50 protein-coding genes, 3 pseudogenes and 1 riboswitch (2 of these 54 cut by a window edge) are annotated in these 57671 nt (G+C 63.9%); of the genes and pseudogenes, 28 read left to right on the top strand and 25 right to left on the bottom strand.

Annotated elements, in window-relative coordinates; genetic code table 11:
* Positions 1–21: the 5' portion of a hypothetical protein gene (locus tag DFS21_RS10440; protein WP_146603136.1), read on the bottom strand. 540 nt of this gene lie to the left of the window's left edge; the window shows 21 of its 561 coding nt (coding positions 1–21); it begins with the start codon at positions 19–21; the stop codon falls past the left edge of the window.
* A gap of 248 nt (positions 22–269) precedes the next feature.
* Positions 270–1322, bottom strand: coding sequence for a cytochrome D1 domain-containing protein (locus DFS21_RS10445; RefSeq protein WP_158539547.1), 1053 nt, complete (start codon positions 1320–1322; stop codon positions 270–272).
* A 170-nt stretch (positions 1323–1492) separates the two neighbouring features.
* Between DFS21_RS10445 and DFS21_RS27230 the strand changes: the two are divergent.
* Positions 1493–1567 (top strand): annotated as a pseudogene (locus tag DFS21_RS27230) (hypothetical protein); the annotation flags it as partial.
* Here DFS21_RS27230 and DFS21_RS10450 read toward each other — a convergent pair.
* The gene (locus DFS21_RS10450) at positions 1548–2474 is read right to left on the bottom strand and encodes a LysR family transcriptional regulator (RefSeq protein ID WP_110701651.1); all 927 of its coding nucleotides are present in this window, start codon (positions 2472–2474) and stop codon (positions 1548–1550) included. The pseudogene DFS21_RS27230 and the gene DFS21_RS10450 sit on opposite strands and share 20 nt — an antisense overlap.
* An 88-nt stretch (positions 2475–2562) precedes the next feature.
* Between DFS21_RS10450 and DFS21_RS10455 the strand changes: the two genes are divergently transcribed.
* Positions 2563–2868: a putative quinol monooxygenase gene (locus DFS21_RS10455; RefSeq protein ID WP_111532256.1), complete on the top strand. Its 306-nt coding sequence runs from the start codon at positions 2563–2565 to the stop codon at positions 2866–2868.
* 13 nt (positions 2869–2881) lie between these two features.
* Entirely contained in the window at positions 2882–3736 is an 855-nt protein-coding gene (locus DFS21_RS10460) for a type 1 glutamine amidotransferase domain-containing protein (RefSeq protein ID WP_111532257.1), read from the top strand.
* 113 nt (positions 3737–3849) lie between these two features.
* Here the strand turns inward: DFS21_RS10460 and DFS21_RS10465 are convergent, their stop codons facing one another.
* Positions 3850–4338, bottom strand: coding sequence for a signal peptidase II (locus tag DFS21_RS10465; RefSeq protein WP_111532258.1), 489 nt, complete (start codon positions 4336–4338; stop codon positions 3850–3852).
* A gap of 194 nt (positions 4339–4532) precedes the next feature.
* Here DFS21_RS10465 and DFS21_RS10470 point away from each other — a divergent pair, with 194 nt between their 5' ends.
* The gene (locus DFS21_RS10470; protein ID WP_111532259.1) at positions 4533–5579 is read left to right on the top strand and encodes a class I SAM-dependent methyltransferase; all 1047 of its coding nucleotides are present in this window, start codon (positions 4533–4535) and stop codon (positions 5577–5579) included.
* Between the two features lie 99 nt (positions 5580–5678).
* Here the strand turns inward: DFS21_RS10470 and DFS21_RS10475 are convergent, their stop codons facing one another.
* Entirely contained in the window at positions 5679–6923 is a 1245-nt protein-coding gene (locus DFS21_RS10475; protein WP_038705903.1) for a saccharopine dehydrogenase family protein, read from the bottom strand.
* A 30-nt stretch (positions 6924–6953) separates the two neighbouring features.
* Positions 6954–8051: a carboxynorspermidine decarboxylase gene (locus tag DFS21_RS10480; RefSeq protein WP_111532260.1), complete on the bottom strand. Its 1098-nt coding sequence runs from the start codon at positions 8049–8051 to the stop codon at positions 6954–6956.
* Positions 8052–8531: 480 nt separating this feature from the next.
* Here DFS21_RS10480 and katG point away from each other — a divergent pair, with 480 nt between their 5' ends.
* Positions 8532–10778 (top strand): catalase/peroxidase HPI, encoded by a 2247-nt coding sequence (gene katG, locus DFS21_RS10485; RefSeq protein ID WP_110701663.1) that lies wholly within the window; start codon positions 8532–8534, stop codon positions 10776–10778.
* A 69-nt stretch (positions 10779–10847) separates the two neighbouring features.
* On the opposite strand, the gene DFS21_RS10490 is transcribed toward katG, so the two are convergent.
* The 6 genes from DFS21_RS10490 to DFS21_RS26615 all read right to left on the bottom strand — a co-directional run bounded on the left by DFS21_RS10490 (position 10848) and on the right by DFS21_RS26615 (position 16179).
* On the bottom strand, positions 10848–12182 hold the full coding sequence (locus DFS21_RS10490) for an MFS transporter (RefSeq protein WP_110701666.1): 1335 nt from the start codon (positions 12180–12182) through the stop codon (positions 10848–10850).
* A gap of 149 nt (positions 12183–12331) precedes the next feature.
* Positions 12332–12778, bottom strand: a complete 447-nt coding sequence (locus DFS21_RS10495; protein ID WP_110701667.1) for a hypothetical protein — start codon at positions 12776–12778, stop codon at positions 12332–12334.
* A gap of 104 nt (positions 12779–12882) precedes the next feature.
* A complete protein-coding gene (locus DFS21_RS10500) occupies positions 12883–13662 on the bottom strand; it encodes a DNA/RNA non-specific endonuclease (protein WP_111532261.1) in 780 nt (259 codons plus the stop codon).
* An 84-nt stretch (positions 13663–13746) separates the two neighbouring features.
* Positions 13747–15321 (bottom strand): diguanylate cyclase, encoded by a 1575-nt coding sequence (locus DFS21_RS10505; RefSeq protein WP_110701671.1) that lies wholly within the window; start codon positions 15319–15321, stop codon positions 13747–13749.
* Positions 15322–15487: 166 nt separating this feature from the next.
* The gene (locus DFS21_RS10510; RefSeq protein ID WP_110701673.1) at positions 15488–15967 is read right to left on the bottom strand and encodes a hypothetical protein; all 480 of its coding nucleotides are present in this window, start codon (positions 15965–15967) and stop codon (positions 15488–15490) included.
* A 56-nt stretch (positions 15968–16023) separates the two neighbouring features.
* Entirely contained in the window at positions 16024–16179 is a 156-nt protein-coding gene (locus DFS21_RS26615) for a hypothetical protein (RefSeq protein WP_156177603.1), read from the bottom strand.
* 160 nt (positions 16180–16339) lie between these two features.
* Here DFS21_RS26615 and DFS21_RS10515 point away from each other — a divergent pair, with 160 nt between their 5' ends.
* From DFS21_RS10515 to DFS21_RS10525, 3 genes are all read left to right on the top strand, one after another.
* Positions 16340–16711 (top strand): GFA family protein, encoded by a 372-nt coding sequence (locus DFS21_RS10515; protein ID WP_111532262.1) that lies wholly within the window; start codon positions 16340–16342, stop codon positions 16709–16711.
* A gap of 47 nt (positions 16712–16758) precedes the next feature.
* The gene (locus tag DFS21_RS10520; RefSeq protein ID WP_110701677.1) at positions 16759–17181 is read left to right on the top strand and encodes a VOC family protein; all 423 of its coding nucleotides are present in this window, start codon (positions 16759–16761) and stop codon (positions 17179–17181) included.
* Positions 17182–17330: 149 nt separating this feature from the next.
* Positions 17331–17651 carry a hypothetical protein gene (locus tag DFS21_RS10525; protein WP_111532263.1) on the top strand — a complete coding sequence of 107 codons (321 nt, stop codon included), beginning with the start codon at positions 17331–17333 and terminating at the stop codon, positions 17649–17651.
* Between the two features lie 287 nt (positions 17652–17938).
* On the opposite strand, the gene DFS21_RS10530 is transcribed toward DFS21_RS10525, so the two are convergent.
* Positions 17939–18286 carry a DUF6124 family protein gene (locus tag DFS21_RS10530; protein WP_111532264.1) on the bottom strand — a complete coding sequence of 116 codons (348 nt, stop codon included), beginning with the start codon at positions 18284–18286 and terminating at the stop codon, positions 17939–17941.
* Between the two features lie 386 nt (positions 18287–18672).
* On the opposite strand from DFS21_RS10530, the gene DFS21_RS10535 reads away from it, so the two are divergent.
* Together DFS21_RS10535 and DFS21_RS26440 are read left to right on the top strand one after the other, a co-directional pair.
* Positions 18673–20058, top strand: a complete 1386-nt coding sequence (locus tag DFS21_RS10535; RefSeq protein ID WP_111532265.1) for a hypothetical protein — start codon at positions 18673–18675, stop codon at positions 20056–20058.
* A gap of 1 nt (position 20059) precedes the next feature.
* Positions 20060–20626 carry a hypothetical protein gene (locus DFS21_RS26440; protein WP_146603137.1) on the top strand — a complete coding sequence of 189 codons (567 nt, stop codon included), beginning with the start codon at positions 20060–20062 and terminating at the stop codon, positions 20624–20626.
* Positions 20627–20780: 154 nt separating this feature from the next.
* On the opposite strand, the gene DFS21_RS10540 is transcribed toward DFS21_RS26440, so the two are convergent.
* From DFS21_RS10540 to DFS21_RS10575, 8 genes are all read right to left on the bottom strand, one after another.
* Positions 20781–21569: an ABC transporter ATP-binding protein gene (locus DFS21_RS10540; protein WP_111532266.1), complete on the bottom strand. Its 789-nt coding sequence runs from the start codon at positions 21567–21569 to the stop codon at positions 20781–20783.
* Positions 21566–22582 carry an iron ABC transporter permease gene (locus tag DFS21_RS10545; RefSeq protein WP_111532267.1) on the bottom strand — a complete coding sequence of 339 codons (1017 nt, stop codon included), beginning with the start codon at positions 22580–22582 and terminating at the stop codon, positions 21566–21568. The genes DFS21_RS10540 and DFS21_RS10545 overlap by 4 nt, the downstream gene beginning before the upstream one ends.
* Positions 22579–23592, bottom strand: a complete 1014-nt coding sequence (locus DFS21_RS10550) for an ABC transporter substrate-binding protein (RefSeq protein ID WP_111532268.1) — start codon at positions 23590–23592, stop codon at positions 22579–22581. The genes DFS21_RS10545 and DFS21_RS10550 overlap by 4 nt, the downstream gene beginning before the upstream one ends.
* A gap of 108 nt (positions 23593–23700) precedes the next feature.
* Positions 23701–23899, bottom strand: a riboswitch (cobalamin riboswitch).
* A gap of 27 nt (positions 23900–23926) precedes the next feature.
* Positions 23927–25078 (bottom strand): DUF1624 domain-containing protein, encoded by a 1152-nt coding sequence (locus tag DFS21_RS10555; RefSeq protein ID WP_111532269.1) that lies wholly within the window; start codon positions 25076–25078, stop codon positions 23927–23929.
* 183 nt (positions 25079–25261) lie between these two features.
* Entirely contained in the window at positions 25262–26236 is a 975-nt protein-coding gene (locus tag DFS21_RS10560; RefSeq protein WP_110702327.1) for a PDR/VanB family oxidoreductase, read from the bottom strand.
* A 63-nt stretch (positions 26237–26299) separates the two neighbouring features.
* Positions 26300–27421, bottom strand: a complete 1122-nt coding sequence (locus DFS21_RS10565; RefSeq protein WP_111532270.1) for an aromatic ring-hydroxylating dioxygenase subunit alpha — start codon at positions 27419–27421, stop codon at positions 26300–26302.
* Positions 27422–27526: 105 nt separating this feature from the next.
* Positions 27527–29125, bottom strand: coding sequence for a BCCT family transporter (locus DFS21_RS10570; RefSeq protein WP_102684032.1), 1599 nt, complete (start codon positions 29123–29125; stop codon positions 27527–27529).
* Positions 29126–29359: 234 nt separating this feature from the next.
* The gene (locus DFS21_RS10575) at positions 29360–30451 is read right to left on the bottom strand and encodes a tartrate dehydrogenase (RefSeq protein ID WP_038705913.1); all 1092 of its coding nucleotides are present in this window, start codon (positions 30449–30451) and stop codon (positions 29360–29362) included.
* A 95-nt stretch (positions 30452–30546) separates the two neighbouring features.
* On the opposite strand from DFS21_RS10575, the gene DFS21_RS10580 reads away from it, so the two are divergent.
* From DFS21_RS10580 to hchA, 7 genes are all read left to right on the top strand, one after another.
* The gene (locus tag DFS21_RS10580) at positions 30547–31458 is read left to right on the top strand and encodes a LysR substrate-binding domain-containing protein (RefSeq protein ID WP_111532271.1); all 912 of its coding nucleotides are present in this window, start codon (positions 30547–30549) and stop codon (positions 31456–31458) included.
* A 163-nt stretch (positions 31459–31621) separates the two neighbouring features.
* Positions 31622–34453 carry a xanthine dehydrogenase family protein molybdopterin-binding subunit gene (locus DFS21_RS10585; protein WP_111532272.1) on the top strand — a complete coding sequence of 944 codons (2832 nt, stop codon included), beginning with the start codon at positions 31622–31624 and terminating at the stop codon, positions 34451–34453.
* Entirely contained in the window at positions 34446–34985 is a 540-nt protein-coding gene (locus DFS21_RS10590) for a (2Fe-2S)-binding protein (protein WP_102684029.1), read from the top strand. Before DFS21_RS10585 ends, DFS21_RS10590 begins: the two co-directional genes overlap by 8 nt.
* A gap of 2 nt (positions 34986–34987) precedes the next feature.
* Positions 34988–36199, top strand: a complete 1212-nt coding sequence (locus tag DFS21_RS10595) for a cytochrome c (RefSeq protein WP_038705916.1) — start codon at positions 34988–34990, stop codon at positions 36197–36199.
* A 3-nt stretch (positions 36200–36202) separates the two neighbouring features.
* On the top strand, positions 36203–37174 hold the full coding sequence (locus tag DFS21_RS10600; protein ID WP_111532273.1) for an XdhC family protein: 972 nt from the start codon (positions 36203–36205) through the stop codon (positions 37172–37174).
* Positions 37171–37734, top strand: coding sequence for an NTP transferase domain-containing protein (locus DFS21_RS10605; RefSeq protein ID WP_111532274.1), 564 nt, complete (start codon positions 37171–37173; stop codon positions 37732–37734). The genes DFS21_RS10600 and DFS21_RS10605 overlap by 4 nt, the downstream gene beginning before the upstream one ends.
* Positions 37735–38064: 330 nt before the next feature.
* Positions 38065–38919, top strand: coding sequence for a glyoxalase III HchA (hchA, locus tag DFS21_RS10610; RefSeq protein WP_111532275.1), 855 nt, complete (start codon positions 38065–38067; stop codon positions 38917–38919).
* A 224-nt stretch (positions 38920–39143) separates the two neighbouring features.
* On the opposite strand, the gene DFS21_RS10620 is transcribed toward hchA, so the two are convergent.
* Complete coding sequence (locus DFS21_RS10620) at positions 39144–40136, bottom strand: NAD(P)H-quinone oxidoreductase (protein WP_110702339.1); 993 nt, start codon at positions 40134–40136, stop codon at positions 39144–39146.
* Between the two features lie 175 nt (positions 40137–40311).
* Here DFS21_RS10620 and DFS21_RS10625 point away from each other — a divergent pair, with 175 nt between their 5' ends.
* Positions 40312–41196 carry a LysR family transcriptional regulator gene (locus DFS21_RS10625; protein ID WP_110702311.1) on the top strand — a complete coding sequence of 295 codons (885 nt, stop codon included), beginning with the start codon at positions 40312–40314 and terminating at the stop codon, positions 41194–41196.
* Positions 41197–41245: 49 nt separating this feature from the next.
* Here the strand turns inward: DFS21_RS10625 and DFS21_RS10630 are convergent, their stop codons facing one another.
* The gene (locus DFS21_RS10630) at positions 41246–41419 is read right to left on the bottom strand and encodes a DUF2986 domain-containing protein (RefSeq protein WP_110702309.1); all 174 of its coding nucleotides are present in this window, start codon (positions 41417–41419) and stop codon (positions 41246–41248) included.
* Positions 41420–41573: 154 nt separating this feature from the next.
* Between DFS21_RS10630 and DFS21_RS10635 the strand changes: the two genes are divergently transcribed.
* The 8 genes and pseudogenes from DFS21_RS10635 (at position 41574) to DFS21_RS10670 (ending at position 51276) form a co-directional block, all read left to right on the top strand.
* Positions 41574–42344, top strand: a complete 771-nt coding sequence (locus DFS21_RS10635; RefSeq protein WP_110702307.1) for a ribonuclease — start codon at positions 41574–41576, stop codon at positions 42342–42344.
* A gap of 23 nt (positions 42345–42367) precedes the next feature.
* A complete protein-coding gene (locus tag DFS21_RS10640) occupies positions 42368–44056 on the top strand; it encodes a phospholipase D-like domain-containing protein (RefSeq protein ID WP_111532276.1) in 1689 nt (562 codons plus the stop codon).
* Positions 44057–44282: 226 nt separating this feature from the next.
* Entirely contained in the window at positions 44283–44918 is a 636-nt protein-coding gene (locus DFS21_RS10645) for a lytic polysaccharide monooxygenase auxiliary activity family 9 protein (RefSeq protein ID WP_046855967.1), read from the top strand.
* Between the two features lie 37 nt (positions 44919–44955).
* Positions 44956–45963: pseudogene (locus DFS21_RS10650) on the top strand (chitinase); the annotation flags it as partial.
* A 362-nt stretch (positions 45964–46325) separates the two neighbouring features.
* Entirely contained in the window at positions 46326–47252 is a 927-nt protein-coding gene (locus DFS21_RS10655; protein WP_256591321.1) for a DNA-3-methyladenine glycosylase, read from the top strand.
* Between the two features lie 164 nt (positions 47253–47416).
* On the top strand, positions 47417–47926 hold the full coding sequence (locus tag DFS21_RS10660) for an RNA polymerase sigma factor (RefSeq protein WP_178082009.1): 510 nt from the start codon (positions 47417–47419) through the stop codon (positions 47924–47926).
* Positions 47927–47929: 3 nt separating this feature from the next.
* Positions 47930–48763, top strand: a complete 834-nt coding sequence (locus DFS21_RS10665) for a FecR family protein (protein ID WP_111532277.1) — start codon at positions 47930–47932, stop codon at positions 48761–48763.
* An 89-nt stretch (positions 48764–48852) separates the two neighbouring features.
* A complete protein-coding gene (locus DFS21_RS10670; RefSeq protein ID WP_111532278.1) occupies positions 48853–51276 on the top strand; it encodes a TonB-dependent receptor in 2424 nt (807 codons plus the stop codon).
* A gap of 316 nt (positions 51277–51592) precedes the next feature.
* Here the strand turns inward: DFS21_RS10670 and DFS21_RS10675 are convergent, their stop codons facing one another.
* Complete coding sequence (locus tag DFS21_RS10675) at positions 51593–52609, bottom strand: hypothetical protein (RefSeq protein WP_111532279.1); 1017 nt, start codon at positions 52607–52609, stop codon at positions 51593–51595.
* Between the two features lie 185 nt (positions 52610–52794).
* Here DFS21_RS10675 and DFS21_RS10680 point away from each other — a divergent pair, with 185 nt between their 5' ends.
* Positions 52795–53832, top strand: coding sequence for an AraC family transcriptional regulator (locus tag DFS21_RS10680; RefSeq protein ID WP_158539548.1), 1038 nt, complete (start codon positions 52795–52797; stop codon positions 53830–53832).
* A 300-nt stretch (positions 53833–54132) separates the two neighbouring features.
* Here the strand turns inward: DFS21_RS10680 and DFS21_RS26875 are convergent.
* Positions 54133–54354, bottom strand: a pseudogene (locus tag DFS21_RS26875) (PAS domain-containing protein); the annotation flags it as partial.
* A 194-nt stretch (positions 54355–54548) separates the two neighbouring features.
* Between DFS21_RS26875 and DFS21_RS10690 the strand changes: the two are divergent.
* Positions 54549–57671, top strand: partial view of a GH36-type glycosyl hydrolase domain-containing protein gene (locus DFS21_RS10690; RefSeq protein WP_111532281.1) — the beginning only. It continues 5523 nt past the right edge of the window; the window shows 3123 of its 8646 coding nt (coding positions 1–3123); the start codon lies at positions 54549–54551; its stop codon lies off the right edge, out of view.

A 57671-nucleotide genomic window follows, 5' to 3' on the forward strand; every position in this document is an offset into this window, starting at 1 on the left:
GGCCAATTGCCATCCGTCCATGCGCTGCCCTCGAATGCAGGAATACTGAGGTAGCGTGAAGTTAACCCGAGCTGCTCTCGGACTGGGCCTTGAGAGTTGAAGGAGATTTCCTTGGAATGTGTGGCTGGTATCTGGTCAGGCGAAGTCGGAGGTGGGACGTGGTTTGGCGCACGCCCCCTCGCAAGAGGGGGACGGATCTTGGCCGGTTTCTTTCATGCAGCCAAGGCCAGTGGAGCAAAGGCGCCTCCCGCGAGGCGCCTTTGCGGTGCTCAGCTCTCTTCTTTCGGCTGCACCACGATCGCCAGGGCATCCGGCTCGGGGCCGGCTTTCCAGCGGGCCTTCTCGGTCCAGTTGGCTGTGCTGATCACCGCGACTTCGTCGCCGCCGCTGATCGCCACATAGACCCGCTTGCCATCCGGCGAGACCACCGCGCCAATCGGCAGCGCCTCTTCGCCGAGCATCGTACGGCGGTATTCGGCGCCTTCGCGCGCCAGGCCGATGCGCTTGATCTCTTTCTTGGCCACCACGTCGATCACCGCCAGTTCCGCCGACTTGGCGCAGGTGACGAGTGCATACTTGCCATCCGGGGTCATCGCGACGCGGATCGGGAACAGGCCGGTGCGGATACGGTCGGTGACCTCCAGGCGCTTGCTATCGACGATGACCACTTCGTTGCCGTCGCGGTTGCTGACCCATACCTGGGTGCCGCTGGGGGTTACCGCCACGCCTTCGCTGCCGGCGCCCGTGGGGATCTCGGCGATTTTCTTCTTGTGCAGCAGGTCGACCACCGACAGCGTGCCGCTCTCGACATGGCTGACGTAGGCGCGGTCGGCACCGGGTGACAGCGCGACCATGTGCGGTTTGCCGCCACCGATGTCGATCCGGTCGAGCACTTTGCCTTGGGCCAGGTCGACCACCAGCAGACGTTCGCTGGCTTCGCTGGTGACCACCACACGCTGGCTGTCGGGCAGGAAGCGAATGCCGTGGGGGCGGGCGTCTTCGCCCAGGTCGATGGTGCGCACGACCGTCCGGGTCGGCCAGTCGATCACGCTCAGGCTGTTGTTCGCCGTGCCTTGCGCGCCGTAATTGCCAACCACGGCCAGCAGGCCATTGCCACTGACCACCACCTCGTGGGGGCCGGTGCCTACCGGCAGGCGGATCATTTCCTGGCCACTGCGAGTGTCCAGAGCCGACACGCTGGCGTCGGCCTTGTTGCCGACCAGCAGCACGTCGTCGGCGTTGGCCAAAGTGGCGCAGGCCAGCAGGGCCCCGGCCAGGGCCAGCAGGCGGAAGGGGGGGGTGAAGGTCATGGGGTAGGGCATGTCCAGTCTCCTTGAAGGTGTGATCCATGTTGCATGCACTGGCTGTGACCCGTCGGGCCGCCCGAGAGTTTCAGTGGACATGTGCACGCCGACGGTGGCCTTCTGGCAGAGGAGGGCAGGTCATGGACGAGGCAAGGCTTCACGAGTTCATGGGCAAGCTGGTGGGCGATATGGGGGCGGTGGTGCTGCTGATCGTCATGGCGGTGCTGATGCCGATCATCGAGATCAACCAGCTGGTGCAGTGACCTGCTGCGCCACCTCCCATACCTGTTGCCGGAACCAGCGACGCAAGGGGTCGGCGTGGGTACGCGCGTGCCAGATTTGCATCACTTCGACCCGGGGCAGCGCCAGGGGCAGGGTGTGCAGGCGCAGGCCGGGGTCGCGCTCGACCGCTTCGATGGCCAGCGAGCGCAGGCAGGTGAGTAGCAGGTCGGTGCCGCGCACCAGGCGCGTAGGGGCAATGAAGCTGGACAGGCCGGCCACTACCCGACGTTGCCGACCAATAGCGCGCAGGGCGTGATCGACCCGGCCATCGAGGTCGCCGGTGAGTGTGGTCAGCAGGTGCTCGCAGGCCAGGAACGCCTCCAGGCTCATGCCCTTGGTCAGGAGCGGGTTGTCGGCGGCGGCCAGTACCACGAAGTCCTCACTGAGCAGGCGCTGTTGATGGAAGGTGTCCGGCAAGCCGTTGTAGAAACCGGCGATGGCCAGGTCGCAGGTGCCTTTTTCCAGCGCCTCGCGTGGCAGGTTGCCCTGGGTGTTGTGGGTGATCAGGGTCAGGTTCGGTGCCTGGGTGCGCAGGATCGGCAGCAGCCTGGGCAGCAGGGTCTGCTCCAGGTAGTCAGTGCTGTAAAGGTGCATCTGGGTCGCGCGGGAGAGGAAATCATCGCCGTCGCAATCCCTGTAGAAGTCCTGTAGCTGTGCAACCAGCTGCTGTATCCGGGGCGCCAGCTCATGGGCCCTGGGCGTTGGCGTGAGGCCACGCGGCGCACGCACGAACAAGGGGTCGCCGAACTGCTGGCGCAGCTTGTTGAGCTTGTGGCTCAGGGCGGGCTGGCTGAGGGCCAGCCGTTGCGCTGCATGGGAGGCATTGCGCTCTTCATAGAGCACCTGGAACAGGTGCAGCAGGTTGAGGTCCTTGTTGCTGATATTCATAAAACGAATCACAGGAATAAGTGCTTTCGAATTATCGAATCATAACGCGATGGTTAGGATGGGCCCAACTTGTTGAGGGAGACGCCCAGTGACCATTGCCATCTTCGCCACTATCCAGCCGCATCCTGAACACCGTGAGGTCACAGAACAGGCCTTGCGCCTGATGGTGGAGCAGACTCGTGCCGAGCCCGGCAACCTGCGCTATGACCTGTTCGTCCGCGAGGGCGAGGTAATGGCGTTCGAGCTGTTCGAGCTGTATGTCGATGCCGCCGCCGTCGAGGCCCATCGCAACAGTGCCCATTACCAGGCCTATCGCGCCGCCAGCGCCGGCTGGTTGGCCGCACCGACTCAGGTGCAGCTTGCCCACGGGCTGGATATCGCGCCATTCAACTGATCAGGAAAACACCATGAACATGATTGCTCCCGTCGCGCTGGCATTGGCTGGCACCCTGTTGGCTGGCCAGGCCGCCGCCGCTGCGAAGGGTGAGGTACTGGTGCTGTTGTCCAGCGAGAACCAGCTGCAGCTCAAGGACGGCAAACCGTACCCCACCGGTTACTACCTCAACGAATTCGGCGTGCCTGCCGACCAGTTGCTCAAGGCCGGCTACAAGCTGGTGCTGGTGACGCCCAAAGGCAATGCGCCGAGTGTCGATGAGCGCTCGATCGACCCGATGTACTTCGGCGGCGATGCCCGCGAGATGCAGCGTATCCGCCAGGTGGTCGACAGCCTGCCGGATATCGACGACACGCTGTCGGTGAAGGAGGTACTGGCGGGCGATATGGGCCGCTATGCCGGGATCTTCATCCCGGGGGGCCATGCGCCGCTGATCGACCTGGCCAACAACCCCGACGTCGGTGCCCTGTTGCGTCACTTCCACCAGGCCGGCAAGCCCACGGCTGCCATTTGCCACGGCCCGATCACGTTGCTGTCGGCGCAGCAGGATCCGGTTGCCTACCGCGCCGCGCTCGCCCGTGGCGAAACCCCGGCGGCCAGCGACTGGACGTACCGGGGCTATCGCATGACCATTTTCTCTGACCCTGAGGAGCAGGTGTTCGAGGGCTCACTCAAGGAGCAGCGTCTGCAGTTCTATCCCGCCAAGGCCATGGACGTCGCAGGAGGCGACATGAGTTATGCCCAGGCCTGGCAGCCCCATGTAGTGGTCGATCGTGAGTTGATCACCGGGCAGAATCCGTTTTCCGACAAGGCGTTGGCCAAGGCGTTGCTTGAGCAGTTGGAGAGTGTCGGTAGTCGCAAGAACTGAGCGAGTGCAGGTGATCGAGGCCTTGCGGATGCTGGCAGGGCCTCGGTCATTCAGGTGCGCAGGTTTTGCCTCGCTTGGGGCGGCCCGCAGTGCGGCCCATTGGATAGGCGGGGTCAGCGTTTGCTCGGCCGAGTAATGCCGTCCACCACCAGCACTGTGGCACCGGCCATGATGGCGATGTCGGCCAGGTTGAACACGCCGGTGTGCAGGGTGCCGATGTTGAGGACCAGGTAATCGACCACGTGGCCGTCGCGAATCACCCGGTCGATCAAGTTGGATAGCCCGCCCACGGCGATGAACCAGGCCGCGCTGGCCTTGACCGGTGCCGATTGCCAGTGGCGCCAGGCCCAGACCATGGCCCAGGCGCACACCACGCCGACGGCGACCACGAACACCAGTTGCTTGAGCCACGGAGCCAGCCCGGCGCCGAGGCTGAGGAACGCTCCGGGGTTGAGGCTCAGGGCCAGGTTCAGCCAGACGCTCTGGTTGCCATAGACATAGCTGTGATTGTTCAGGGCGACCAGGGCGATCAGTTTTACCCACTGGTCGAGAATGATGAAGGCAACGCCCAGGGTGAGGACGAGTGTACGGCTGGAAAACATGCTGACAGTTCCTTTAGTGCGCGAATGCGGTCGTCCGCCATTGGCGGGCAAGCCTGCGGCGCGGCGAAGATAGCGCAGGCGGGTCTAGACTTAAAGCCCGGGTCGGTTGCAGATGCGGCCCGATCAACCATCCGACCACCGCCTATCGGACCGGACGTCGCCGACGGTGGCCTTCTGGCAGAGGAGGGCAGGTCATGGACGAGGTGCGGCTTCACGAATTCATGGGCAAGCTGGTGGGCGACATGGGGGCGGCGGCGACGCTGGCCAATGTCATCCTTGGGGATGAGCTGGGGCTGTATCGGGCCATGGCCGACAGTCAGCCAGTCACACCCGAGGCCCTGGCCGAGCGCACCGGCTGCCAGCCACGGCTGGTACGCGAGTGGCTCAATGGCCAGGCTGCGGCGGGTTACCTGGTGCATCACGATGGACAGTTCACCTTGCCCGAGGAGCAGGCCATGACGTTGGCGTTGGAAGATTCGCCCGCCTACATGGCCGGCGGCGCCTCGGTGCTGGCGGCACTGTTCCATGACAAGGACAAGCTGGTGGCGGCCATGCGCGGCGATGGCGCCCTGGCCTGGGGCGATCATCATCCGTGCATGTTCAGTGGCACCGAGCGCTTCTTCCGACCCGGCTACCGAACGTTCCTGGTGGCTGATTGGCTGCCGGCTCTGGACGGGGTGGTGGAAAAGCTGCAGGCCGGCGCCCAGGTGGCCGATGTCGGCTGTGGCCATGGTGCCTCGACCATTGTCATGGCCGAGGCGTTTCCCGCCTCGCGCTTCATCGGCTACGACTACCATGCGCCTTCGGTGCTCACCGCCAGCGAGCGCGCGCGTGACGCAGGCGTGGCCGAGCGGGTCGGCTTCCAGCAGGCGTCGGCCAAGGACTATCCCGGCCACGATCTGGACCTGGTGTGTTTCTTCGATTGTTTACACGATATGGGTGACCCGGTGGGCGCGGCACGACACGCCTATCAGGCGCTCAAGGACGACGGCACGGTGATGCTGGTGGAGCCGTTCGCCGAGGATACCCTGGATGCCAATATCAACCCGGTCGGGCGCTTGTTCTACGCGGCTTCGACGTTCATCTGCACGCCGAATTCGCTGTCGCAGGAAGGGGGGCTGGGGCTGGGTGCGCAGGCTGGGGAAGCTCGGTTGCGGGCGGTGTTCGAGGAGGCGGGGTTCAGGCGCTTCCGGCGGGCGACGCAGACGCCGTTCAACTTGATACTGGAGGCCAGGAAGTAGCGATTTGCCGGTGCTAGCGCTATCGCGGGGCAAGCCCGCTCCCTCAGTTAGATCCCACAAACAGAAGGGGCGCCATCTAGCGCCCCTTCATCGTGCAGCTTAGGCTTCAGCGTCCCATGGACGATCGCCTTTTTCATCCTTGACGCGGGTCGGCAGGCCCATCACGTCCAGCGCCTTGAGGAACGGCTCGGCCGGCAGCTCCTCGACGTTGACCATGCGCCCGGCATCCCACTGACCACGGGCAACCAGTAGCGCGGCGGCTACCGGAGGCACGCCTGCGGTGTAGGAAATACCCTGGCTGTCGGTCTCGGCGTAGGCTTCTTCGTGATCGGCCACGTTGTAGATGAACACCTCGCGCGGCTGACCGTCCTTGGTGCCCTTGACCAGGTCACCGATGCAGGTCTTGCCGGTGTAGCCCGGGGCCAGCGAGGCCGGATCCGGCAGCACGGCCTTGACCACCTTCAGCGGTACCACTTCCAGGCCTTCGGCGGTTTTCACCGGTTGCTCGGAGAGCAGGCCGAGGTTCTTCAGCACGGTGAACACATTGATGTAGTGCTCGCCGAAGCTCATCCAGAAACGCACGTTCGGCACGTTCAGGTTCTTCGAGATCGAGTGCACTTCGTCGTGGCCAGTCAGGTATAGGTTCTGCGAACCCACTACCGGCAGATCGTCGGTGCGCTTGACCTCGAACATGGTGTTGCTGGTCCACTGGCTGTTCTGCCAGCTCCAGACTTGCCCGGTGAACTCGCGGAAGTTGATTTCCGGGTCGAAGTTGGTGGCGAAGTACTTGCCGTGGGAACCGGCATTCACGTCCAGGATGTCGATCGAGTCGATCTGGTCGAAGTACTGCTGCTGCGCGAGTTTCGCGTAGCTGTTCACCACACCCGGGTCGAAGCCGACGCCGAGAATGGCGGTAATGTTCTTTTGTTGGCACTCTTCGAGGTGTTTCCACTCGTAGTTGCCGTACCACGGCGGGGTCTCGCAGATCTTGCCCGGCTCTTCGTGGATGGCGGTGTCAAGATAAGCGACACCGGTATCGATGCAGGCGCGCAGCACCGACATGTTGAGGAAGGCGGAGCCAACGTTGATCACGATCTGCGATTCGGTCTCGCGGATCAGTGCCTTGGTCGCCTCGACATCGAGGGCGTTGAGCGAGAAGGCCTGGATGTCGGCGGGTACCTTGAGGCTACCCTTGGCCTTGACGCTGTCGATGATGGCCTGGCATTTGGAGATGTTCCGTGACGCAATCGCAATACGACCCAGTTCGTCGTTATGCTGTGCGCACTTGTGGGCCACCACCTTGGCGACACCTCCTGCACCAATGATAAGAACGTTCTTCTTCAATTCAGCTGCTCTCCTTCATGAAAGCCTGTCTTACGACAGGCTCGAAACGTAGTCTTCGAAACCGAACTCGCGCACCACTTCGACGCTGCCGTCGAGTTGCTTGACCGCGATGGATGGCATTTTCAGACCGTTGAACCAGTTTTTCTTGACCATGGTGTAGCCCGCCGTGTCGACGAACGACAGCCGATCACCGATGGCCAGTGGCTTGTCGAATTGGTACTCGCCGAAGATGTCGCCGGCCAGGCACGACTTGCCGCAGACCATGTAGGTGTGCGCGCCGTCGTTGGGGGCCATCTTGGCGTTGAGGCGGTAGATCAGCAGGTCGAGCAGGTGCGCTTCGATGGAGCTGTCGACCACGGCCAGGTGCTTGCCGTTGTACAGGGTGTCGAGCACGGTCACTTCCAGCGAGGCGCTGTTGGTGATGGCCGCTTCGCCTGGCTCCAGGTAGACCTGCACGCCATAGGTTTCGGCGAACTGCTTCAGGCGCGCGCAGAAGGCATCCACCGCGTAGTCTTCGCCGGTGAAGTGGATGCCGCCGCCGAGGCTGACCCATTCGACCTTGTGCAGCAGGTGGCCGAAACGTTCCTCGATGTGCGTGAGCATCTTGTCGAACAGGCCGAAGTCGCCGTTCTCGCAGTTGTTGTGGAACATGAAGCCGGAGATCTTCTCGATCACCTTCTCGATCTTCTCTGGATCCCACTCGCCGAGGCGGCTGAACGGGCGCGCCGGGTCGGCCAGCAGGTAGTCGGAGCTGCTCACCTGCGGGTTGACGCGCAGGCCGCGCACCTTGCCCTCGGACTGCTCGGCAAAGCGCTCGAGCTGGCCGATGGAGTTGAAGATGATCTTGTCGCAGTTCTCGAGCATCTCTTCGACTTCGTCGTCGGCCCAGGCCACGCTGTAGGCATGGGTTTCGCCGGCGAACTTCTGGCGGCCGAGCTTGAGCTCGAACAGCGAAGACGAGGTGGTGCCGTCCATGTACTGCTGCATCAGGTCGAATACCGACCAGGTAGCGAAGCACTTGAGGGCAAGCAGTGCCTTGGCACCGGAGTGTTCGCGCACGTAGGCGATCTTCTCCATGTTGCCCAGCAGCTTGGTTTTGTCGATGAGGTAGTACGGCGTCTTGATCATTTAAAGGCCCCCGGCCAGGCCGGCCAAAAAAAGGACACGCATTGTGCCTTCACTTGCCGCGGTACGAAAGGGCGCGAGGCGCATTTCGTCCGAGTTGTACATGCACTTGGCCAGGCAAGTGCCATCAGGCCCGTGACTGCGCCGTCCCTGGCGCGGGGGCGGCCGCTATCGCGAAGGACGGCCGAATGTGCTTTTGCATCGGGGCGAGCCCAGTTGAACAGATCAATGTGACGATCCTGATCTGCCGGCGCCACAGGCTGACAGAGCCAGGCTATCACCCCCCAATATCGCCTCTATTAGACCTCTGCCCAGGCTCGGCTAGTCTTTCTGCTGGTTCCGTGAAAAGCCGGCGCACAGGTGTGCCCGGCCATAACCGATGAGGGGCAGGCGCGCTTGGCGAACGCCTGATCCAACACCTGGCAGCGCAATTACAAGAACGCCCGGAAATCTGAATTGAACCGACCCTAAAGGTAGAAGCAGATGGCGAACGAATCGAAATGCCCGTTCCACCAGACCGCCGGTGGCGGCACCAGCAACCGTGACTGGTGGCCTGACCAGCTCAACCTGAAGATCCTCCACCAGCACTCCAGCAAGTCCGACCCCATGGACCCGGACTTCGACTACGCCAAGGCGTTCAAGAGCCTCGACTTCCAGGCCTTGAAAAAAGACCTGAGCGCCTTGATGACCGACTCCCAGGACTGGTGGCCGGCCGACTTCGGCCACTATGGCCCGTTGTTCATCCGCATGGCCTGGCACAGCGCCGGTACCTATCGCATCGGCGATGGCCGTGGCGGCGCCGGCTCCGGCCAGCAACGCTTCGCCCCGCTCAACAGCTGGCCGGACAACGTCAGCCTGGACAAGGCCCGGCGCCTGTTGTGGCCGATCAAGCAGAAGTACGGCAACAAGATCTCCTGGGCGGACCTGATCGTGCTTACCGGCAACGTCGCCCTCGAATCCATGGGCTTCAAGACCTTCGGTTTTTCCGGTGGCCGCGCCGATGTGTGGGAGCCCGACGAGGACGTGTACTGGGGCTCGGAGAAGGTCTGGCTGGGTGGTGACACCCGCTACGGCAAGGAACAGGTCAAGGCCCAGCCGCCCGGCCAGGGTGACCTGGTGGCCGAGCCCGCCAAGCATGGCGAGGAGCAGAACCGCGACCTGTCTGCCGAGCGCAACCTGGAAAACCCGTTGGCCGCCGTGCAGATGGGCCTGATCTACGTCAACCCGGAAGGACCGGAGGGCGAGCCCGATCCGGTGAAATCCGGCAAGGACATTCGCGAGACCTTTGGCCGCATGGCCATGAACGATGAAGAGACGGTGGCGCTGATCGCCGGCGGCCATGCCTTCGGCAAGACCCACGGCGCCGGCCCCGCCGACAATGTCGGCGCCGAGCCGGAAGCGGCGGGCCTCGAGCTGCAGGGCCTGGGCTGGAGCAACAAGTTCGGCACCGGCAAGGGCGGCGACACCATCACCAGCGGCCTGGAAGTGACCTGGACCTCGACCCCGACTCAGTGGAGCAACGAGTACCTGAACAACCTGTTCAACTTCGAGTGGGAACTGACCAAGAGCCCGGCTGGCGCCCACCAGTGGCGGCCGAAGGATGGCAAGGGCGCGGGGACCGTGCCTGATGCCCATGATCCCGGCAAGAAGCACGCGCCGTCGATGCTCACCTCTGACCTGGCGCTGCGCTTCGACCCGATCTATGAGCCCATCGCCCGGCGCTTCAAGGATAACCCCGACCAGCTCGCCGATGCCTTCGCCCGTGCCTGGTACAAGCTGATCCACCGCGACATGGGCCCGCTGGCACGCTACCTCGGGCCGGAAATGCCCAACGAGGAGCTGCTGTGGCAGGACCCGCTGCCCAAGGCAGGGCCTCAACCCAGCGACGCCGATATCGCCGCGCTCAAGGCCAAGGTGCTGGCTTCGGGGCTGAGTGTCGGCGAACTGGTGTCCGCCGCCTGGGCCGCGGCCTCGACCTTCCGCGGTTCCGACAAGCGCGGCGGCGCCAACGGCGGCCGCCTGCGCCTGGCGCCGCAGAACGGTTGGCCGGCGAACCAGGGGCTGGACAAGGTGCTGGCGGCGCTGGAGAAGATCCGCAGCGAGGGCGGGAACACGATCTCCCTGGCCGACCTGATCGTGCTGGCCGGCAGCGCGGCGGTGGAGAAAGCCGCCAAGGATGCCGGGCACAACATCAGCGTGCCGTTCCATCCGGGGCGCGTGGATGCCTCGCAGGAGCAGACCGATGTCGAGTCGTTCGCGGTGCTTGAGCCTCTGGCCGACGGTTTCCGCAACTTCAGCAAGGCCCGCTACAGCGTCAAGGCCGAGAAATTGCTGCTGGACAAGGCCCAGTTGCTGACGCTCACCGCACCGGAGCTGACCGTGCTGATCGGCGGCCTGCGGGTGCTTGGCGCCAATCATGGCGGCAGCAAGGAGGGCGTGTTCACCGACAGGGTCGGCGTGCTCAGCAACGACTTCTTCCGCAACCTGCTGGACATGGGCGTGGAGTGGAAGCCGATCTCGGCGGACAACGAGGCGTTCGAAGGCCGTGAGCGCAAGACCGGCCAGGTGAAATGGACCGCCAGCCGGGTCGACCTGGTGTTCGGCTCCCATGCGCAACTGCGTGCCTTGAGCGAGGTGTATGGCAGCAGCGATGCCAGGGAGAAGTTCGTCAAGGACTTCGTGGCGGCGTGGGTGAAAGTGATGGAGTTGGACAGGTTCGACCTGGCATAACGCCGATCGCGGGGCATGTTGCATCGGCGCTTCGATGCGACATGCCCCGCGATGGTTGCTTTCCCAGTCTTAAAGCCCCTGGGATGCCTGCAACGGGTCGTTGCCCAGGTTTTCCTCATGCAGCGAAACCTGCGCGGTCTCCGGCAATGCCAGCCCGCCGATCAATGCCAGCAAGGCAATCACCACCAGGTAGAACGCCGGCGCCAGGCGGCTGCCGCTTTGTTCGATCAACCAGGTCGCCACCAGCGGCGCGGTGCCACCGAACAGGGTGTAGGCAACGTTGTAGGTGATCGCCGAGGCGGTGTAGCGGCTGCGGGTGGGGAAGCACTCCGACAGCAGCGCGGCGGTGACCACGCCACTCATCAGCGCGCCGATGGCCAGCAGGATCACCCCCAGCAATGCCCCGGTCAGCGACCCCGAACTGGCCAGCCAGTAGGCCGGGAACACCGCGACCATCACCCACAGGCAAGTGAAGCCAATGGTCCGGCGTCGCCCGACACGATCGGAAAAGGCGCCTGCCAGTGGGCAGCCGGCCGCGGCGAACAGCAGCGCCACGGTCGAGACCAGTAGCGCCTGGGCGCGGCTCAGGTGGCCGACCGTCTGCAGGTAGGTGGCGAAGTAGGTGGTGAACATGTAGAACGACAGCGCCGTCAGCGAGATGAACGCGCCGAGGTTGCGGATGGTGCGGCCATGGTGGCGCAGGGTATCGCCCAGCGGCGAATGGTTGTGTGCCTTGCCTTCGGCCACTGCCTGGCGAAACGCCGGGGTTTCTTCCATGCGCCAGCGCAGGTACAGGCCGACCAGGCCCAGCGGCGCGGCGACGAGGAACGGAATACGCCAACCCCAGGCATTCATCGCCTCGGCTGTGAGGCTTGCCTCCAGGCCATAGGCGATGACCGCCGCGCAGGCGAAAGCGGAGAAGGTCGAGACTGGCACGAAGCTGCCGTAGAACGCCCGTCTGCCCCGTGGCGCGTGCTCCATCAGGTAGGCGCAAGCGCCGGCATATTCACCCCCTGCGGAAAACCCCTGCAGGCAACGGGCAAGGGTGAGCAGCGCCGGGGCCAGCACGCCAATGCTGGCATAGGTCGGCAGCAGGCCGATCAGCGTGGTGGAGCCGGCCATCAGCAGGATGGTCAGCGACAGGATGCGCTTGCGCCCGAGGCGGTCGCCCAGCGCGCCGAACACGATGCCGCCCAGCGGGCGCAGGGCGAAGGCCACGGCAAACACGGCGAAGGTCTTGAGCAGGGCGACGCTTTCATCCTCGCTGGCGAAGAACTGGCTGGCGATCAGCGTGGCGAGGAAACCGTAGACGGCGAAGTCGAACCATTCGACGAAGTTGCCAATGGCCGAGGCAGCGATCACCCGCCGCAAGGTGGCGGGTGGGACCTCGTGGGCGATGGACATGGGGTGCTCTCCGGTGGTCTTGGCAGCCTGGACGGATGCGACGCGCTCGGGGCGCGCCGTCGTTGTTCTCGGGCCAGTAGACAAGCGGCAGGGCGAGGGCGCTTTGTCGGGGGCGACATCCGGATGCCTGTTAGCACCGGATGTGGGACTCAGGGCCGCGGCATCGGCAGGCGAGAGATCAGCACAAGGGGGGCGATCACTTCCACCTGGTCGTTCTCGAACAGGCCTTCAGGCACTGGCGGGTAGGTGGTTCTCCAGCATTCGTGCTCGACCAGTTGCTTCAATTGGCTCAAGGGAGATGCCGTGACGCCCAAGGGCAACAGCCGTTCATGGACAATCGAACTGCGCACGGCCTTGCAGGCGATGGGGCGATTGTTCCGGTCCAGGGTGAGCTTGAGCGTGACTACGCCAACCAGAGTGCCTTGGTTGGCGGCATCGATGCGGTTGATGAGGGCGCTCTGCATGGCCGCCGTGAAACCGGACAGGGCGGCGGCGTCGACTTTTGCGCTGGCTTCGGGGTTGGCGCTGCAGGCCACGAGGGTGAGCAGGCCAAGCGCTGCCAGAGGGAGGAGAGTGAAACGCTGGATCTTCGGCACGGCAACGTCCTTGGCGGCAAACACCGGTACCTGCGTGTACCGGTTTGAAAAGGGACAGTAGTTTAACGTGACTGCGCCTCATTCTTCAGGGGGAAGGCTTCCCCTCACTCTCGGTCGCAATGCGCCGGCAGTGGCCAGGTGTGGGGCGGGCGCTGATCTTTCAGCTGCTCGGGCACCTCGATCGGCGGCTCGTCCGGGCCAAGCGCAGTCTCGATCTGGCGAACGCTGCGCAAGTATGGGTTCAGGTCGGTACCGAGTCCGGCCTGGTGCGGGATCCACCAGGCGATGACCTGGCGCTGTCCGTGTTCATCCTCGGTCAGCAGCACCTTCCAGAACGCCTCGGGCGTGGCGATGCCGTGGGACTGGACGAAGGCATCGTTGTCCAGGGCCGCGCCGGCATGGCCGAACACCACGCCACCGATTACCGTCACCGGGCGCAGGTCGCGGTAGCATTCGGTCAGCAGCTCGGTCTGGTACCAGGTGCGGCTATTGTGCGAGGCCAACTGCGGGACGATATTGCTCATCAGGTTGGAGGCGTCCATCGCCACCCGGTCGTCGTCGAAATGATTGTTGGCTGCCAGGTGGCCGCGGTGATAGCCCTTGGGTGTCGAGTAGGCCTTGGCCGAGAACTGGCCCATGCAACCCTCGGGCAGGCTGCGATCGATACGGAAGTTATCGACGCGAGGCAGGTGACCCTGGTCCTTGCCGAGGGTGAAGCTGAAACGGTGCGGCTCGCCGCGCTGGCAGTCGTACCAGAGCCGGAAGCGCCCATGGTCGAGCAGGGTCAGCGGCGTGGCGGCAGGCTCGGGAGGTGTTGGGGAGGGCAGGCGGGGCGCGCACGAGGTCAGGCTCAGGGCCAGCAACAGGAACAGCAAACGGCGCATGGCGCGTCTTCCTTGAACAAAATCGCGGGATGTTACAGCAGTCTGCAGGAGGCCGGCCTTTTTCCGGCCTGTGCTGGCGAAGTGTCAGGCCTGGCTGTCGATGCACACGCGGTTGCGCCCCTTCTGCTTGGCCCGGTACAGCGCCTGGTCAGCTTTGCGCAGGGTATCGCCAGGCTCGTCACCCGTCAGGGGCTGCCAGCTGGCCACGCCCAGGGACAGGGTAATCCCGCCGATAGGTTCGATAGGGGTGTGCTCCACGGTCAGGCGCAGGTGGCCGGCGATGGCGGTCGCCACCTCCAGTCCCGCGCCCGGCAGGAGCATCAGGAACTCCTCGCCACCGGTGCGGCACAGCAGGTCGCCCTCTCGGCAGGTACCACGCATCAGGCCTGCCAGCCGCTGCAGGACCAGGTCGCCGATGTCATGGCCGTGACTGTCGTTGATCCGCTTGAAATGGTCGATGTCCAGCACCACCACGGCGAAGCCGCGTTTCTCGGCCTGCAGCAAACGCAGTGCCTGCTGCATGCCACGGCGGTTGAGCAGTCCGGTGAGCGGGTCGGTCTGGGCGTCATGGTTGAGTCGGCCGATGCGCTCCTGCAACAGGTTCAGGCCGAACAGCAGGGCGCGTTTGAGCTCCGCAGCCTCGGCGTACCAGGCGCGAACCTGGTGGATGCGCTCGGTGGTCTGCTGCTCGCCCGGGCCCCGGGCGACCGTGGCCAGTTGTCTGAGCGGGTGGGCGATGACTTGCGTCAGCCAGCACAGCAGCAGGCAGCCGAACAGGGCCAGCGGCGCGGATATGGCGATGACATTGAGGATCAGGTGGCGCAGCGGTGCCACGGTCTGTTGCAGCGGTTGCTGGGAAACGATGGCCCAGCCGGTGCTGGGCACCGTGGCGAATCCGGCAAGCATTTCCACGCCCTGGCTGTTGATCAGCCGCCGGGTACCTTGGTCCAGGCCAGGCAGATCGTCGACCAATGGGTTATCGCCCACCAGGGTGCCGACCCGCTGGCTGTCGGGGTGAAACAGCAGTCGACGGTTGCGATCGATCACGTAGAGGTAGGCGCCGTTCTGGTAGAAGTGCGTACCCAGCAGACTGTTGAGCAAGTTGCGTTCGCGCAGGTACAGGCTGCCGCCGATATAGCCCTGGTAGCGTCCGTCGGCGTCGAAGATCGGCTGCGACATGATCACCAACAGATTGCCGGCCGCCGATAGGAAGGGGGTGGAAACCAGCGTACGGCGCTCGCGCAAGGCTTCCCGGGACGCGGCCGAGCTGGCCTGGGTACCGGCCAGGTGTTGCAGTGGCGCTGGCGCAAGCGTGCGCACCACACCTTGGGCGCTGACCCGCAAGGTTGAGTTGAACAGGTTGCTTTGCTGTTGCAGGCGGTCGATTTCAGCCTGTACCAGGTTATCGTCATCGGGGTGCCGGGCACATTGGCTGGCGCTGTAGGCCAGTTGCTGCAGGGCGTTGCCCAGGGTGTTCTCGGTCACGGCGGCCACTTTGGCGGCGTACGCCCGGTTGGCCTCCAGGGCACTGTCGATAAGCAGTTGGCGTTGCACCCGGTAACTGGCGAAGTAACTGGCCAGCAGCATCACCAGCGCGGTGATGGCGCAGAGCACGAGTATAAGTGTGCGCAGGTCGGGGCGCCGAGCGTGGGGTGGCATGTATCGCAATCCTTGGCCTCATGGGATGCAGCAGGTGCCTCACCTTACGCGCTAGGCGCGAGGTGAACCATGCAGGCGGGCAATTGCAGGATTAGATTACGGAGGACGCTCCGATTTCTCACAACAATCACGGACTTTGCCGTGATTGATTCCTGTGCCCTCCAGGTCAGGGCGCGGCCTGTTGCAGTACTTGCAGGTCATCCTCGACCTGCTGCATGCGCGCCTGAGCCAGGGCCTGGACCTGGGGGTCGCTGGCGCTCTCGCGCATCAGCCGGGTGAGCTTTTCGCTCAGGCGCTTGCCCTCGTCGCTCTGGCCCAGTTCCTTGGCTTTGGCCGGGTCGCGGGTGGCCTGGACGATGCTGGCGAATTCGGCGTCGTCGAAGTGCTCCTCGCTGTACAACTTGAACAGGTCCTGGCGCTGATCCTCGACGGTGAGGTGTTTGCGCAGCACCTCCTTGATCTTGTCCTGGGGCACCTGCGCGTGGGTCATGGCCAGCAGCCCGGCCATGCGCTCGATGTTGTGGTCGTAGGCTTCCTGCAAGGGCAGGTTGGCGAGGATCTGTTCCTCGCGGCTGGGCTTCTGGTCGCAGGCGGCGAGGGCGCCGAGCAGGAGCACGGGCAACAGCAGTCGGGTCAGGCGGGACATGGGGCAGCCTTGGGCACGTTAAGGCCTACGAGTTTACTGCAAACCCATGCGCAAATTCAGCGTTGCAACGGATTGCGCAGGCGCACCCAGACAATCGCCGGCAGGGCCATCAGCAGCCATTTCAGGTAGCGGTTCACTTCATAGTGCTCGCAGGCGATGCCGATGCTGGTGCAGACCACCACCACCGCCACGAACTGGATCATTCTTTCCATCGGCAGGTTTCCATCATTGCTGGGGCCGGGAGGGCCGCGGCGCGCACTTTAGCAGTGGCGCAGGCGCGCAGGCCAGGATGCCATACGGCGTAACACTTTTACGGCGCCCCATGCGCAAGAAGTTGGCTATTGTGCGGCAACCTCCACGGAAGGCGACCCGATGACTACCTACAAGGGCGGCTGCCTGTGCGGCCGTATCCGTTTCAGCGCCACGGGCGAGCCGCGGTTTCCGCATACCTGCTCGTGCGGGCAGTGCCAGCGCCACTCCGGCAGCCTTACCCTGTGCTGGGTTGAATTCGACAAGGCGGCGGTCACCTGGACCGGGGAGGGCGGGGCTCCGGCGCTGTACCGTTCCTCCGACGTTTCCAGCCGCGCCTTCTGCGTCACCTGCGGCAGCTCCCTTGGCGCGGTGGATGACGCCCCCACGGTCGCCTTGCTGCTGGGCTGCTTTGATGCCAAAGGCGCCCAGGCCTTGCGGCCCATATCGCATTCGTTTCGTGCTTGCCGGCCACGCTGGTGGAAGTTGGGGTAAGCGTTATCATGTCGTCCGCTTGCCCATACCCCTCAAGGACGACCCGCATGCTACAGCGCAACAGGATGGTGCCCGAACTGATCGTCAGCGACCTCGACAGCAGCCTGGATTTCTGGGTATCGCTGCTGGGCTTCGAGATTGCCTATCAACGCCCGGAGCAGCGTTTCGCCTACCTCGACCTGCACGGCGCGCAGGTGATGCTCGAGCAGCTCGATGCCGATGATCACTGGCTCACCGGGCCGCTGGAAAAGCCCTTCGGGCGGGGAATCAACCTGCAGATCGATGTCGCCGCTGTCGCGCCGCTGCTCGAACGGCTGGAGCGCCATCGCTGGCCGTTGTTCCAGGCGTGCGAGGAGGTCTGGTATCGCGCAGATGCCGTCGAAGTGGGGTTGCGCCAGTTCCTGGTCCAGGACCCGGATGGCTACCTGTTGAGGCTGGCGCAGAAACTGGGTGAGCGCCCGGTTGCGTAATCCGCGCGGTAGCCCTTGCTACCGGCCCCAGCAGCCGGCGTCTGACAGGCCATCCCAACCGGCACCCGCCATGCTCAACACCGTGTTCATTTCCCTTCCCGCCGTATTCGCCTACCGTCTCCTTCCACCCCATCACAAGGAGATCACGCATGCCCGAGCTTGCGTTGTACAAGGTGAAACTGCTGGACGAATTCGAGGCTCGCGAGGACGACTGGAGCTTCGGCCACTTCGAGCGCCGGCTGATCCAGGTCAAGCCCGCCGCCAACTATCAGGACGCCAAGGGCATCATCAAAGCCGCCCATCTGGCGAACAACTGGCCGAATACGGTGAAGCGCTATCTGCTGAGCAATTACCGGGCCCACGGTAATGTCAGCAGTGAGCTGACTGAAACCTTCATGCAGGTGCTGGCCAGCCTGACGCCGCAGGAGATGCAGATGTGGAAACTATCGCGGGAGGGGCATTTGACCTGAGGCACCCAACCGAGATCTTTCGCCAAACTGCAGGTAATCGCCCAGTTGTCATGTTGTCGCCATCACCAGCGTGGGAGCGGGCTTGCCCCGCGATCACCGGCGTAGCCGGTGCCATGCAGTTGCAAAACATGAGCGATCACTTGTAGGAGGTTTGCCGGTGATGCTCTATCACCTCTGGCCCCATGCAGCTCCGCTGGGAGCTGTGAGAGAAACCCAATCACCAATCCTCGAAACAGTCACTCAACGCGTCTGGCGACAGACCTGCCAGCCAGACACGTATCCCACTCCTAGCTGAAATCCTCTCGTCTGATCGGTTTTTCCAGTCGCCCTGGCCGATCAGGCGCAGGTGGATTGGTCGGCAACAGCACCAGCCCATCCAGCACCTTGTTCAACAGCGCCTCTATCATTTCCAACGACAACTGCGCGCCGCCCAGCATCCGCCGGGCATCGCCTTGCACCTCTTCACGGGACAAGGTTGTGGCCTGGTAGACCTGTTGTACGAGTTGAATGGCATGGACCAGCGCATCCTCGGCAAAAACGCCGGGACGGACGGTGAAGAGTGGGGCGTGATGGTTGTTACAGGTGCCGAAGGTGTATGTGGCACAGCAGGGTGGGTCGGGTATTCCCTTTCTCATGGCGGAACTCCTTTTGCAGTTAAGCTGCCAGCTATCGCCGCGAAACGATTAGGGTGGCAGCTGTACGCGGGTTCGCGGACCGAGGCAAAAGGAAACCCGGCAGACCCGAAGGTCTCCCACGCACAGCCGCCATTGCACAGAAAGCGGGCACAAAAAAAGCGCCTGCGATTGTGGTGGTGGGGCGCTGAGCGCCTTTTGCATTGCGGGCCGCGACGCCCGGTCACTGGATTGACAGCGACGTGTGAATGGTAGTTATCGGTGTGAGGAATTTCAAGCCATTGACCAGATTTGGTTAGAGAATGATGTAATATTGCCCGGACACTGCAAGCATCTAGCACCTATGGGAAAGGGCGGCTTTCAGTTTTTTATCTAGCTGAGGAGCGGCTATGAAGTGGGTTGTAGGCTGGTTTAGAGGTATACCTTCAAAATTTGTGGCTTTGTTTTTCGTGGTCATGGTCGCGGTTATGGCTATCGCGTTGACGGTGAAAGAGGCAGATCCATATTCATATGTGGTGTCAGCTGCATTTTTTATCATCGGTATTATTGTCTCCTATAATATCGCCGCCGCTGCGGGGGTCGAATCAGCGCTGGCGCACTTTAAAGATGTAGTGGTTGGATCCACTAATATTGGCTTGACTTCGATAAAAAAGCTTTCTGATACCCCGCCGGAGAGTATTTCAAAAAAAACAAAGAGTAGCTTTCGGTTTTTTGGGATTGCGGGAGAGAAGTTTTTAAAGGAAACATTAGAAAAGACTGAGTTTTTCCGTCGGAATAAGACGCCGGGATTGGTCAAGATTATGCTAATGGATCCTTTTAGTAACGATCTTGATAGGTTGAGTGCGGATAAGGGAAAGCAGCGAGACTTTAGAAATAAAATAATTTCGACTATCAAGATGCTTAATGATTTACGTGAAAATGGATACCATTTTGAGTTGAGGCTTTATCCGAAAAAGCCACCCCTTAGGCTATTGATTGTTGATGGGGTGGTAACGGCTTTGTCGGTGTACGAGGCGGACTCGTCGGGTTGGAAGAATGCCCAGCTTATTTTTGAGGGTAAGGATAATGACGATTCACTTGCACCCTATTTTGTCGAGACCTTCGATGATTTATGGGAGCGTGGGGTGAATATCAATTTAGATCAACGAGCTGGAGCTCTTTACCCGTTCAGGCTTGAAGATCAATCCTTGAGTTTGTTGCGGCATGGAAGTAAGGTTGAAAAAGTCAAGATTGGTATGGTGCATGGGCGTTTTCAACCATTCCATCATGAACATTTCGAGTATGTGTTGCACGGGATTTCAAAGTCTGAATTTTGCATAATTGGTATAACTCAGCCAGACATAAAATTAGTGGAAGAATGTCAGATTTTACCTCACAGAGGAACGATGGAAGGAAATCCATACTCTTTCGAAGATCGTAAGCGAATGATTACGCTTTCGCTAACCAGTTGGGGTGTTTCGGAAAAACGCTATAAGATCGTTCCGTTTAAAATTGATTGTCCAGCTGCATCTCTTCCTGAAATAAAATTAGAGTTTGGGGCTGAGGTTGTGCATTTTATGCGGGTTTTTAGTGAGTGGGAGGAATATAAGAAAAAATTGATCGAGGATCACGATATGGTAGTCGAAGTTTTTCGCCCCTCACATAGTGACTATATGACAAAGAACGTTACCGGTACGCTGGTGCGTGAATTGATCTCCTCAAGGAGGAATTGGAAGGATTTTGTCCCCTTTGGTACGAGGATGGTGGTTGGGGCGATGTTGGGTAGGAGTAAATAATATGCTTTCCGATCAAGGTATTCGTTCAGTCATTGGCTCGGGTGAGCTGGTCGTTAAGTCCGAGAGGGATTTATCTGTTCGAGCGTCTTCCATTTGTCTTCATCTGTCTAAAGACATTGTTGTTTTTGAAAGGACTGAGGCAGAGGTCGATGTATTGAGGGGGGGCAGCTACCCGCAGGGCAAGCGTAGGACTATTGGTGTTGATGGTTACGTCATCGCTCCTGGTGAGTTCTTATTGGCTGCTACGGTTGAGAATATTGGTCTTTCTAGGCGTTTGGTGGGTGGGCTGTCTAATATTTCTGGATTGGCTCGACTTGGTCTAAATACATTGCTCTCTACCCATGTGTCTCCTGGCTTTGGGGAAGGCTGCGCACGCCCTATTACTTTGGAGGTCTACAACTCCTCAAAAAATCATATAAGAATATACTCCGGAATGAGAGTTTGCCACCTTATGATTAGCCTTCTGGAGGCCACGGCGACTTTGGGGTATGACGCTCAATTTCCGGGGAAATACCTGAGCAACTCTCCGGATGTATCTGAGTTTTTCAAGAATTCCGGTGTATCGTAAGGTGCCGTATCAGGCTTGAGGGTGATTGCTGTCATTCGTATGTAATTCGCGACTAATCAGGAACTCAGCAAGCCGGTCGAATCGATCGAGTGAAGTCAGTTTCAACTGAAAGTAGCTGATTAACCGGTGTAGCAATAGGTATGCACAGGCCTGTTCAAGAAGCACGAAACCGCAGGACCCGCGCCCCATCATAGGGATCAACCAGATAATGCCCCCGCACCCCAAACGTCTCCAATAACCGCTCCGGCGTCAGCACCACTTCAGGCTTCCCCAAGGCAACCAATCGCCCTTGGTCCAGCACGGCCAGCCGATCGCAAGTCAATGCCTGGTTGAGATCATGCAGCGCCACCAGCGTCGTCACCGGCAGTGCCTGCACCTGGCGCAGCAAGCCGAGCTGGTGCTGGATATCGAGATGGTTGGTCGGCTCGTCCAGCAACAGCACCTGCGGCCGTTGCGCCAGGGCCCGGGCGATATGCACGCGCTGGCGCTCGCCGCCAGACAGTTCGCCCCATAGCCGCCGGCGCAGGTGGCTGGCGTCGGCGTCGGCCAGCGCCTGTTCGACGATGGCGCGGTCATCGTTGCCGAACGGTGCCAGGGCCGAGAGCCAGGGTGTGCGGCCCAGGGCGACGGCGTCGTACACGCTGATGGCGTCCAGGGTGTCGGCCTGTTGCTCGACCAGGGCCAGGCGCTGGGCGATATGCCGGCGCGGCATGCGCTCCAGCGCTTCGCCGAGCAGGCGCACGCTGCCACTGCTGGGCGTGCGCAGGCCGGCGAGCAGCTTGAGCAGGGTGGACTTGCCCGAGCCGTTGGGGCCGACCACGCCGAGGGTTTCGCCGGGCATCACGCTCAGGTCGACTCCGTGCAGCACGTCGCGTCCGCCCAGGCGCAGGCTAAGCCCTTGGCAGGTGAGCGGCGCGTCGGCGATGGTGGTCATCACGCTCATGGGCGCCCCCGGCGGCTGATCAGGATCAGCGCGAACACCGGTGCGCCGATCAAGGCCGTGACCACGCCCACCGGGATCACCTGGCCGGTGATCAGGGTGCGCGAGAGGATGTCGGCGATGATCAGGAACAGCGCACCGCCCAGGGCGCTGGCCGGCAGCAGGCGGCTGTGCCCGGGGCCGAGCAGCAGGCGCAGGGCATGGGGGATGACCAGGCCGACGAAGCCGATGGCGCCGACGATGGACACCATCACCGCTGTGACCAGCGCCGCGCAACTGATCAGCAGCAGCTGTGTACGGCGCACCGGTACGCCCAGCGAGGCCGCCGAGTCGGCGCCGAAGGTAAAGGCGTCCAGTGCCCGGCGCTGCCACAGGCATATCGCGATGCCGAACAGGGCGACCGGCACCGCCAGCCACACCGACGGCCAGCGCACGCCGCTGAGGTTGCCCAACAGCCAGAACAGGATGCCGCGGGCCTGCTCGGCGGTGGCCGACTTGGTGATGAGGAAGGCGGTGAGGGCGTTGAACAACTGCGAGCCGGCGATGCCGGCGAGGATCACCTGGGCGTTGTCATGGCGGCTGCCACTGGCGCGCGACAGCAGCAGCACCAGGGCGAACGCCGCCAGCGCGCCGATGAAGGCGCCGGCCGACAGCGACAGCACCGCGCCGCCCAGACCGAACAGTCCCACCGCCACCGCACCGGTCGAGGCACCGGCCGACAGGCCCAGCAGGTACGGCTCGGCCAGCGGGTTGCGCAGCAGCGCCTGGAGGATCACCCCGCAGGTCGCCAGCCCCGCGCCACAAGCGGCGGCGACCAAGGTGCGCGGCAGGCGGTAGTTCCAGACAATGCCGGCGTCGATCGGGTCGACGGAATGGCCGGCCTGCCACAGCTGGTTGGCCAGCACCTGCCAGATCGCCTCGGCGCCGACTCGGGTCTCGCCGATGGCAATCCCGGCAAGCATGGCCAGGCACAGGGCGAGCAAGGCAAAGAGGCTGATGGGCAGCAGGCGGCTCATGGCTGGGGTGCTTTACCGCTGGCGAAGGCGCTGGACAGCACGTCCAGGCCGCGGAACAGGCGTATGCCGGCCTGCATGGCGTCGGCATCGAGGACGATGATGCGGCCGTGCTTGACCGCGTCCATATTGCGCGTGACCGGGTCGCTGCGCAGGAAGTCGAGTTTTTTCTGGTAGTCGTCGGCCGGGTAGCGGCGGCGGTCCATGCGCGCGACGATCAGCCAGGTGGGGTTGGCTTTGACCAGGGTCTCCCAGCCCACGGTAGGCCATTCTTCGCTGGACTCGACCACGTTGCGCACGCCAAGGGTCTGCAGCATGTAGTCGGCCACGCCCTGGCGGCCGGCGACATAGGGGTCGGTCTTGAGGTCGGCGCTGGAGAACCAGAACAGCGCACTGGTGTGCGCCAGGTCCTGGCCGGCCAGGCGCTGCCTGGCCTGTTCCAGCTGGCCCTGGAGCTCGGCATTCAGGCGCGCGCCACGCTCCTGCACGTCGAAGATCTCGGCCAGCTGGCTGACGCTCTTGTAGATGCTCTGCACCTTGAACGGCTGCAGGCGGGTGCCGTCGGCGCCCACCAGGTTGTCCTTGCCCTCGCAGTCCGAGGGCAGCAGGTAGGTGGGGATGCCCAGCTCCTGGAACTGCTCGCGGGTGCCTACCGCGCCCTGGGCGCCGATCATCCACTCGAACTGCGCCGTCACCAGTTGCGGACGTTTGCCGACCACCACCTCGAAGCTCGGTTCGTTGTCGGCCAGACGCGGGACCTTGTCGTTCTGCGTCTTGAATTCCGGCAGCACGTTGTTGAACCACAGCGAGGTGCCCGCCAGCCGCTCACCGAGGCCCAGGGCATAGAGCAGCTCGGTGCCGGCCTGGCCGACGGTCACCGCCCGTTGCGGGGCCTGGGTGAAGGTCTGCGGCATGCCGCAGTTGTCGACGGTCAGCGGGTACTGGGTGGCGCTGGCGTGGGCCAGGCCCGACAGGGACAGGCCGGCGAGGAGGGCGGCGAGGCGGTGCGGCATGGTGGGGCGATCTCCTGGGTGGTGCACGGAATGGCCCACGGACAGGCATCGCCCGACAGCCTGCGCAAGCACGCGGCCAGGGCGGATGACCATCCCGGACACCCCGCCGGTTGGTGAATGCGTGCCGGCAGGTCTCCTGACTGGTGCGTCCAGGCCGGCGCCAGCCTTCCCGGGTCGGCAGACCCAGTGGCATCGATGGCGCAGGCTCGGCACCTACAGTTGCGGGGGCAGTTCCCTTTGGATCGCCAGTGGCGAGCCCGGGATTCCCTTTTGATTCCGTGTGGAAACCGGCGGGCGGCATGGTAGACCATCGGGCTGTCGGGTGAAAACGCTTTTACAGGTACTTGAGCCAGGCGATATCGCGCCGGCGCGCTTTCAGCCGGGCGAACCAGCGCACCGGCAGGTACAGGACAAGTGGCAGCAGCACGGCGGTCAGCCATACCGGCCCGATGCCATCGAAACCGAAATAGCGGCCCTGGTTCAGGCCGAACAGCGCCACGCAGGCCACGTACAGCAGCTTGAGCGCATACAGGTGCAGCAGGTAGAAGAACATCGGCGCTGCGCCAAACACCGCAAGCGGGCCGACCCAGCGGGCGTCGCCGGCACGCTCGAAGCCGCGCAGCAGGAGCAGGCCGACGCCAAGGGTCAGGGCCAGGAACAGCAGCGACGGTGGGTATTTGGTGATATTGAAGAAGCTCATCAGCGTCTGCCCGACGCGGGCGTAGAGGCTCCAGGGGGCTTCGCCGTAGCCATTGAGCAGGCGCAGCGCGACGAACCCCAGCAGCAGGCCCGCGCCGACCCATAGCAGACGCTGCTGGCGCTTGCCGGCGTCGCTGCCCCGGGCAAACCACGGCCCGAGGCCATAACCCAGGGCGATCACGCCGATCCACGGCAACAGCGGGTAGGACGTGCGCAAGCGCAGATGTTCGCCCACCTCCAGCCAACTGCGCTCATGCAGGATCGCCCATGGCACATGCAGCGCCGATTCCGGCCCGAAATGCAGGCCATCGAGCAGGTTGTGACCGGCGACGATCAGCGCGCCGAGGGCGAGTAGCGCCGGACGCGGCAGCCACACCAGCAGCGACAGGGCGAGCATGCTCAGGCCGATGGCCCAGATCACCTGCAGGTAGATCACGCTCGGAGGCAACTGGAAGGTCCAGGCGAAGTTGACCAGGGTGAATTCCAGCACCACCAGGAACACACCGCGTTTGAACAGGAACACCGAGACATCGCCACGGCCCTGGTGCTTCTCTCCATACAGCCAGGCCGATAGCCCGGTAAGCAGCACGAACACCGGCGCGCACAGGTGCGCCAGGGTGCGGCTGGCGAACAGGCTGGGTTCGGTGGCGTCGATGGTCATCGGGTCGCTGACCTGGCGATGCAGGAAGAAGGTTTCGCGCACGTGGTCAAGCAGCATGAACAGGATCACCAGGCCGCGCAGGGCGTCGATGCTTTGCAGGCGTTGGGGGAGTCGGGGGCTGGCCATTGAAAAAAGTCGCAAACAGTGAAAGTAAAATGTTATCTCATAACAATTTTTCAATCCACTGGCCTGCATTTACATCGAGGCGCCCGACGTCATCGCGGCACGCTCGCTCCAGCTCATGCGCTATTCCTGGAGCGGGCCTGAGCCGCGATGGCATCGTTCGCCCCGTTGGGACGCGATCTGACTTCAGAGATCCAGCACCAACCGCGCCGAGCGCGCCCGCGACACGCACAGCATCATGCTCTGCTGCGCGGCCTTTTCCTCGTCGCTGAGGTATTGGTCGAAATGCTCGGCCTCGCCTTCGAGGATCGCCGTCTCGCAGGTGCCGCACACGCCTTCGCGGCACAGGCACTCGACCTTCGCGGCCTTGGACTTCTCGATGGCCTGGAGGATGGTCATGCCTTCCTCGACTTGCAGTTCGGTGCCCGAGCGGGCCAGCACCACGGTGAAGGCCGAACCTGTGGCCGGCGCGGCGGCGGCGAACTGTTCCCAGTGCACCCGCGATTCGGCGATGCCAGCGGCGGCGGCGGTGGCGATCACCGCGTCGATCAGCGGCTTGGGCCCGCACACATAGAGGTGGGCGTCATCGGCCAGGCCCGCGCACAGCGCGGCGAGGTCGAGCTTGCGGTCCAGGCTGTCGATGTAGAACCGCGTGTTGCCAGCATGCGGGCCTTGTTCCAGGTCGCCCTGGAAGGCGCCGTGTTCCGGGGCGCGGAAGGCGTAGTGCAGCTCGTAGGGAGTGGCGCCACCTTCCAGCTCGTGCAACTGCGCCAGGAACGGGGTAATGCCGATGCCGCCGGCGATCAGCACATGGCGCCCGGCATCGGCGTCCAGGGCGAACAGGTTGTTGGGGGTGGAGATGGCCAGCTCGCTGCCCACCGCGACCTGGTTGTGCATGAACGCCGAACCGCCCTTGGACTGCTCCTCGAGCCGCACGCCGATCTGGTAGCTGTGCAATTGACGCGGGTCGCTCATCAGCGAGTAGGCATTGCTGAACTGGCTGCCGCAGGGCGACTGCATCTGCACGATCACGTGGCTGCCGCCGCTGAAGGCGGGCAGGGGGGCGCCGTCGGCGCGGGCCAGGGTGAAGCGCTTGATCTGCGGCGTGGCCTGTTCCACACCGGTCACGCGCACCTTGAACATCTCGTATTGCTTGGCCATGGCGTACCTCGACAACAAAGCCCCGCGCCAGGCCCTGGCGCGGGGCGGGGAGCTGGCGTGTGTTCAGTCGTCCAGGTGGGCGACCGCGATCAGGTTGTGGAAGTGGGCGATGCCGTGCTCGCTGACGCCGCTGCGCTGGGCGTCGACCATGATCCGGCCCTGGCCACGGTAACCGCGGGACTTCAGGCCTTTCTGCACGCTCTCCACCAGGCGCAGGTCCTCGGGGCGGAACACCTCGCGGTACCAGTCGATCAGCTTGTGCTGCTCTTCGCTGAGTTCCTTGTTGAGGAAGTAGATGTCGTAGTGCTGCAGGGTGGTCTCTGCATCGACCGGGAACTCGTAGATCACGGTCATGAAGTTGGCACCTGGCGGTACGTTGAACATGGTGCACGGCCAGGCCCAGAAGCCGGCGAAGGACGGGTCTTGCACCGACTCGTCGAAGGTGAACGACTGCTCCGAGGGCTTGGCCAGGCCGTATTGCAGGGTCCAGTTGCCGTGCAGGCTGTGGCTGTACTGGCCGACATCCACCGAATCGGAAAAGCCGGGGTGGGCCGGGGCGCAGTGGTAGCACTCCAGGTAGTTGTCGACGATGGATTTCCAGTTGGCCGGAGTGTCGCTGACGAAGCGCGCGGCCAGGTGCAGGTCGTCGATCACCGCGCAGGCTTCGCGCATGCGCTTCTGCATGCCCGGCAGCTGGTCTTCGACGGAGCCTGCGTCGTTGTCCATGTTGATGAAGATGAAGCCGGCGTATTCCTCCACGCGCAGCTGCACCAGGGTGGAATTGTCCTTGTCGAAGTTGGCCACGTTCTCGCAGTTGCGCGCATGGGCCAGCTCGCCGTCGAGCTTGAAGGTCCAGGCGTGGTACGGGCAGGTGATCACGTTCTTGGCCTTGCCGCTGCCCTCGAGCAGTTGGTGGCCACGGTGCGGGCAGACGTTGTAGAAGGCCCGCAGCACGTCGTCGCGGCCACGCACGACGATGATGCTCTCGCCGATCACCTGGCGGGTGATGTAGGCGTTCTTCTCGGCGACTTCGCTGCGGTGGCCGACGCAGATCCAGCTGCGGGCGAAGATCGCTTCCTTCTCGTGTTCGAAGACGGCGGCCTGGGTGTAGAACTTGGCCGGGAGGGTGAAGGCCTCCTCGGGGTTGGCGCAGAAGTCGGCGGGCAGGCGTTTGAAATCGTTCATGGCTCTATCTCGGTTCTTATTGGTTAACGCGTATCTGTTGGTTAACAAACTGGGCAAAAAAATTTGCCAGAACGGGGGCGGGCAAGCCCGCTCCCAGGTTGTATTTCAGTGCACTACGGCAGCGCTACGCGGCGCCTGCGGCTGCGGTTCCTCACCCGCCAGGCGGGTGGCCTCTTCCTCGATGCGGTAGGCCGGCACCTGGCCGTAGTCGGCCGCCAGCCACTTGAAGAACCCGTAGATCTTCACCAGCAGGATCAGCATGAACGGGATCGCGGTGAGCACCACGGCGGTCTTCATGGTCGACAGCGAGGCCTTGGCGAAGAGCATGGCCAGTGGCACCAGGGTCAGCACCACGCACCAGAACAGGCGCAGGGTGGGGCTTGGGTCTTCACCTTCGCGCAGGTTGCGGGTGCTGGTGGCGGCCACGGCGTAGGCGGCGGCGTCCATGTGCGAGGCGCAGAACACCGCCATGATGAACAGGTACGCGGCGAGGAACAGCGTGCCCCAGGGCAGGGCCAGCAACAGGTCGGTCACCGCGGCTTCGCCGCCCAGCGTGCCGAGCAGCTTGGGTACGTCGATCTGGCCGTTGATGAACTGGTGCATGCTGTAGCTTTCCAGCGCGCCGAAGAAGAACCAGCAACCGAAGCTGCCGCCCAGCAGCAGGGCGAACACCACTTCCTTGATCAGTCGGCCACGGGACACGCGGGCGACGAACATCGCCACGCCCGGGGCGTAGGACACCCACCACAGCCAGTAGAACACCGTCCAGTTGCGGGTGAAGGCGCCGTCGCCGGCGGGGTCGGTGAACAGGCTCATCTGCACGTAGTGCTGCAGCATCAGGCCGATGGAATTGGCGGTGTTGTTCAGGGTGAACTGGGTCGGCCCGACCAGCAGGACGATGGCGGCGAACACCAGGGCGCCGATGCAGACCATCTTCGACAGGCGCTGCAGGCCGCCGTCGATGCCGATGTACGAGCTCAGCGAGAACAGCAGCGCCACCGCGCCGATCACCAGCAACTGCACGGTGAAGGTGTTGGGGGTGCCGGCCAGGTCGGCAAGGCCGCGGGTCAGGGTCGAGGCGGTGAGCGCCAGCGACACGGTCAGCGCGCCCATCATGGTCAGCAGGAAGATCAGGTCGACGGCGCGGCCGACCGGGCCGGTGGCCTTGAAACCGGTGACTGCCTCGATGATCGAGGCCAGGTTGAGGCCGCTCTTCTTGCGCACATGGAAGTGATAGGCCATGGCCAGCGAGGCCAGGGCGTAGATCGACCAGGCGCTGATGCCCCAATGGAAGAACGAGTAGCTGACACTGTATTCCAGGGCCTTGGCCGACATCGGCGCGATGTTCAGGCCTGGGGTCTGGTAGTAGTAGGCCCATTCCATCACGCCCCAGTACAGGGTCGAGGAACCCATGCCGGCGCAGATGAACATGAACACCCAGGTGGTGGTGGAATACTCGGGTTTGCCGGCACCCAGGCGGATGTTGCCGTATTTGCTGAAGGCCAGATACAGCACAGCCAGGGAACTGCCGAACACCAGTACCTGGACGCTGGTGCCGAAGGTGCGGGTGGCCACTTCGAACAGCTGGTTGGCCAGGCTTTCGGCCTGGGCAGGGAAGGCGGCAAGGCCGATCACGGTGAGCAGCACGGCCAACAGGCTCACGGCGATCAGGAACACGTCGATCTTTTTGTTATTGGGGGACATCAATTGTCTCCTGGAGCATTTTTTTTGTAGTAGGCGTCAGGCGTTGGGAAGTCCGTATCGAGGTTCTGTGTTTCCTTTCTGTTAACTAATAGATAACAAGTATCTTTTGGTTGACAGATTCTGCATTGAATCGAAGTGGGTGGCAATAGGATCGTCGGACAATCCGGATGATTGGGCTGGGCTGGCGATATCGCGGGGCAAGTCGCATCGGCCCCGCGATAACCTGATGCCGAATCAGGCGCCAAGCAGCTCGGCAATGGCCTTGCCCACTTCCTGGGTCGAACGGCTGCCGCCCATGTCACGGGTGGTGTCGCCGTTGGCGATCACCGTCTCGATGGCCTTGAGGATGTCGTCGTGGGCCGCCTGGTAGCGGGCATCGTTGTTTTCCTGGCCGAGGAACTCGAGCATCAGCGCACCGGACCAGATCATCGCGATCGGGTTGGCGATGTTCTTGCCGTAGATGTCCGGCGCCGAGCCATGCACCGGCTCGAACAGCGAGGGGAACTTGCGCTCGGGGTTGAGGTTGGCCGACGGCGCGATGCCGATGGTGCCGGCGCACGCCGGGCCGAGGTCGGAGAGGATGTCGCCGAACAGGTTGGAGGCCACCACCACGTCGAAACGCTCCGGCTGCAGCACGAAACGGGCGCAGAGGATGTCGATGTGCTGCTTGTCCCAGCTGATCTCGGGGTAGTGGGCGGCCATGGCGGCGGTGCGCTCGTCCCAGTAGGGCATGCTCACGGCCATGCCGTTGGACTTGGTCGCCGAGGTCACGTGCTTGCGCTCGCGGGTCTGCGCCACGTCGAAGGCGTACTTGAGGATGCGGTCCACGCCGCGACGGGTGAACACCGACTCCTGCAGCACGAACTCGTTGTCGGTGCCTTCGAACATGCGCCCGCCCAGGGAGGAGTATTCGCCCTCGGTGTTCTCGCGGATCACCACGAAGTCGATGTCGCCGGGCTGCTTGTTCGCCAGCGGGCAGGGCACGCCGGGGAACAGGCGCACCGGGCGGATGTTCACGTACTGGTCGAAGTCGCGGCGGAACTTGAGCAGGGAGCCCCACAGCGAGATGTGGTCCGGGACCTTGTCGGGCCAGCCGACGGCGCCGAAGTACAGGGCGTCGAAGCCCTTGAGCTGGTCGAACCAGTCGTCGGGCATCATCTTGCCATGGGCCAGGTAGTAATCGCAGCTGGCCCATTCGAAGAACTCGAACTGCAGGTCCAGGCCGTGCTTGCGGGCGGCGGCCTCGACCACGCGCAGGCCTTCGGGGAGGACTTCGTTGCCGATGCCGTCACCGGGGATGGCGGCAATCTTGAAGGTCTTGGTCATGGGGCGCATCTCGTGTCCAGGGAAGATGCAGGCCATGCTATAAGGCTGTGCTTCGGAGATAATCCGGCAATCCATCAATTCTTGGTGCACGAAGCGTGAATAATCTGCCGAACCTGGATGACCTCGACATCTTCCTGCAGGTGGCGCGCCGCGCCAGCTTCGCCGCGGTGGCGGACGAACGCGGCATGTCGGCGGCATTCATCAGCAAGCGTATTCGCCTGCTGGAGGAAAGCCTCGGCGTACGCCTGCTGCACCGCACCACCCGGCGGGTGACGGTGAGCGAGGAGGGCGAGCGCGTGTACCAGTGGGCGCAGCAGATCTTCGAGACCCTGCGGCGCATGGACGACGACCTCAACGCCGGCCAGCGCGAGCCGGCGGGGCAGCTGCGCATCGCCAGCAGCCTGGGGCTGGGGCGGCGCTTCGTGGCGCCGGCGCTGTCGGAGCTGGCGGCGCGCTACCCTGGGCTGGACATCCGCCTGGATGTGCATGACCGCCTGGTGGACCTGATCGCCGAAGGGGTGGACCTGGACATCCGCGTCGGCAACGTCATCGCCCCGCACCTGATCGCCAAGCCCCTGGCACGCAACCGTCGGGTGCTGTGCGCCGCCCCCGGCTACCTGGCCGCGCATGGCACGCCGCGGGTGCTGGCCGACCTGGCCAGCCATGACTGCCTGGTGATCAAGGAGCGCGATCACCCGTTCGGCCTGTGGCACCTGGAAGGCCCCCAGGGCGAGGAAAGCGTGCGCGTCACCGGCGGGCTTTCCAGCAACCACGGCGAGGTGGCGCACCAGTGGTGCCTGGACGGGCGAGGGATCCTGCTGCGCTCCTGGTGGGACGTGCATGACAGCATCGCCGACGGGCGCCTGGTGCAGGTGCTGCCCGAGTACCAGCAGGCGGCGGATATCTGGGCGGTGTATACGGCGCCGTTGGCAGGTTCGGCCAAGGTGCGGGTGGCGGTGGAGTTCTTCCGCCAGTACTTCGCCGAGCGCTATCGTTTGCCGAATTGACCCTTCGCGGCGCCCCGCGACAAGTTGTCTGCTTGACTTGCAGAGGCACCCTACGATCGTTAACTTGACTTCGTAGTCAGTTTTTGTGATCGTGCGCGCCCTTTCAGTTTCTCAAGCACCAGAAAAAGCATGGGCAACCCAAGAGCTGCCCAGAGGATCAACCATGTCCAACCGTGATATTTCCCGGCGTTCGTTCCTGCAAGGCGGGCTGATCGCCGGTGTCGGCGTGACCATGGCGCCGCTCGGCAGCCAGGCGTTCGCCGCCCTGATGGAGAGCAAGGTCACCACCTCGCCGCAGAAGTGGATGAACCACGACGGCAAGGCGCTTTCGCGAAACGACGCGCTGTCCAAGGTCTGCGGCAACAAGGTGTTCGCCCGCGACATCCGTGCCAAGGACATGCCTGGCTGGCCACAGCAGCAAGGCCACGCCATGCTGCTCAAGGCGACCAAGGCCGACCGCATCTACGCGGGCTACGACCTGTCACTGCTGGGCGCCGAGCTGCAGCCGGACCGCGTCGTCAGCGCCGATGACCTGAAGAAGGACGGCATCGCCTGGCCCGAGGCCCACTCGCCAGACCCATTGCTGCCGCCCGGCCAGGTACCGATGTTCATCGGCCACCCGGTGGCGATCCTGATCTGGAACGACTTCGAGCGCTTCCGCAAGGCCAAGCTCAAGCTGCAGTTCAACGACCAGGCGATCCGCTACGGCGCCCAGGCCCCGCTGTACCAGCGCGATCCTTACGGCAGCTTCCGTTTCGTGCGCGTGGCCGGCAAGACGCCGTTCGACGAGGACGAATACTCGAGCCTGAAGAACACCATGCTGTTCCCCACCATCCTGGCGCGCAAGCCGGTATGGACCGCCGAGCCCAAGCAGCATGGCACCCTCACCGAGCAGGGGATGTTCTACGCCCAGCGTATCGACGAGCAGCTCAAGCAGCCGCCGCAAGACTGGCTGCTGTTCGACGAGCGCTACAAGACCCCGTCGATCGAGCCCGCAGCCCTCGAGCCGGACAACGGCAACGGCTGGTTCGACCCGGCCACCGGCACCCTGCATTTCGTCGTCGCCACCCAATGCCCGTTCGAAGTGGCGCAGGAATGCGTGCACATGATCAAGCCGTCGCGTTTCGGCCTGAAGCACCTGAACATGCACCCGGGCTACACCGTCGGCTACGGCTCCAAGGACAACAACATCTTCGTGTTCTACGCCGCCGTCGCCGCCCTGTACGGCGCGGGCGTGCCGATCCGCCTGGCCAACGACCGCTACGAGCAGTTCCAGAGCGGCATCAAGCGCCACCCGTTCGACATCCGCTACCAGCTGGCCGTCGACAAGAAAGACATGAGCTTCAAGATCTTCCGCGCCGACATGACCGTCGACGGCGGCGGGCGCATCAACTACAGCCCGTCGGTGGCTTCAGTAGGCGCCACCGCCGCGCAGTCGATCTACTACATGCCGCAGAACGACCTGTCGGTCACCGCCTACCACTCGCGCGGCGTCGAGGCCGGCTCCATGCGCGGCTACGGCACCCTGCAGAGCATGGCCGCCACCGAGATGATGGTCGACGAGATCGCCGATCGCCTGGGCGTGGATGCCATCGAGCTGCGCCGCAAGAACGCGCTCAAGTCGGGCATGAAGAACACCCAGGGCGCGGTGCCCGCCGGTGCCCTGCGCCTGCACGAGATCCTCGACAAGGCCGCGGAACACGACTGGTGGAAGAACCGCCATGCGCGCAAGCAGGCCGAAGACGCCAAGGACCACGACAACTGGTACGGCGTGGGCTTCGCCATCACCCAGAAGGACTTCGGAACCGGCGCCGAAGCGCCGATGGCGGCGGTCGAGTTCACTGCCGATGGCCAGATTACTTTGCGCCATATCGGCACCGAGCTGGGCACCGGCATGTCGACCTCCCAGGCCCTGGTGGTCAGCGACTTCCTCGGCCGCGTCGCCGATCACGTGCAGACCGCCCAGACCGAATGGCCTGAGCTGCAGCTGAGCACCAGCGGCAACCCCTACCTGATCAGCCAGGCCGAGCAGGACGCCGCGCTGCGCAACCCGCGCTGGGTCGCCAAGCTGGCTTCGCCGTCGTCGGCGACCAACTCGGCGTTCTACTTCAGCCACGCCACCCGCGAGGCGGCCCGGGTGCTGTTCAACCACGGCCTGTGGCCGGCGGCCATGGCCTTGTGGAGCCAGGGCCCGTTCGGCGGCCAGGCCAACCCGTTGGTGGTGCGCCGGGAGAACGCGGTGTGGGTCAACGGTGCGCTGACTGGCAACGGCCTGGAGCCGATCCCGTTCGCGGAGCTTGCGAAGAAGGCCCACGAGATGGGCCTGATCACCGGCGTCAGCGTGCATGGCTTCAACCGCTGGAGCTGGGCCGAGGCCGACTTCGTCATCGACGGCGTGCGCGAGCGCCTGCCGCTCGATGCCCTGGCGGTGAAGTACGGTGACGGTGCGCTGAACGCGAAGAAGGCGCAGATGAACAGCGCCGGCTTCCACCTGCTCGACCGGCAGAATGTCGAGTACCCGGCCACCCAGCTGAACAACGCCATGGTCACCTACTACAGCCCGGTGGCGACCATCGTCGAGGTCAAGGTGAACAAGGGCAGCGGCGAGGTCAGCGTGCTCAACCACCACAGCTGGGTCGAGTGTGGACGGGTGTTGGTGCCCGAGCTGGTCAAGGGCCAGCTCGAAGGCGGTATCGCCATGGGTATCGGCCATGCGCTGCTGGAAGAGATGCCGCTGTACGAGGGTGGCCCGGGTGAGGGCGACTGGAACTTCAACCGTTACCGCCTGCCGATGGCCCGGCATGTGGCGGTGTGGAAGCAGACGTCCGAGATCCTGCCGCCGCTGTCGCCGACCGACCCGTCCAAGGGCATCGCCGAGGTGGTGATGATCCCGGTGGTCGGCGCCATCGGCAACGCCGTGGCCCATGCCATCGGCAAGCGTGTCCGCGACCTGCCCATCACCCCCGCCCGCGTCAAGGAGGCCCTCAATGGCTGACCGCAAGCTGCAACTGACCCTCAACGGTCAACCTGTCGTCACCGAAGTGGTCCCCGATGACCTGGCGATGATCGACTACCTGCACGAATACCAGAACCTCACAGGCTCGCGCCTGGGCTGTGGGCAGGGCATCTGCCATGCCTGCGTGGTGATCGTCGACAACCCCGACGGCACCAGCGAGGAAGTGCGCACCTGCATCACCGGCGCGCACTATTTCGAGGGCAAGCAAGTGCGCACCATCGAAGGCCACGCCAAACGCGACGAAGCGGGCAACCCCACCGAGTTGAACCCGATCCAGCAGAAGTTCGTCGACCGCTTCGCCTTCCAGTGCAGCTACTGCGCCCCGGGCTTCGTCAACGCCGCCACGGTGCTGGTGGAGAAGGCCCAGCGCAAGCCGCTGAAAAAAAGCGAGCTGGAGCAGGCCATCGAAGCCAGCCTCGGCCATCATGTGTGCCGCTGCACCGGCTATGTGCGCTACTACGAGGCGACCCGCGACGTGCTGGGCGACCTCGGCCTGGTCAAGGAGGGTTGAGCATGACGCGAGTTCTGAGCAGCCTGGCCCTGGCCATTGGCGCGCTGGTCGCCTGCAACGTCCAGGCGGCCGACGAGGCATTGATCAAGCGCGGCGAATACCTCGCCCGCGCCGCCGACTGCATGGCCTGCCACACCGCCGAAGGCGGCGCGCCATACGCCGGCGGTCTGCCGATCCATTCGCCGTTCGGCACCATCTACGGCACCAACATCACCCCGGACAAGCAGCACGGCATCGGCAACTACAGCAGTGACGAGTTCTTCGCCGCCCTCACCGAGGGCAAGCGCAAGGACGGCGCCAACCTCTATCCGGCCATGCCCTACACCTCGTACCACCTGATCAAGCGCGAGGATTCCGATGCGATCCACGCCTACCTGATGAGCGTGGCGCCAATCAACCGGCCGGCGCCGGAAACCAGCCTGAGCTTCCCGTTCAACGTGCGCACCGGCCTGATGGGCTGGAACCTGCTGTACGGCAAGAGCGTGCAACTGGAGGAGGGCAAGGGCAACAGCGAGGCGTGGAAGCGCGGCCAGTACATGGTCGAGGTGCTCGGCCATTGCGGCGAGTGCCACACCCCGCGCAACCCCATCGGCGCACTGCAGCAGGACAAACGCCTGACCGGCGGCCTGCTGCTGGGCTACCTGGCGCCGAGCCTGCTGGCCCAGGACCTGGCCGACCGCGGCTGGAACCAGGCCGACCTGGCAACCTTCCTCAAGCACGGTATCAGCGCCCAGGGCAGCATGTTCAACGAGATGTACCCGGTGGTGCACCACAGCACCCAGCACCTTGAAGACAGCGACCTTTCGGCCATGGCCACCTACCTGCTCGGCGACCAGCCGCCGGCGGCCAAGGTGGTGCAGGCGGTGGCCCACGAAACCCTGGGCGAGAGCGCCAAGCGTGGCCGCCAGCAGTACCTCAATGTCTGCGCCGGCTGCCACGGCGGCGATGGCGAGGGCAAGCCGCACATTGCCGTGGCCATGCAGGGCAACACCGTGCTGCGCCAGGCCGACTCGCGCAACCTGGTCAAGGCCATCGTCGACGGCATCCGCGAACAGCAGTTCACCGGCTTCGAGCGCATGCAGCCGATGCCGGGCTTTGCCGACAAGCTCGACGACCAGCAGCTGACCGACATGGTCAACTACCTGCGCGAAGCCTGGGGCGGCCTGCCAGGCGACCTGACCACCCAGCAGCTGGCCCAGCTGAAGGCGGACTGACCCGTGCAACATCTCGACCTGCAGGTGGTGCGCCAGGCGGCGCAATGGTCGCGCGACGGCCTGCGCGTGTGGCTGTGCAGTGTGCTGTGCACCTATGGCTCGGCGCCGCGCGCGCCGGGTTCGCTGCTGGCGGTGAGCGAGGGTGGGCACTGGGTGGGATCGCTGTCGGGTGGCTGTGTCGAGGATGACTTCCTCGAGCGGGTGTCCGCTGGCGAGTTCGCCTCGGCAGTTGCCGTGGTGCGCTATGGCGACGGCAGCGACACCCGCGGCAACATCCGCCTGCCGTGCGGCGGCATTCTCGACGTGCTGGTGGAGAACCTGCCCGGCGACTGCTCCACCCAGGCGCATCTTGCCGAGGTGGAGAGTGCCTTGCTCGGGCGTCGGCGGCTGTTGCGCGAGGTCGACCTGCGCAGCGGTGAGCGGCGGCTGAGCGATGACCTCGGCCAGGGGCCACGGGTGGAGCGTGGCGAGCATTGCGTGCGCCTGCGCATCGGCGCCGCCCAGCGCCTGTTGCTGGCGGGGTATTCGAGCGTCGCGCATTTCTGCGCCGAATTCGGCAAGGGCCTGGGCTTCGAGGTGGTGCTGTGCGACCCTCGCGACGAGGTGATGGACAACGTGGCGCTGGACGGGATAGAAATCCGTCGGGAACTGCCCTCGCTGTTCATCGCCAACGGCGGCTGCCATCGCGACACCGCGGTGGTGGCGCTCACCCACGACCCCAAGATCGATGACCTGGCCATGCTCGAAGCGGTGCGTACCGAAGCGTTCTACATCGGTGTGATGGGCTCACAGGCCACGTCGGCCAAGCGTCGTGAGCGCCTGCGCCGCATCGGCGAGCTCGGTGATGCCGATATGGCGCGCATCCATGCGCCGATTGGCCTGAACCTGGGCAGCAAGACGCCGGCGGAGATCGCCCTGGCGGTGCTCGCCGATATCCTGCGGACCCGCAGCGGTATCGCCCGCGAGGCCTTGTGAAGGTCGTCGCCCTGGTGCTGGCGGCCGGGCAGGGCGCGCGCTTCGGCGCGGACAAGCGCCGGGCCTTGATGGCCGATGGGCGCAGCTTGTTGCAGCACAGCGTGGAGCGCGCCCTGGCGGCGTTCGACGAGGTGCGCGTGGTGCTGCGCGCTGGCGAGCGGGCCGAGGACCTTGGGTTGCCGCCGGCCTGCCGGGTCGTCCACAGCCCCGAGGCAGGTCTGGGCATGGGTCATAGCCTGGCGGCTGGCGCGGCGTCGCTGGGTGACAGCGAGGCGCAGGCGGTGGCGATCCTGCTCGGGGACATGCCATGGATCGGGGCGGCGACCTTCCGTCGTCTGCTCGCCTCGGCGGCGCCCTCGGTCATCGTGCTGCCGCGTCATCAGGGGCAGAACGGCCACCCGGTGGTGTTCGGCCGGGATTACTGGACCGAGCTGACGCTGTTGGCTGGTGATGAAGGGGCGCGCTCGGTGCTGCGGCGGCATGCCGATCGCGTTGTCGTGTTGGAACTGGACGATGGCGGGATAGTGCGCGACGTCGATACGCCTGCCGCGCTCGACTAGACTGCTCTGGGTCCATTGGTGGCCCCGCTTCGAACACAACGTGATGCACTGGTTTGGCACGGATAGCGTGGGAGCGGGCTGGCCCCGCGATCACCGGCGCAGCCGGTGCCATACACCGCATCGCGGGGCAAGCCCGCTCCCACGCTGATGATGCTTGCAACCTCATTCTCTGCTCTGCAGCCCCGGAGGATCGGGTGATGTGCTGTAGGGACCGCGAGGGCCGTTGTACCGATGCCACGGGTAGCCATTGAGGGAAAACCCTCATTGCCGCTCATCCGGCGGCCTCCTAGCATGGATCCGGTTACCTACCCCAGGCACAGGAGCACAACCATGACCAGCCCCAACGACGACAAACGCCCAACCCCCGACCCGGCCGAGGACAACGCCTTCTTCCCTTCGCCGTATTCCCTCAGCCAGTTCACCTCGCGCAAGTCCGACCTCAGCGGCGCCTACTATCCCGACGCCTACCGTGGCGGACGCTGGAAGGTCCTGCTGATCGGCTCCGACGAGCGCTACCTGCTCACCGACAACGGCACGCTGTTCTCCACCGGCAACCACCCGGTGGAAACGCTGCTGCCGATGTACCACCTGGACAAGGCCGGTTTTACCTTCGACGTCGCGACCTTGTCGGGCAACCCGGTCAAGTTCGAGTACTGGGCCATGCCCGGCGAGGACACCGAGGTGCTGGGCCTGTTCGATCGGTACAAGCCAGCGTTCAAGCAGCCGCGCAAGCTCGCCGATGTGCTGGAACAGGCCCTGGGTGAGGACTCGGACTATATCGGGGTGTTCATCCCGGGCGGCCACGGCGCGCTGATCGGCCTGCCGGAAAGCGAGGAGCTCGGGCGAGTGCTGAAATGGGCGGCGGACCACGACAAGTTCGTCATCACCCTGTGCCACGGCCCGGCGGCGCTGCTGGCCGGCGGCAAGCTCTACGACGGCTACAGGATCTGCGCCTTCCCTGACGATCTGGATGCCAAGACCCCGGACATCGGCTACATGCCCGGCCACCTGACCTGGAAGTTCGGCGAACGCCTGCAGGCCCAGGGCGTCGAGATCATCAACGAGGGTATCTCTGGTGCCGTCCATCAGGACCGCAAGCTGCTCACCGGCGACAGTCCGTTGGCCGGCAATGCCCTGGGCAAGCTGGCCGCCTCGGCGTTGCTCAAGGCAGTCAACGGCGGATGAGGGACCTGCCGTTCGATCAGGTGGTGCAGGCCGTCCAGCGGATCGCGCAGGCCACCGACCTGGCGGATATCCAGTCGGCCGTACGCAATGTCGCCCGGCCGCTGGGCTATGACCGCTTCGTGCTGTTCAGCGCCAGCGCTGCGCGGGACGAGGTGGTCGAGCGTATCCATTGGATGGAAGGGGACTGGTTCGGCGATGGCCAGGCGGTCGACGCCCAGACTGACTCAGCCCTTGTGCGCGACGTTCAGCACCACCTTGCCGATATGCCGGCCCGACTCCATCAATTCATGGGCCTGGCTGGCCGCGGCCAGCGGGAAGGTGGTGTGGATCAGCGGCTTGACCGCGCCGCTGCGTACATGGGGCCAGGCCTTGGCCTGCAGCTCGCCGAGGATCGCCGCCTTGTCGTCGGCGCTGCGCGCGCGCAGGGTCGAGCCGATATGGGTCAGGCGCTTGGTCAGCAGCGGGAACAGGTCGACCTCGGTGGCCGGGCCCTTGACCACGCCGATCTGCACGATGCGCCCGTCCATGGCGGCGGCCCTGAAGTTCCGCGCCACGTAGTCGCCGGCGATGATATCGACGATCACATCCACGCCCTTGCCGTCGGTGTGCGCCATGACTTGCTCGACGAAGTCCTCGCGGGTGTAGTCGATGGCCACGTCGGCGCCCAGTTCCAGGCTTGCGGCCTGTTGCCCGGCGCCATTGACCGTGGTGAAGATCTTCGCCGCGCCGAAGGCCCGGGCCAACTGCGTCGCGGTCGTGCCGATGCCCGACGCGCCACCATGGATCAGCACGCTCTCACCGGCCTTGAAGCCGCCGCGCTGGAACAGGTTGACCCACACGGTCATGAAGGTTTCCGGCAGCGCCGCGCCCTCGACCATCGACAGGTTTTCCGGCAGGTGCGCGGTGGTGCGTTCGTCGGCCACGGCGTACTCGGCATAACCACCGCCCTGGACCAGGGCGATCACGGCATCGCCGAGGGCAAAGTGACGGACCTGCTCGCCGATGGCCACCACCTTGCCGGCGATCTCCAGGCCTGGGATGGCCGGCGCGCCGGCGGGTGGATCGTACAGGCCCTTGCGCTGCAGCAGGTCGGGGCCGTTGACGCCGGCGGCATGCACCTGCACCAGCACCTCGCGCGGGCCTGGCTGGGGCGTGGCATGGCTGGCGACCTGCAGGACCTCGGGGCCGCCTGGCCGGGTGATGTCGATGGCGCTCATTTGGTTGGGGATGATGTGACGCATGAAGACCTCTGTCATTCTGAAGAAAGGCCGTGCCGGCCCGTTGCGTCACAGGGTATGCAACCCGGGCTGCCCGGTCGCGCGGCGATTTTGCGACGCACCTTTGCAGATTTTCTTCAGCCGGCAGTGACTGCGCTGAATCAGGAGTGGACCAATGAACTGGGATGATGCCCGCATGCTGCTGGCCTTGAGCCGCGAACAGACCCTGCGCCGCGCCGCCCGGGTGCTGCGGGTCGACCAGGCCACGGTGGGCCGGCGGGTGGCGGCACTGGAGGCGGATCTGGGCTCGACCCTGTTCCTGCGCACCCCGGCCGGCTACCAGTTGACCGCCATCGGTGAAGTGGCCGTGGAAATGGCGCAGAAGATGGAACAGGCGGCCCTGGAACTGGCTCGCCGAACCCGAGGCGCGGACAACGAGGAGGCCGGCGAGGTGCGCATCGCCACCACCGACTCCCTGGCCCTGGAGTTCGTCATCCCGGCACTGCGGCAGGTGCACGAGACCCATCCCGAGGTGCGCGCGGTGCTCAGCGGCAGCTCGGAGATCGTCAACCTGTCGCAACGCGAAACCGACATCGCCATCCGCAACCAGCGCCCGGACAGCCCCGACCTGGTGCTGCGCAAGCTGGCCAGCTGGCAGATGGGCCTGTTCGCCTCGGCGGATTACCTGGTGCGGCGGGGCGTGCCGGAGGAGGGCAGCTTTGCCGGCCACGACCTGGTGGTGTACGAGCCGTATTGGCGCGACCGCGCCGAACCGACCCTGGTGGACGTGCCCATGGGCGAAGGGCGGGTGGTGATGGCGGCCAACGCCAGCATGATGCTGCGCCGCGGCATCGCCGAAGGCCTGGGCCTGGGGGAGATCCCGGTGGAGCTGGGGCAGCGTGACGGCTTGCGGCGGGTCTGGCCGCAGCGTACGCGCAGCCAGCCCTACGAGGTGTGGATGGTCACCCACCAGGACTTGCGCCACACGGCGCGGGTGCGCGCGGTGATCGACCAGTTGGTGCGGGCGTTTGCCGGGCCAAGCACCATAATGCCCCTGTAAGCGGGTTTGCCTCGCGACGCCGCAGTTTCTGTGAGCGGCCTGCCGTCAATCAGGATTGCGCGGGCACGCCACCCTCTGCCACGGCCTGCTGGTCGGCCTCGGCCGCCAGTTTCAACCGGTCGGCCTTGGAGATGTAGGGGTTCCTGTTTTTCGGCGCCAACTTGGCACTGGCCTTCTTGGCGTGGGCTTTCAACAGCTGGTTGATCTTTTTACGACGGTTCATGTTATTCCACTTCATTGACGCTGGGTGCTGCCTCAGGGGTGAACGATACAGCAAACCGCCCCTGACGAATCGTCATATTCGCGCTACACCATCACATGACGGGTTTAACCGAGCGACAGGCACGGAGCCTGTCGAACCCGACAAGGAGGTCATCATGCAATGGACGCCACAATCTGCAACCTGCCTGAAAGCGCTGCTCTTTGGCTGCCTGGCAGCCGCCGCCTCGTCCACCTTCGCCGAGCAAATCTGCGCGTTGCCCGACAAGGTCGAGCCTGCGCCGGCCCGCCCCGTGGATTACGTCAACAAGGACCTGCCCACCGATTACCTGGCCCTGGTGCTGTCCTGGTCGCCGGAGCATTGTGAAGCCCAGCGCAACAAGCCCAAGGCGCAACGCGAAAAGCATGCCTTCCAGTGCTTCTCGGGCAATCGTTTCGAATGGGTGGTGCACGGCCTGTGGCCGCAGAATGGCTACGCCAGGTCCAACCAGGACCATCCGCGCAACTGCCAGACTGTCGGTTCGCTGCCGGCGCCCTTGGTCAGGCAGCACCTGTGCATGATGCCCGGGCCGGACCTGATGCAGAACGAATGGCAAGCCCACGGTACCTGCGGCTGGTCATCGCCGGAGCGCTACTTTGCCGATATACAGCGGGTCTACGACTCGCTGCAGCGGCCCTCCCTGCAGGAAATGCTCGGCAGCGAAGCAGGTCCCAACCAATTGGTGGACGCCAAGGTGAGCGACATCAAGCAGGCGTTCCTGGCCCATAACCCGGCGCTGCCTGTGCAGAGCCTGCGGGTATCGGTGGGTTCGGGCAACCGCCTGAAAGAGCTCTGGGTCTGCCTGGACAAACAGCTCGGCCCAATGCCGTGCCCGGCCGGCGGGACCCCCGACAACCAGCAGATCAAGGTCCGCACACCCTACCAGTAACCTTCCTGCAAGGAGTGCCTCCCATGCGAGCATCCGCCACGGGCGACTACCTGCGCGTACGCGCCATCACCGGTACCCATGTCGTGGTGCTGGCCTGGGACTTCGTCACGCCACCGAACCTTGCGACGCTGGTCGCCGAGCAGAACCTGCTGGGCTTTGCCGTGCAGCGCAAGCAGTTCGACGCGGCCGGCCAGGTGCGTACCCGCTATTACCTGCGTGGCTTGAAACGCTTCGCAGACAAGGACAAGGGGCTGCCCCCGGGCACGCGGGTGCCGACCAGCGAGCACCCCATCCAGAGTTTCCTGTGGGCGGACTACACCGCCACTGCCGAAGGCGACTACGAGTACGCGGTGCAACCGGTGTTCGGCGAGCCGAAGAACCTGCGTGTGGATGAGGCCCTGGGTGTTGCCGTGCGTGTGCGCTGCGAAAGCACGACGGCGCCAGGCACGGGCGTGCGCCACGACGTGCACTTCAACCGTGGCGTGATCGGCTCCCAGGCCTATGCCCGGGAGTTCGACAACGTCGCTCCCGACCCCGAAGCGCCGCAATCCAAGCCGATGAGGTGGCTTTCGCGAGGCTTGTACGAAGCCCTGCTTGCCTTCATCGAACGCGGTGCCAGGCCGGGCATGGGGTTGCGCGCGGCGTTCTATGAATTTCACTACCTGCCGGTCGCCCAGGCGCTAAGCGATGCCGCGCAAGAAGGCGACGTGCAGGTGGTCTATGACGCGGCCAGCAAGTACAAGGCCGAGAACCAGGCCACCATCGCCCAGGCCGGCCTGGCCGCCCACGCTCATCCGCGCACGGTCAGCGAAGGTATCCGCCACAACAAGTTCATCGTGCTGCTCGAGCATGGCCAGCCGGTCAGTGTCTGGACCGGCTCGACCAATATCTCGGCCGGTGGGATCTTCGGCCATTCGAACGTGGGGCACGTCGTCCACGACCCCGAAATCGCCCGGCAATACCTTGATTACTGGACACGCCTGCAACGCAACCTGACGCCAGGCAAGTTGCGCACGCCCAATGCCCAGGCCAGCCCGCTGCCGGCATTGCCGTTGCAGCCGGGCACCTATCCCGTGTTCAGCCCGCGCGAAGATAACGAGGAGCCCCAGGCGCGCAAGACCTTGCAGTGGTACGCCAACCTGGCCAGCGCGGCCAGTCAATTGGTGTGCTTCACCGCTGCCTTCGAGATCGCCGCCGAATTCCAGGCGGTGTTCCAGGCACAGAACGATGTGCTGCGCTACGTGATCAAGGACGATCCGCTGAAGGCGACGGAGAACATCGGTACCGACGGTGACGTGATCTTCGCTGCCGGTAGCTACCTGAGCGAGGACAACACGCTGAGCAACGCGCTGAAGGAACGCGACAACCCGCTCAACAGCAACGATTACATCCACACCAAGTACATGCTGGTCGATCCCTTGGGCGAGCAGCCCACGGTGGTGACGGGCTCGGCGAACTTCAGCAGCGCCTCCCAGGTGAAGAACGACGAGAACATGCTGGTGATCCACGGCGACACCCGGGTGGCGGATATCTATTACGGCGAGTTCATGCGCCTGTTCGACCATCACTACGCCCGCTACCTGGCGGCCAGGTACCAGGACCGGCCCGGCAGCCAGGGCAATTATCTGAAGGAGACGGCCGGGCAGTGGCTGCCCGCGCACCTGGACCCGTCGAACTACCGCTCCAAACGCCGGCAGTACTTCATTGGCTGACAGGCTCGGGCACTGGCAGACGTCGCGCTGGCGTGTAGGTGTTTTGCTTCATGGTGAGTAGGATAATTCAGGCGATACTGTATATTTGTCCAGTATTCATTGGTGATTCCAATGCCTGAGCACGCCAGGAGCAAAAATGGCTGCGTGGACAATAAATCCAGCTCCGTTAGTTTGAAGGCCTCTCCTTCGGAAAGGGAGAGTTCTCAAACCACATGGAGTTACAACGATGAACCAACCAGAAAACCAGAACCCGCTTCGTCACGGTCGTGTCACCACCCCAGCCTCGCGTGGCGCCGTCGCCATCGACCTCGGCGTGCTGAGCGGCTGGCAGGTCGATGAAATGGAAGGCGGCAAGAACTTCCCGGCCCTGGCCGCCGGTCCGTTCCCCGCGCCGTTCCAGTCGGACAATCCGAGCGTCGCGCCGCCCGCCGATGGCTACATCCTCAGCGGTGGCAAGACCGACGCCCGTGACTGCGTCAACTTCACCGACGAGGAGATGGGCAAGAAGCTCAACCGCGCCTTCACCTGGCCGCTGATCAATGTCGATGCCGGGCAAGTGTTCAAGGTGACCTGGCGCTACACCGCGCCGCATACCACCCGCGGCTATCGCTGGCTGATCACCAAGGACGGCTGGGACCCGAAACAACGCATCACCCGTGCGCAATTGGAAGACAAGCCGTTCGCCGAGGACTTCTACCCGCAGGTGCCGTACTACAGCCACGCCGGCGAGCTGAAGGCCAAGGTCGATCACGAAGTGAAGCTGCCGGCCAACAAGAAGGGCCGTCACGTGATCGTGCTGATGTGGATCGTCGCCAATACCGGCAACGCCTTCTACCAGGCATTCGACGTCGACTTCCAGTAAGTCCGCGGGATCTACACACGTTCTGAAGGATTGGAACATGGCAACGATTGACTTTACCCAACTCAAGGCAGCGCAGGATGACGCTGCATCGCGGATGCCCAGCCTGGCGGGCAAGAAGATCCTCATGGGCTACTGGCACAACTGGCCGGCCGGCCCGGCGGATGGTTACCAGCGCGGGCAGTTCGCCAACATGAGCCTGGAGGAGGTACCACGCGACTACAACGTGGTGGCGGTGGCCTTCATGAAGGGCAGCGGCATACCGACCTTCAAGCCGTACAACCTGTCCGATGCCGAGTTCCGGCGCCAGGTGGGCGTGCTCAACAGCCAGGGCAGGGCGGTGCTGATGTCCCTGGGCGGCGCCGATGCGCATATCGCCCTGAACCCGGGCCATGAACAACCGCTGGCCAATGAAATCATTCGCCTGGTGGAAACCTACGGTTTCGACGGGCTGGACATCGACCTTGAACAGAGCGCGATCGATTTCGCCGCCAACAAGACGGTCCTGCCTGCCGCGCTGAAACTGGTGAAGGATCACTACGCCGCCGAGGGCAAGCATTTCATCATCAGCATGGCACCGGAGTTCCCCTACCTGACCAGCACGGGGCGCTACGTCGACTACCTCAAGGCACTGGAGGGGTACTACGATTTCATCGCCCCGCAGTTCTACAACCAGGGGGGCGACGGGCTCTGGGTGCAGGAGGCCAACAATGGCAACGGCGCCTGGATCGCGCAGAACAACGATGCCATGAAGGAGGACTTCCTGTTCTACCTGACCGAGAGCCTGGTCAGTGGCACCCGCGGCTTCACCCGGATCCCGGCCGACAAGTTCGTCATCGGCCTGCCGGCCAACGTCGACGCGGCCGCCACCGGCTATGTGATCAACCCGACGGCGGTGACCAACGCGTTCAAGCGCCTTTACGCCAAGGGCGTGTCGATCAAGGGCCTGATGACCTGGTCGGTCAACTGGGACAGCGGGGTCAACAAGAACCACGTGCCCTACAACCAGGAGTTCAGCCGGCGCTACGGACCGCTGATCAACAGTGGCAACAAGGCCACAGCGTCCGTCGACGCCTGATCGAGCCAGCATCCGGCAGACGTGCCTGATGCCCGACAGTCGAGGCCTGTCGGCTTGATCACTGCATGAAGATCCGATGCCGCAAGGCATCGGATTTTTTGTGCCTGGTCGCTAGTGTGGTGTTTCACAAATAACGACCATAACTCGCGGCGCTTTTTGCGCTCATGCAGCGTTGTCGCTCCTCGCCGTAGCTGGGCTACGACTCGTCGCGACGCCTTGCCTGAGCGCAAAAATCGCTCGCGATTTATTGGTCGTATTTGCAAAACACCACACTAGGGCGCCGGTACGAAAATGGCGAGTCACCGCTATGCACAGGGGCTACCATGTCACCCATGGCCAATATCAACGACACTACCGAAAACGACGCCTGCTACCTGGCACTGAATGCGCACGATACGCGCTTGGACGGCTGTTTTTTCCTGGGCTGGCGTCCCCCCTATGACACTGCGGCAATGCTCGGCTTTCTGCGCCAGCGGGCGATACCCGGCCTGGAGTGTGTGGAGGAGGGGACATACACCCGTACGCTGCGCCTCATGCAGGACAGTCAGGAACATTGCGGCTGGTTGAGCGTGGCCTTTGACGAGGCGCGCGCCCAGGCGCGGGTCACGATCAGCGATTCCCTGGCGGTTGTCCTGCCCACGGTGATCAACCGCGTGCGCGCCGCGTTCGACCTGGATGCCGACCCGCTCGCCATCGACGCCGTGCTGCACAGTGCGTTCCCCTCGGGTGCGGGCCTGCGCGTTCCGGGAACGGTGGATGGTTTCGAGCTGGCCGTGCGTGCCGTGCTGGGCCAGCAGATCACCGTGGCCGCTGCGCGCACATTGGGCGCACGCCTGGTCGCGGCCTTCGGACAACCCATCACAACACCGCTGGCTGGCACGGACCGTCTGTTCCCCACACCCGCCGCGTTGATTGCGGCCAGCGGTGATGAACTGGGCCGGCTGGGCATCACGCGCCAACGCCAGGCGGCGCTCAAGGCGCTGGCGGAAGCGGTGCTGGAGGGCGGCCTGATCCTGAGCCCAGGGGTGGACGTCGCGGCCACCTGTGCCCGCTTGCGCGCACTGCCGGGGATCGGCGACTGGACCGCGCAATACATCGCCTTGCGTGCGTTGCGCTGGCCCGATGCCTTCCCGGCGGGCGATGTGGCGCTGCAAAAAGCCCTGGGGGTGAGCAGCGCACAGGCGGCAACGCAAGCCGCGCAAGGCTGGCGACCCTGGCGCGGTTATGCAGTGCTGCGCGCCTGGCAAAGCTTGCACTGACAGGCCAGCCTGAACAGGGGTAAACCTATTTCAGGACTAGACAGTATCGGGGAGTCGAAGCGCTGGGCGCCGAACACAGCTGAAGTGCCTGCCATGGCAGGTCCAGTTGCCCGACCTGAAAAGCGCATGATATAAATGAGATTCACTATCAATTGGTTGCCATCATGGCTTCGACCGACAACGATCTCCTGCGAGCCCTGGCCTTGCACTACGACGATTTGGTCGAGCACATTCGCCGACGTTTTTCCAACCAGCATTTTGCCCGCGACGTGGTCCATGATGTCTGCGTGCAGATCCTGGAAAAGCCGCCGCTCAACGCCATCAGCGTGCCCATGGCCTTTTTGCGGCGTGCCACGCTCAACCGCGCAATCGACCGGCGCCGTTCGGAAAGCACCCGCACGCTGTACGCGCAGAGCCAGATCGCCGTGGTCGAGCAGCACTGCGACCAGCTGGATGGTGCGATGGCGCTCGAATTCGAACAGCGCCTGCGTGCCTTGCTGGCGGTGATCGACGCATTGCCGGCGCGCCAGCGCCAGGTGTTCCTGCTCCACCGTATTCACGGCATGCCACAAAAGGACATCGCGCAGGAGCTGGAGATTTCCGTGAACATGGTTGCCCAGCATTTCATGCGGGCCATGCGCACCCTCGCACAACGCTGGCAGCCGGAGGCCTGATCGATGCAACGCCGTAGCGCGCCCGGCGCGCGCGATGCCCTCGAGCCTTACGCTGAATCCTTGCGTGCGCTGGTGCCCAGCCGTGAGGCGCTTTTGCAGGAAGCCAAGGCGCAGAGCGCACGCAACGCCAATCGTCGGCGCAAGGCCGCCGGCACGGCCCTGCTGCTGGCCCTGGCCGGTTGGGCCTGGCTGGCCGACCCGGCGCTGGGCTACCGCCAGGTCGAGGTGGCCAGCAGCGGTCGCGAAACGTTGCACCTGGATGATGGCAGCGTGGTCGAACTGGACGCCGGCAGCGTGCTGCGCATCGAATATCGCCTGCGCAGTCGGCAGTTCGAGCTGCTCGATGGTGAAGGCTTGTTCAGCGTGGCTCATCAAGCCAAGCCCTTCATCGTGCGTAGCCAGGGCGTGGCTGTGCGCGATATCGGCACGGTGTTCGATGTACGCAGCGACCTGGACGGCGTGCGGGTGGCTGTCCTGGAGGGCGAGGTGGAAGTGGACAACGGTATGGCGCGTCAACGGCTGACGGCCAACCAGCAACTGCTTGCCAACCCTCAGCGCCTGGGGCCGGTGCACGCCAGCAAGCCCGGCGAACGAGACGCCTGGCGGCATGACCTGTTCCATTTCGACGGCACCCCGCTCGAGTCGGTCCTGGCGCAACTGCGCCGCCACCGTGACGCGCCGATTCGGCTGCAGGGCGCGACCGCCAGGCAACACCGGCTCAGCGGAGAGTTCCCCACCGGCAATGTCGAACAGTTGCTCGACAGCCTGCCCCAACTGGCGCCGGTAACGGTCAGTCGCGACAAGAGCGGTGCTGTGCAGGTGGATGTGCAGCGCTGAAAAATTTTTTCAGCGCTGCATCAATGTGCGGGTCAGCACAAACGCCAATCCCTATGAAACGCATTCTCACTTGCTCTGATGGGGATTCCATGACGCTCTTTAGCCACCCGCTGCGTCAGGCCATGGGCCTGGCGACATTCGGATTTCTGCTTGCCGGGCCTGTGCAGGCCGAACAGACGCACTACCGCATCGACCTGCCGGCCCAACCGCTGGATCAGTCGATCAACGCCCTTGCCCGCCAGACCGGTAGCCGCATTCTGTTCAACACTGACGCCGCGCACGCGGTACAAGCGCCGGCATTGCACCAGCAACTGAGCGTCGAACAGGCGCTGCGCCATTTGCTCGCCGGCAGCCACCTGAGCCTCACCCAGGCAGCCGATGGCCAGTATCTGATCGCGCTGCCCAGCGAACCCAGCAACGGTGCGCTGGAACTGGACGCGTCCAGCGTCATCGGCCGCCAACCGGCCACCACCACCGAGGGCAGCCATTCCTACACCTCCGGCGCGGTCACCCTGGGCAAAGGCGTACAGACCCTCAAGGACATCCCGCAGTCGGTCACGGTGATGACCCGCCAGCAGATGGACGACCAGAACACCCAGACCATCAGCGACCTGGTCAACCGCACGCCCGGCCTCACCGCCAGCCGTTCGCCGGGGTCGGGGTTGTTCATCTATTCGCGCGGTTTCAGCATCGACACGCTGCAGTACGATGGCGTGCCGATCCCGCGCAATACCTACTCGCTCGGCAGCTACCTCACCGAAGACCTGAGCTTCTATGACCGTGTCGAGGTGCTGCGTGGCCCGGCCGCGCTGCTGCAAGGCGGTGACAGCCCGGGCGGGGCGATGAACCTGGTACGCAAGCGCGGGCAGGACAAGGCGGTGGTCAGCCTGACCGGCAAGGCCGGTTCCTGGGACCGCTATGGCCTGCAACTGGACGCTGGCGGCCCGCTGAATGCCGAGGGCACCCTGCGTGCCCGCACGGTGGTCAGCCAGAACGACAACGGCTCGTTCATCGACTACGTGCGTGGCTGGAACCAGACCGTCTACGCTGCCGTGGACTATGACTTCACCCCGGACTTCACGATGGGCCTTGGCGTTGCCAACCAAAAGGGCCAAGCCCGCCCGGCCATGCTCGGCCTGCCGCGCTATGCCGACGGCGGCAACCCCGACTGGTCGCGCTCGACCTATGTCGGCGCGGACTGGAACCGTGCCAACAACGACCAGACCAGCGTGTTCCTCGACGCCAGCTACCGGCTCAACGACGACTGGCGGCTGAAGGCTGCCGGCGTGTACATGAGCGAACACAACGGCGCGACCTACCAGGCGTTGTGGGATGCCCTCCCGGCCAACGGCTCCACCAGCAACACCTACATCGACTGGAGCACCGATTTCACCACCCACAGCAAGGGCCTGGACCTGTACCTGGACGGCCAGTTCACCGGTTTCGGTTTCGAGCAGACCTTCTTGCTCGGCGCCAACTACTCACGCATCAATACCGACGACCGCTGGGCCAGGGCTCCCACATTAGGCGCAGACTCCAGTAACGTCGACCATCACCGGCCGATGCCAGACATCTACGGCCTGGCAAGCCGGGGCCGTGGCGAGTTGACCGAGTACCAGATCACCCAGAAAGGCTTGTATTCGCGCTGGTCGATCAACCTGACCGAGCCGCTGAAGCTGATCGTCGGTGCCCGCACCAGCTGGTACGACTACAGCTACGCCTCCCAGTCCTTCGCCCGCACCGGCTACAGCGAGTCGACAACCAGCAGCAACGGCAAGGTTTCGCCCTATGCGGGCCTGGTGTATGCGCTGAACAAACAGTGGTCGGTCTACACCAGCTACACCGACGTCTTCCAGCCGCAGAGTGCACGCACCAGCAGCGGTTCGGTGGTCGAGCCGATCATCGGCAGCAACTACGAACTGGGGCTCAAGGGCGAGTTGTTCGACGGGGCGCTGAACACCTCGGTCGCGCTGTTCCGCTACGACCAGGAGCACCACGCGGTGCTCGACCGCAGCGGGCCGATGGACTGCAATGGCTGGTACTGCTCGAAGGCCTCAGGCAAGGTGCGCAGCCAAGGCCTGGAGGCGCAGGTCAGCGGTGAAGTCCTCAGTGGCCTGCAAGTGATGGCCGGCTACGTGTACAACACCACGCGCTACCTGGAAGACGGCACCTACAAGGACAAGGTCTACAGCACCTGGACGCCCAAGCATCAGTTCAAGCTGTGGGCCGACTACACCTTGCCCGGTAACTGGAGCCGTACCTCGGTGGGGCTGGGCACCACGGCGGTCACCGGCACCACTTCCTATGACCACGTCTTCGACCTGCCCGGTTATGCCATCTGGGATGCTCGGGTCGCGTACAAGCTCAGCGACGAGGTGACCGTGGCGGCGAACCTCAACAACCTGCTGGACAAGAAGTACTACCAGCCGGCCTACAACACCATCGACTACAACAACTACTACGGCGACCCGCGCAACGTCATGTTCAGTGTGAAATACACGCCGGAGCTCTAGTTTGGCTGTAGTGCGCGAGGGCCTGCTGTGATTGTCACAGGGCTCATGGCGCGAGCGAATGTTGGTCGTGGACAACACAAAGGCTTGGATCAATGTCTGCTCTGGGTCGATAGCAGCGAGTCGCGACCGGCTGTTTTCGACCCTTTGCGTCCGTTCGTGGATGACCTGAACCGGCCAATACCCGCCAGTCGCATGCTTACATGACCGGCTAAAGCAGAACCTTGCTAGAAAGCGCAGTGGATGCTGACGGACAGCAATAAGCATCCGGCTGGGCAAGGTACAGAAGGGCACTCAAGCCGTCGCCTACCCCGTCACCTCAGTAGAGATGGCGCAGGTCATGCTTGACCACCGCATCGACCACCAGGCTGGTGGCCTTGCCTAACAGGCCCGTACCGTTCATGTGCTCGGACAGCATCTTGGAAAAGGCTGGAATCTGCCTTTCATCCAGGTGTGTTGCGCGATCCCACAAGCCCGCGGCCAGCAGTTCTGGGCAGTGCTGGAAGCGATAGCGCTCGACGTTCACGGCGGTAGCGACCCGAGGTGGCTTGCCGTTGATTGCCAGTGGGGCGAGCAAGTTCGAGTCGCTGTTCAACCAGGCGCGCCCGGCCACGGATAAAACCGTGTCGGCGCCGGGCTGAAGGAAGGACAGGCGCAAGGCGCCATCGACGAGGATATTGCTCAGGCTGCAGGCAACCTTGTTGCCGGGGCGTTCCGGTACCAGCAGAGTGTGGCGATCCAGTACCTGGACGAAACCAGCCGGGTCACCTCGTGGCGACATCTCGGTGGCGTCGGTCTGGCGCTGCGTGAGCATCAGCAGGTACGGCGAGGCGGCGATAAAGGCCTGCGCTGGCTCGGACAAGGCCTGCCCTGTGTCAGCTAAAAAGGGTGTCGTGTACGCTCTGGTCCTCCAGAAATCGGCGCGTACCTTGGCTCGCGAACAGTGCAGGAACAGCGCCTCGGCGCGAAACTCCAACAGCTTTCCGGCTCGCAGAGAGCACCGACCATTGGCGCGCAGGCTGAACCCCACGCCGGGCAGGATGAAATACAGACTGCAGGCCATTTCCTCTATCGGCTGCTGTGAGATCGCTTTGTCTGCCGGCCAGGGCAGCAGGATGTCCTGGCCCTCGGCCCGTAACACTGGATGGTGGCGCAAATCGAGGTACTCGATATCTAACCGCGGGTCGGCGAAGCCGACGGCGCAAACCGTCGCTTGGCGGATCATCAGCAGGCAGTGCTCATCCAATCTGCGCTGCAGGCGTTTGTGCATCATCGCCGGTGGTGGCGGAATCAGTGCGCGCAAGGCGCTTAACGATGCGATTCTGTGCTCGGGCATAGCAGGTGTTCCTGTGCCATGGTCGTATCGTCGATGCTAGGCAGTCCGATGATGGCTGGCCATGGCTCTGCGGTTCAACCTGCATGGCTTTTGGTTGCAACCTGTACTTGCACGGCGGACGGCTGGCCGCCGCTTTGCACCGTGCGCTAGAGTCGTTACCCAAGCAACTACCAAGAGTAGGCCCGATGGTCAGAAGTACCACCGTATCGGCCGTCGCAGTGCTGGATCTGCACGACCAGTTGCTGAATCTCGGCGTGGTCACTGCAACCCAGCTGCGGGAGGCCGGGGTGGAGGGTGCCAAACTGCTCGACCAGGGGGCTGCGGCATCGCCGATCCAGGAGCAGCGTGTCGACGAGACCCAGTTACTGGCGCTGTGGCAGTTCGCCGCGAACAACACGCATTTGCCGCATATCGGCCTGCTGGTCGGGCAGACCTTCAATCCCGCCACGCATGGCGTGCTGGCTAGTTGGTTGTGCCAATGCAGTCGGGTGAGCGAGGCGCTGGAAGTGTTCCAGCGGCATATCGCGCTGATGAACCCTTCGGAGAGCTGGCAGTACAGTGAAACGGCAGATGCTCTGGTGCTGGAGATTACCTTCGACCCCGGCAAAACCTACCCGCAGGCCGCCATCGAACGCAGCATGAGTGCAGTGCTGTGCTGGAGCCGGGAGATGACCGGCGTAGAGCTACGGCCTCTGGCCTGCGAGTTCGCTTTCCCATCCCCGGCCTATCATGCGCACTATGTCGAGCTGTTCGGCAGCGAGCTGCGCTTCGACAGCGAGAGAAACAGTCTCCACCTGCCGCGCGACTTCCTGCAGCATCCCATTCTCGGCGCCAGCGACTACCTGCGACAGATGCTGGAGTCTCGTGCAAGGGCGACACTCGCGCAGCTGCAAGGCGCAGATACGCTTGCCGGCACGGTGCGTCGCTTGATTCTCGCAAGCCTGCCCGATGCCATGAGCATCGAGCCAACCTGCCAGGCGTTGCACGTCAGTCGCACCACGCTCTACCGACGCTTGAAGGAAGAGGGCACCAGTTTCAGCGCGCTGGTGACGGAGGTACGTCGTGAGTTGTCCGCGGAGCTGATTCGCCAGGGGTTGCCCGTGGCGACGGTCAGCGAGCGGCTGGGGTTCAGGGATACCAGCACTTTCCACCGTGCCTTCAAGCGCTGGTTCGACCGCACTCCGGGAGCCTTTCGAGACGAGGGTCTGTATGAAAAGTCTTGAGACGAAGGTCAGGCAAGGCGAAAACAGCCGAGGAACGGTCGGAGTCGCGCTCGACTTTACGGGTTGTAAATGAGCATTCCGACAGCGTTCGGCCAATAGGCGCGCGCGCAGCAGATCACGCTCGTAACGCTGTTCGTCAGTGTTAAACATGGTCAGCTCGTGAACGATGCCATTCGAACGCGCGCAGGTAATAGCATTGGATATTAGCGGCAGGGTGAAGCCTTTACAGTGCACGAAATCAAACTTGACGTTTGCCACCGCTCCCAATGTCACCATTACTGGCTGCCAGTACAACTGGTGAAGGGCCTTGGCTTCTATTGTAAGCAGTTGCTGAAACCGCATGCGAACCAAGGCTTCATGTTTGTAGCCCAGCAGGCGGCAGAATGCCGCATTCGCGCTGGCGATCTGCCCGTTCTGCGATGTCAACAGCAGCCCGAAATCAGAAGTGTCTTCCCGTATTTGCGATGCTACGTCCGTGCATGTGCACGCCAAGTTAACGGTTTGCTTTAAAAGCGCGTTCAAGGGGGGCCTCCAGCGAGCGGATATTGCCGCCCCTGCCGACTAGACAGGTTAGAAGCACCGCCGCTATGTCAAAACAGTGCATGTAGTCAGCTTGGGCGCCGGCCCGGTGCGAGTCTGTTCGCTACCGTACAGACGCTGCTCAACAACCGCTGCAGACTGACAGCTGAAAGGCTAGATCGGCAAACCAAAACACCATGGACAGTCCTTGGCTCAATGCACTCGCCTACCTTCGTCGCCTGTACGCACATACCGGGCGTTGGCGCTCGCCCCCAAATGCATTCACCTATGAAAGCCTGCTGCGCTCGGAGTTGTACAACGCCGACCAGATGGCCGAGCACGGCCTCTGGCTGGCCCATCATCATCGCCTGAGCCGATTGCCGGCGGACGACACGCTGCTCGACCGCCTGGCCGATAACGAGCGCATGCTCTCCACCAGTTGCACTGCCCTAGCCGGTGTCCTGCCCAGCTCGCGTCCGGCATTGCCCGCTGCGCAGTGGTTGCTCGACAACTTCTACTTGGTCGAAACCCAGATCGGTATTGCCAAACGCCACCTGCCAGCCGAATACAGCCTGCAGCTGCCAAGGCTGGACAATGGTCCCTCCACCGGCCTGCCGCGTGTCTACGACATTGCGCTGGAGGCCATTTCCCATGGTGACGGTCGGATCGACGCCGAAAGCCTCAGCCGTTTCGCCGAGGCCTATCAGCAGGCCGCCACCCTGACCCTGGGAGAGCTCTGGGCGATCCCGATCATGCTACGCCTGGCCCTGATCGAGAACCTGCGACGGGTGGCGGCGCGGGTCATGGCCAACTTGGCTGACCGCGACCTGGCCAATGTCTGGGCCGACCGGCTTGGCGATACCGCCGACCGCGATGCCAAGAGCGTGGTGCTGGTGGTCGCCGACATGGCCCGCTCGGAACCGCCGATGACCGCCGCCTTCGTCGCCGAGCTGGCCAGGAGGCTACAGGGCCACAGCGCTTCGCTGACCCAGCCGCTGCTGTGGGTGGAGCAGATGCTCAGCGAGTCAGCGCTGAGCATCGAGCGCTATGTGCAGCTTGATGCTCAGCAGCAAGCCATCGATCAGGTCTCCATCAGTAACAGCATCGGCAGCCTGCGACTGCTGTCGACCATCGATTGGCGACTGTTCGTAGAGCACCTGAGCCATGTAGAGCAGACGCTGTGCCGCGACCCGGCCGCCGTCTACCCAGCCATGGACTTCACCAGTCGCGACCATTACCGGCACGTTGTCGAACGCCTGGCACGCCACTGCGCTTTCAGCGAAGCCGCAGTGGCACGCACGGCTATCGAACTAGCCCAGGCAGCCGGGGTCGCCCCCGGTGACGAGGCCGAACATGTGGGCTTTTACCTGGCAGGTGCCGGGCTGCCGTTGCTGGAGCAGCGCCTCGCCGCGCGGGTGCCGCCGGCCGAGCGGTGGCAGCGCCTGTTGCACCGGGCACCGCTGGCGTTCTATTTGGTGCCTGTGGCCCTGCTGTCCTGCCTGTTTGCGTGGGGTTTCATACGCGCCATCGACTTGGAGGGGTGGCCCATCGCGGTGCTCGCTGCCATGGCCGTGCCAATACTGCTGAGCACCAGCCGCCTGTCTATCGGCCTGGTAAACTGGCTAGTGACCCTGACCGTCAAACCCTCCTTCCTACCGCGATTGGACTACTCCGCCGGCATTCCCGCAGAGGCCCGCACATTGGTGGTGGTTCCAACCCTGCTGGCCACTGCCGGCGATGTAGAGGAACTGCTCGAAGGGCTTGAGGTACGCTTCCTGGCTAACCGTGACGAGCACCTGCACTTTGCCCTGCTCAGCGACTTCATGGATGCCCGCGAGCAGACACGGCCCGAAGACGAGGCGCTGCTCGAGATCGCCAGCAAAGGTATCCGCGGGCTCAACATCAAGTACCCAAGCCCTGGCAGCGAGCGCTTTTTTCTGTTTCATCGGCCACGCATATGGAATAACGCCGAAGGCTGCTGGATGGGGCGAGAGCGCAAGCGCGGCAAGCTCGCCGAGTTGAACGCGGTGTTGCGCGGCCACGGCCATGAGTGTTTCATGCGGATCGTCGGCAACCTGCAAACCCTCGGTCACGTGCGCTATGTCATCACTCTGGACACTGACACCCAGTTGCCTCGCGGTGCCGCCCATCAATTTGTCGGCGCCATGCAGCACCCTCTGAACCGCCCGCGCTTCGACGCACACACCGGTCGTATCCATGCAGGTTATGCGATCCTGCAACCGAGAGTGGGCATCAGCCTGCCGAGTGTGTCGCGCTCGCGCTATGCGCGGCTGTTTGGCAGCGACGCCGGTGTCGACCCCTACACACAGGCTGTTTCGGACGTCTACCAGGACCTGTTTCTCAGCGGCTCGTTCATCGGCAAAGGCATCTATGTGGTGGATGCCTTCGAGCAGGCCCTAGAGGGCCGCTTCGCCGACAACCGCATACTCAGCCATGACCTGATCGAGGGTTGCTACGCTCACTCAGGCCTGCTTAGTGATGTGCAATTGTTCGAAGCCTACCCGGCCCGCTACAGCGCCGACAGCAAACGCCACCACCGCTGGATACGTGGCGACTGGCAGTTGCTGGCATTGCTGAAACCGCGCCTGCGCAAGGGCTCGCAAGGCCGGGCGCACAGCCCGCTCAGCGCTCTGTCACGCTGGAAGATCTTCGACAACCTGCGCCGCAGCCTGGAGCCAGCAGCGCTGCTGGCCCTGCTTTTGTGGGGCTGGCTGGCCAGCACCACGCCGCTCGCCTGGACGCTGGCGCTGCTGGCGTTGCTGCTGACGCACCCGTTGCTGAACGCCTTGCTCGGAGTACTGGGCAAGGCCACCGACATACCACTGTCCGAACACCTGATGGCAGCCTTGCACACCTCTGGCACCTACTTCCTGCGTGCCGGCCTGTCACTGGCTTGGTTGCCCTTCGAGACTCGATACAGCCTCGATGCGATCTTGCGCACGCTGTGGCGGCTCGTGGTCAGCAAACGTCGCCTGCTGCAGTGGAATCCCTCACGCGAAGATGAACGCACCAGTTCCGACACCCTGCAGGCGGCGTACCGCGAGCAATGGGAGCAGTTGGCCCTGGTATTCCTGCTGGCGGGTGCGCTGGCGACGCAGCCGATGGTGCTGCTGATCGCCTCTCCGATCTTTGCCCTGTGGCTGTTCGGCCCCGCGCTGGCCTGGTGGCTCAGCCGCCCGAGCGGACGGGCAGAGTTCAAACTCGAAGCCGAGGACCTGGGGTTCCTGCATCGGCTGGCCCGCGCCAACTGGGCCTTTTTCGACAACTACGTCGGCCCTGCCGACAACTGGCTGCCGCCC

The organism is Pseudomonas sp. 2848, from assembly GCF_003253945.1.
Taxonomy (GTDB): Bacteria; Pseudomonadota; Gammaproteobacteria; order Pseudomonadales; family Pseudomonadaceae; genus Aquipseudomonas.

Coding starts and splice junctions, on each gene's coding strand:
- DFS21_RS10445 (WP_158539547.1), bottom strand. CDS start 1,322: ATGCCCTACCCCATGACCTTCACCCCCCCCTTCCGCCTGCTGGCCCTG.
- DFS21_RS10450 (WP_110701651.1), bottom strand. CDS start 2,474: ATGAATATCAGCAACAAGGACCTCAACCTGCTGCACCTGTTCCAGGTG.
- DFS21_RS10460 (WP_111532257.1), top strand. CDS start 2,882: ATGAACATGATTGCTCCCGTCGCGCTGGCATTGGCTGGCACCCTGTTG.
- DFS21_RS10465 (WP_111532258.1), bottom strand. CDS start 4,338: ATGTTTTCCAGCCGTACACTCGTCCTCACCCTGGGCGTTGCCTTCATC.
- DFS21_RS10470 (WP_111532259.1), top strand. CDS start 4,533: ATGGACGAGGTGCGGCTTCACGAATTCATGGGCAAGCTGGTGGGCGAC.
- DFS21_RS10480 (WP_111532260.1), bottom strand. CDS start 8,051: ATGATCAAGACGCCGTACTACCTCATCGACAAAACCAAGCTGCTGGGC.
- katG (WP_110701663.1), top strand. CDS start 8,532: ATGGCGAACGAATCGAAATGCCCGTTCCACCAGACCGCCGGTGGCGGC.
- DFS21_RS10490 (WP_110701666.1), bottom strand. CDS start 12,182: ATGTCCATCGCCCACGAGGTCCCACCCGCCACCTTGCGGCGGGTGATC.
- DFS21_RS10500 (WP_111532261.1), bottom strand. CDS start 13,662: ATGCGCCGTTTGCTGTTCCTGTTGCTGGCCCTGAGCCTGACCTCGTGC.
- DFS21_RS10505 (WP_110701671.1), bottom strand. CDS start 15,321: ATGCCACCCCACGCTCGGCGCCCCGACCTGCGCACACTTATACTCGTG.
- DFS21_RS10510 (WP_110701673.1), bottom strand. CDS start 15,967: ATGTCCCGCCTGACCCGACTGCTGTTGCCCGTGCTCCTGCTCGGCGCC.
- DFS21_RS26615 (WP_156177603.1), bottom strand. CDS start 16,179: ATGGAAAGAATGATCCAGTTCGTGGCGGTGGTGGTGGTCTGCACCAGC.
- DFS21_RS10515 (WP_111532262.1), top strand. CDS start 16,340: ATGACTACCTACAAGGGCGGCTGCCTGTGCGGCCGTATCCGTTTCAGC.
- DFS21_RS10520 (WP_110701677.1), top strand. CDS start 16,759: ATGCTACAGCGCAACAGGATGGTGCCCGAACTGATCGTCAGCGACCTC.
- DFS21_RS10525 (WP_111532263.1), top strand. CDS start 17,331: ATGCCCGAGCTTGCGTTGTACAAGGTGAAACTGCTGGACGAATTCGAG.
- DFS21_RS10530 (WP_111532264.1), bottom strand. CDS start 18,286: ATGAGAAAGGGAATACCCGACCCACCCTGCTGTGCCACATACACCTTC.
- DFS21_RS10535 (WP_111532265.1), top strand. CDS start 18,673: ATGAAGTGGGTTGTAGGCTGGTTTAGAGGTATACCTTCAAAATTTGTG.
- DFS21_RS26440 (WP_146603137.1), top strand. CDS start 20,060: ATGCTTTCCGATCAAGGTATTCGTTCAGTCATTGGCTCGGGTGAGCTG.
- DFS21_RS10540 (WP_111532266.1), bottom strand. CDS start 21,569: ATGAGCGTGATGACCACCATCGCCGACGCGCCGCTCACCTGCCAAGGG.
- DFS21_RS10545 (WP_111532267.1), bottom strand. CDS start 22,582: ATGAGCCGCCTGCTGCCCATCAGCCTCTTTGCCTTGCTCGCCCTGTGC.
- DFS21_RS10550 (WP_111532268.1), bottom strand. CDS start 23,592: ATGCCGCACCGCCTCGCCGCCCTCCTCGCCGGCCTGTCCCTGTCGGGC.
- DFS21_RS10555 (WP_111532269.1), bottom strand. CDS start 25,078: ATGGCCAGCCCCCGACTCCCCCAACGCCTGCAAAGCATCGACGCCCTG.
- DFS21_RS10560 (WP_110702327.1), bottom strand. CDS start 26,236: ATGGCCAAGCAATACGAGATGTTCAAGGTGCGCGTGACCGGTGTGGAA.
- DFS21_RS10565 (WP_111532270.1), bottom strand. CDS start 27,421: ATGAACGATTTCAAACGCCTGCCCGCCGACTTCTGCGCCAACCCCGAG.
- DFS21_RS10570 (WP_102684032.1), bottom strand. CDS start 29,125: ATGTCCCCCAATAACAAAAAGATCGACGTGTTCCTGATCGCCGTGAGC.
- DFS21_RS10575 (WP_038705913.1), bottom strand. CDS start 30,451: ATGACCAAGACCTTCAAGATTGCCGCCATCCCCGGTGACGGCATCGGC.
- DFS21_RS10585 (WP_111532272.1), top strand. CDS start 31,622: ATGTCCAACCGTGATATTTCCCGGCGTTCGTTCCTGCAAGGCGGGCTG.
- DFS21_RS10590 (WP_102684029.1), top strand. CDS start 34,446: ATGGCTGACCGCAAGCTGCAACTGACCCTCAACGGTCAACCTGTCGTC.
- DFS21_RS10595 (WP_038705916.1), top strand. CDS start 34,988: ATGACGCGAGTTCTGAGCAGCCTGGCCCTGGCCATTGGCGCGCTGGTC.
- hchA (WP_111532275.1), top strand. CDS start 38,065: ATGACCAGCCCCAACGACGACAAACGCCCAACCCCCGACCCGGCCGAG.
- DFS21_RS10620 (WP_110702339.1), bottom strand. CDS start 40,136: ATGAGCGCCATCGACATCACCCGGCCAGGCGGCCCCGAGGTCCTGCAG.
- DFS21_RS10625 (WP_110702311.1), top strand. CDS start 40,312: ATGAACTGGGATGATGCCCGCATGCTGCTGGCCTTGAGCCGCGAACAG.
- DFS21_RS10630 (WP_110702309.1), bottom strand. CDS start 41,419: ATGAACCGTCGTAAAAAGATCAACCAGCTGTTGAAAGCCCACGCCAAG.
- DFS21_RS10635 (WP_110702307.1), top strand. CDS start 41,574: ATGCAATGGACGCCACAATCTGCAACCTGCCTGAAAGCGCTGCTCTTT.
- DFS21_RS10640 (WP_111532276.1), top strand. CDS start 42,368: ATGCGAGCATCCGCCACGGGCGACTACCTGCGCGTACGCGCCATCACC.
- DFS21_RS10645 (WP_046855967.1), top strand. CDS start 44,283: ATGAACCAACCAGAAAACCAGAACCCGCTTCGTCACGGTCGTGTCACC.
- DFS21_RS10655 (WP_256591321.1), top strand. CDS start 46,326: ATGGCCAATATCAACGACACTACCGAAAACGACGCCTGCTACCTGGCA.
- DFS21_RS10660 (WP_178082009.1), top strand. CDS start 47,417: ATGGCTTCGACCGACAACGATCTCCTGCGAGCCCTGGCCTTGCACTAC.
- DFS21_RS10665 (WP_111532277.1), top strand. CDS start 47,930: ATGCAACGCCGTAGCGCGCCCGGCGCGCGCGATGCCCTCGAGCCTTAC.
- DFS21_RS10670 (WP_111532278.1), top strand. CDS start 48,853: ATGACGCTCTTTAGCCACCCGCTGCGTCAGGCCATGGGCCTGGCGACA.
- DFS21_RS10675 (WP_111532279.1), bottom strand. CDS start 52,609: ATGCCCGAGCACAGAATCGCATCGTTAAGCGCCTTGCGCGCACTGATT.
- DFS21_RS10680 (WP_158539548.1), top strand. CDS start 52,795: ATGGTCAGAAGTACCACCGTATCGGCCGTCGCAGTGCTGGATCTGCAC.